This is a genomic window from Terribacillus jepli, from assembly GCF_047228925.1.
In the GTDB taxonomy this organism is placed as follows: domain Bacteria; phylum Bacillota; class Bacilli; order Bacillales; family Amphibacillaceae; genus Terribacillus.
The window spans coordinates 115,070-172,740 of record NZ_JBFEGH010000007.1 but is presented as its reverse complement, the minus strand read 5'-3'; the positions used below and the strand labels follow the sequence as shown (position 1 = coordinate 172,740).

Below are 57,671 nucleotides of genomic sequence, written 5' to 3'. Positions count from 1 at the left end.
TCACAGTGGCGACCGGAAGCACGATTTCCTATGCACCAGGTATCTTGATCGTAAAGCTGATTGAGAAGATTCCGGGTTTGAACAAGATACACGCCGATCCGGAAACGATCCAAAAGAGGTTTGGGATATTCGGAGACTCGATGGTGATCGGTTTACTGTTAGGTGCAGCTATTGGTGCATTGGCAGGGTACGGAGTCGGCGACATCATCGAAATCGGTATGGCGATGGCAGCTGTCATGGTCTTGATGCCACGTATGGTGAAGATCTTGATGGAAGGTTTGATGCCTGTATCGGAGTCTGCCAGGAACTGGCTCAGTAAGCGATTTGGAAAAAGTGAAATAAATATCGGTCTGGATGCAGCCGTTTTATTGGGACACCCAGCTGTCATTTCCACGGCTTTGATTCTGACGCCGATCACCGTCCTTTTGGCAGTCATCCTGCCAGGTAATGCTGTCCTGCCATTTGCGGACTTAGCTACCATTCCGTTCATTGTTGCTTTCATCGTAGGAGCAGCCAAAGGGAACATCATCCATTCGGTCATCACCGGGACAATCATGATAGCCTTGTCTTTATATATGGCTACCGATATAGCTCCTATTTTCACGGAAATGACAACAAATGCCGATATCGAGATGCCGGAAGGATCCGCGATGGTTTCTAGCATCGACCAGGGAGGCAACTTAGTCAACTGGATTATTTGGAAGTTCTTCGCATTATTCAATTGATGGATTAGGAGGATCACTTCATGCAAGCATTGGTGAAAAAGCAGTTGGGGTTTGGAAATTTAGTTGTAGAAGACAAACCAGAACCTTTTCCGAAAGAAGATCAAGTGAAAATCAAAGTGACATATGCAGGCATTTGCGGATCGGATATCCATACGTATGAAGGGAGCTACCGGGTAGCGGCTCCCGTTACGCTGGGCCATGAATTTGCCGGTATCGTCGAGGAAGTGGGCAAAGATGTCACCGATTGGAAGCCGGGTGACCGGGTGACATCCGAGACAACATTTTATATATGCGGCGAGTGCGAATATTGTCAGCAGAGGGATTATAACTTGTGCAACTATCGTAAAGGGCTTGGAACGCAGCAAGATGGAGGTTTTGCGAACTACGTTGTGGCAAGAGCAGCGAGCATCCACAAGATCCCTGACAATGTCGATGACCAATCAGCAGCGATGACAGAGGCACTTGCATGCACTCATCACGCAGTAGCTAAAACGACAATCCGACAAGATGATATCGTCGTGGTGATCGGACCGGGTCCGATCGGTCTCCTGACTGCACAAGTTGCCAAAAGTAAAGGGGCGGCGGTCATCATTACCGGCCTTTCTTCTGACAAAGTTCGTCTGGAGAAAGCAAAAGAGTTAGGTATCGATCATGTGGTCAATATCCAGGACGATTCACTGGAGGAACTTGTTTCAGGGTTGACAGACGGTTATGGGGCCGATGTCGTCTTCGAATGTTCCGGAGCAGTTCCTGCGGCGCGTCAAGGGTTGAAACTTCTGCGTAAGAAGGGGCAGTACGCGCAAGTAGGTTTGTTTGCGGAAACGTCGGTACCATTTGATATGGAACAGGTTATCCAAAAGGAATTGAGGATCGTTGGGAGCAGAAGCCAAAAGCCGGCCGATTGGGAACCTTCCTTGAGCCTGATGGGAAGCGGTGCCGTCGATGCAGCCGCGTTGGTCACCCATGTATTCGATATAACGGAATGGGAGCAGGCCTATCAGTCGATCAAATCCGGTGAAGCGATCAAAGTCCTTTTGACGCCAGTGAAAGAAGGGGGAGCAGCCGATGGAAAAAGAAAAATTAATCGAGATGATCGATTATACGATGCTGGCTCCTACCGCCAGTAAAGATGATATAAAGGCCTTCTGCTTGGAAGCGATTACCTATGGATTCCGAACGGTTTTTGTAAACCCTTGGTATATCCCGTATGCTTTTACGATCCTTTCGCCACATAATATAAAAATCGGGGCACCAATCGGCTTTTCGCTCGGCGGAGCCACGACGAGGGTCAAAGTAGAAGAAACGAAGGCGGCAATCGAGGATGGTGCTTCCGAAATTGATATGCTGATCAACTTGGGAGCATTGAAATCACAAGCATACGATGCTGTTCATCAGGATATTGATGCTGTAGTAAAAGCTGCCGATGGTCTGACAACAAAAGTGATCATTGAAACAGCTTTATTGGATGATGTGGAAAAACGGAAAGCTGCAGAGATTGTAATGGCTGCTGGAGCCGACTTCGTGAAGACAGCCACCGGCTTTAACGGTGGAGGTGCGACAGTGGAAGATATCGAACTTCTATCATCAATCGTACAAGGGAAAATTGGGATAAAGGCTGCCGGAGGCATTCGGACATATGACGATGCTGTCAAGATGATGCAAGCTGGAGCAACACGGATTGGTGCAAGTGGTGCTGTTGCAATCATCCATAACGAAAAATCGGATACGGATTACTAGTCGGGAGGGATAACATGGCAGAAATGATGCTTGACTTTATGCTTGGCCCCATGAGGGGAGTGAGCGCTTTCTATTTTGAGCACCAGCTGATCTTTAATGGAATCATCATCGGCGGCGTTTTAGTGAAGCTGTTTACAGGAAAGAAATCGAAACAGACATAAAGAGGTGTAACACCGTGAAGACGCTGAATCTGTATGGAATAGAGGATATAAGATATGAAGAATCGCCGCAGCCAGTGATTGAAGCAGATCAAGATGTCATTATAAAGGTGGAAGCTGCCGGCATATGCGGTTCCGATCTGTCGCGTTACAAAAAGCTTGGTCCCTATCGGCCGGGGACGACGTTCGGGCACGAATTTGCCGGCACTGTCGCAGAAGTCGGCAGCGGTGTCAGCAACGTCAAAATTGGTGACAGAGTAGCTGCCTGCCCGACATATGCATGCGGAAAATGTTTACACTGCAAAAGTGGATACCCGTCAAGATGCAAGGAATTGATGGTTATCGGATCCAAGGTACCGGGTGCATTTGCGGAGTATGTGAAGCTTCCCTCTCCCCATGTCATACCGCTTCCTCCTGAGGTGGAAAGTGAGACAGCGGCTTTGATCGAACCTGCTGCGGTCGTGGCACATGGGTTTTACCGGACGCAGATCAGACCAGGAGCAACCGTTGCTGTAATGGGAGCAGGAAGTATCGGTCTGCTTGCCATCCAGTGGGCTAGAATCTTCGGTGCAAAAACGGTCATTGCCATTGACATCGATACGAAGAAATTGGATATTGCCAAGGAAGTCGGGGCTGATCATGTGATTGATGCAAGTTCTGCACCGGCCCATGAGGCGATATCAGCATACACGGATGGTGCAGGTGTCGACTTGGCTGTTGAATCGGCGGGATCACCAATAACTTCCGCGCAAGTATTGGCACTCCCGAAAAAGGGCGGGGAGGTTGTTTATCTTGGGATTCCATACGCCGATATAAATATTGAAAGAAATTATTTCGAAAAAATCGTCAGGAACGAACTGACGATTCACGGATCCTGGAATGCATTATCCGCTCCTTTTCCTGGCAAGGAATGGTTCAATACTATCCATTATATGAAAACAGGTCAAATAAATGGACAGAAAATGATAAGTCATCACATACCACTAAGTGAAGGTCCAGCAATGTTCAAAAAGGTTACTGACCGAAGTATTGATGCTGTGAAAGTACTATTCCATCCGTAAGAATTCCAAGAAGATGCAGATAGCTGTATCTTCTTTTTGTTGAAATCAGAAATATGTTTATTAATTTTCATGCCGGGAACATAAAAAACATGCAACACTTCAACAAGGTATAGGAGGTATGACAACATGCTAGCTCACAAAATTGAAACCTTCCAAAACGAGAATGATGTGGTTGTAAGGGTAAATGAATTGAAATCAAAAGGAATTCAAGAAAACAAAGTAACGGTGATCACCGATAAGAAACCTGAATCTTCCATTTTGGCTGATCGGCTGAGTGTGAATTACAAAGAAGCGAAGGGTTCCTTTGGTGATAAAGTATCTGCTTTGTTTTCCGGAGATGATCCAGAAGAGAAAACATTACAGAAATTGAATTTGAATCAAACAGAAACAGATCGATATGTAGATGAATTGAAAAACGGGAAGATTCTATTATTTGTAGACCCTTCCGCCAGAGAGAAATTGCAGCCAGAAGCTAAAACCAATCATGAGGCTCTATCAACAGCAGAAAAGAATAGCCTATTGAATGGTGCAAGTAAAGCACAACCCGGTACTTCAGCATTATCAGAACGCAACAAGAACAAAACAAATAACCCAAAAGCCTCCCAGACAGAACAGATGGAATTACATGAAGAAGTAGTGGATGTGGATACTAATCCAGTGAAATCCGGCGAAGTAGATGTAGAAAAACGCACGGTGACTGATCAGGAGGAATTTGACATTCCAGTTACGAAACAGGAGGTAAATATCGAGCGTCGTCCAGTGAATAAAGTTAGTGAGCCTGATAAAAATACAGGAGCTTATGCGGAAAAAGACGGCATCCATGTCCCGGTTTATGAAGAAAAAGTAGATGTTGATAAGAAGGATATCATCAAAGAAGAAATCGTCGTCAATAAGAAAGATGTAAAAGATAATGTTCATGTAAATGAGAAAGTAAGACGAGAAGAAGCAGAGATCAAAGACAGTACAAAAAATAATAAAGATTTGAAGTAAAGGGAAACCTCACCGTTCATTTGCGGTGAGGTTTCTGTTTGTTATCGGTTTAAATCGCTTAATCCGCTGCTATGCTCGTTCGGTAGATCCGGTAATTCAGGTACAGGGAAACCTGCAGGCGGCTGTGACACACTAAATTCGCCACCATTTCGACTGGGAACCGACCCTTGGATAATTTCAGCGATGCGGGTCTGGTCAAGACGGAAATTGAATTGGGTATTATGAAAGCCCATGTCGACGAATTTTTTGCATTCCGGATATTTATTGATATCGTAATTTGGAATCGGGAAGGTTTTGCCCCAATCGACTCCCAGCGTTTCCAAGGCTTTGGCAAAAGCATTTTGATGGGCATTGTCCCGGACGATGAGGAAACCTAGCGTTTCCCGGAATGCGGCATTGGAGCTCATTTCATATATACGTGTCTTTTGCAGTACTCCTGTCGATTCGAGTACGACGTTATTTAACAAGTCGGCGATGAGGTTTCCGTGGTTGTAAACCCAGGATCCATTCCACGGATTGCCTGATGCATCGAATGGGATGGAAGACTGGGCACCGATTATATAGTGGTGAGGATTCACGTTTGGTGTATGCTCGATTGGACCGGAAAGTGGAGCTCCATCGGGTGCAGTATTTCCCGCTCCGCCTTCACCAGACTCATCCAGCAAGGCATTGATGGTATTCTGTACCAACTCTACATGCGCGATCTCCTCCAGGAAGATTCCGCGCAAAAGATCGCGGAACTGTTTTTCTTTCCCGCGGAAATTAGAGCTTTGAAAGAAGTATTGCATCATAGTTCGCATTTCCCCATAATGTCCGCCTAGGATTTCTTGCAGTACTTTCGCGGCAGCGGGATCCGGCTTATCCGGTTTAATGATATTGATTAATTCTTCTTTATAATAATACATTTAGTTGCACCCCATCTTTTTTGAATTAACCCTAGTGTCTGTCACCAAGAAATTACTTATTCAACAACACCTAGGAAAATGGTATTATTTTTCTTCTACTGTACTTGTTCATTGTGGATAAGCCCGATGAAAGGCGCTATAGTGAAAAGTGTCTATTTAGTAAAAAATGAAATAAGGAGCAGGGAAATGCTATATCAACAGGAATTACATCAGCATTTTTTGAAAAATATAGATCAACTCGTAGAAAAGTGGTATGCAGCTGCTGATAAGACAAGTGGTGTGTACGCTGTTGGGGAACCGGAAGCGATAGCAAGATTGAAAGATCAGAATAGAGGGTTTCATAGACAATTTTGCGAAGTGTTAAACCAAGATTCTACCGTGTCTTGTGAGGCATTCGAGGATTGGATTGCATCCATTGCCAAGGATGACCGTCATCTTGATACTCCGATCGATGCAATCATTAATGAATTTTACCGTAATCAGGCTTTGTATCTTGAGCTGCTGCGCGATTTCTGCAAAGAAAAGAATATAGATGCGCAAACGGCACTTGATTATTATGAGAAAATAACCGATTCCTTTAACCAAGTGATTGTATGGTTCATTCGTGAAAACGCCAAACAATCTGAATTCAAATTACAGGCACAGCAGGAAATGATATTGGAGCTGAGTACGCCTGTCATTTCCTTGACTCCCAATGTGGCACTGCTGCCGCTTATAGGTGAAATCGATACAAATCGGGCCCAGTTCATGATGGATAGTGTACTCCATAGCTGTGCTATGCTTGAGGTCGATCATCTGTTCATCGATATGTCTGGTGTTGTCGTCATCGATACATTGGTGGCCCAGCGAATTTTTTCCATCATTGAAGCATTGAAGCTGCTCGGTGTCGAAACGATCATCTCGGGTATGCGACCTGAAATCGCACAAACATCCACACAGTTAGGTATACCGCTTCATCAGCTAAAGACAACGAATTCCTTGAAAAATGCAGTAGAAAAAATCATGCTGGCAAGATAGATGACATGAAGATCGTACAATATAGTGTGTGTGCAGTAAAAACTATCTGCTATCGCAGGGATCACATATGAGTGAAGTGGCAATCATCGCGGAGGGCAGGCAGCGGATTTGGACAAGCGACAGTCATCCGATTTGCTGAAGAGGTGATAGCTGAGCCAATCCAAAAATGAAAAAATGCAACCGGGTGGTATTCCGCAGAAACGTCTTGGAACGCCGGAAGAAATAGCGGAGCTTGTTACATTTTTGCTCATTTCCAAAGCACAATTTTCAATGGGGAAGTAGTTCGCATCGATAGCGGCTTCTTTGCATAAAAAAAACTCCGGATATGCCTTGCGGCAATCCGGAGTTTTTCAAGCAATTAACGGGAGTAGAACTCGACGATAAGTGCTTCGTTGATTTCAGCTGGAAGCTCAGAACGCTCTGGGTAACGAGAGTAAGTTCCTTGCAAGCTGTTTGCATCGAAAGTCATGTAATCTGGAACGAAGTTATTCGCTTCAACAGATGTAGTGATGATGTCAAGTTTAAGGGATTTCTCACGAACACCGATAACTTGACCAGGTTTTACGCGGTAAGATGGGATATCTACGCGTTTACCGTCTACAGTGATGTGGCCGTGGCCAACGATCTGACGAGCTTGTCTGCGAGTGCGAGCCAAGCCTAGACGGAATACAAGGTTATCAAGACGAGATTCAAGAAGGATCATGAAGTTCTCACCATGAATACCTTTCATTTTACCAGCTTCCTCGAATGCACGACGGAATTGGCGTTCGTTCATGTTGTACATGTAACGAAGTTTTTGTTTCTCAGCTTGTTGCAAACCGTATTCGGATTGCTTTCTGCGTTGGTTTGGACCGTGTTGTCCTGGTGGGTAAGGGCGTTTGTCAAGCTCTTTACCTGTTCCGCTTAGGGAGATACCAAGACGACGGGATTTTTTCCATAATGGACCTGTATAACGTGCCATGGATAAATTCCACCTTTATTATTTTATTTGCATAAAATAAAAACAGAGTGCTCTCGAGTCACTTGCCGATTATGTTTTCATGTACCATCGCTCCGACAGCAGAGAGTTACACGATACACCTTCTGAAACAAGGAGAAACGAGTATGCGTTTCTTTATATCGCCTTGCCAAGAAAGGAACAAAATCAGACAAATGGGAGTTCACATAGGCCGCCATTTATTTTACACAAAGAGTATTATAAGCTTTTTGATTGCTGGAAGTCAAGTTAAATCGGCAAAGGATACCATGAGTAACTGGATGTAAGTAAATAGGACTAGGATAAACATTGAGAATTGAGTCTATTATCTTATATAATAGAATAAAAATACCAAAATGTAAGGTGAGATGCATATGGAGCGGCTAATTGACAGCAATCTTGAACAAGCAAAGCTATATTTCTACCAGCTCCTTGTATCGGGAGAAAATTATAGTTACAAGGAGATACTTGCACTTATGACGGATAAGATGAAGAATCTCCTGAAGGCAGACAGTGTAGCGCTGTTCATCTATGATGAGTGGCAACAGCGTTTGGAGCGCATAAGCTATGCCGGTCCCAGGCAAAGTGGTTTCTATTTGTCTGTCAGCTATGATCCCAAGCATATTTGTAAGCCTGGCTTGTTAAGGGATGTTCCGCGGACACTGGACAGCATACTGCCATTGCAAAAGTCGGATGAGCATGTCATCGGGTTCCTTTATATCGGTGGCGGCGGGGGAATGATCCCTGATTGCAGAGAGCTGGCATTGGAAATCGGTAATTTGGTCACTCACCTTATTCGATTGCAGCAGACGAAAGAAAACGAGCAGCATGCCATCCAATTATATGAAGCAACAACGAATCTGCATGCTTCGATCGATATGCATGATGTACTGACTGTTCTGATCAAAACACTGCAGCAAACTTATCCTCAATTCACGTATGCACTTTTGCTCGCCCAAGATTACCATGGAGACACGGATTTACCTATCAAGAATCTCGTATATGATTACTCTGTCCATGAGGCCAGCACGAAAGCTTATATGACAGGAGAAGTGCAAGTGGAAGTTGGCGCAGAGGGGAAAGTAATCAATCGTTATGTACCGCTGAATGGTAAACAGGGAATCTATGGTGTATTGCATGTATCGCTTCCTTTTGGGTTGCAATATACAAAAGCAGATCAAAGCTTCATCACGAAGCTGGCTGATTCAGCGGGTAATGCACTTGAAAATGCACGGCTGTATCAGCATTCCAAGAAGCTGATCAGTGATCTGCAGCTGATTAATGAAACATCAAAGAAAATGAATGCCAACTTGCGTCTATCGGATACCATCACGTTGATGCATCAGCAGATACGGGATACTTTTGGCGGGGAAGAAATAGGTTTCATCTTATATAAAGGGAATCAAGATGTCGGTACCACTCTGGAAGGCAGCACGGATTTCTTTTTTGATGAAGAATCCAAGCCTTTCCTGGAATTCGTCGGGCGTCACCATCGGGATAAATACGGGGAAGCGATGTTTATCAGCAATTTTCAGGAACGATATCCGGAGATAAGGTTGTCTTATCGGTCCTTGCTGGTATTTCCTATGGTCAGGTCGGAGCAGCTGCGCGGTGTCGTGATTGTCCTGCACCGGAATCCCAGCTTCTTCACCTTCGAATCTTTCCGGCTTATCGAATCGCTTGTGCAGCACTCGTCCTTATCGATTGTCAATTCCATGCTGCAAGAGAGGCTGGAAAAATTGGTGATAACGGATTATCTGACCAATCTTTATTCCAGAAGTTATTTGGATGAACGGATGCGTGAACATATCCTGGGAGATACCAAAGGAGGCTTCATCCTGATCGATATCGATGATTTCAAAAAAGTGAATGATACATATGGCCACAATACTGGTGATTATCTTCTGATCCAAGTGTCCAATCTTGTCAAGGATATGATCGGCCCCGCTGATATTGCAGCAAGATGGGGCGGGGAAGAACTGGCAATTTATTTGCCTCATGCTTCTTTTGAGCAAACCATCAAAAAGGCAGAACAAATCGTAAAAAGCATCGCCGGAACGACACGTCCTGCAGTGACAGTTTCTTGCGGGGTATCCACATGGACAGAAGCGGATCGCCCATCCGTCCATAATCTGTTCTCCAGGGCGGACCGCAAGTTGTACGATGCCAAACGGCTCGGAAAAAATAGATATTGTATATAGAAAAGAAAAGACAGCTTCCGATCGGAAGCTGTCTTCTTATTTAGTCAAATGTTTGACGAGAATCCCGACGAATTGTTCCAGATATTTCTGATCAGTTTCGTCGAATCGATTTTTGGAAGGGCTGTCGATATCAAGCACTCCGTAGGATTTGCCATTCACGACGATAGGAACAACGATCTCGGATTGACTTGCTGCGTCACATGCAATGTGACCAGGGAACTGGTGGACATCAGGTACAAGCTGCGTCTTATTTTCCGAAACAGCTGTCCCGCATACGCCTTTTCCGATTTTGATGCGCACGCAGGCAGGAAGGCCTTGGAATGGTCCGAGAATCAGTTCCTCACCTTTATGAAGATAAAAACCAACCCAGTTCACATCATCCAGGAATTGGTTCAAAAGAGCGGAAGCATTAGCCAAATGAGCGATTTCATCATCTTCTCCTGTAAGCAATGCATCAAGCTGTTTCACGAGCAATTCATAATCTTTTTCACGGGAACCGCTATAAATCGTTGTTTCGAACATTTTCATTTCCCCCATATATTGATTTTCTGTAATTCGACAGAAGGCGCGATATTTGGCGAGCGAAAGATGCAGGATAGCAGCAGCCGCCGTCGTATACAACAAGTAAAGGAGCTGAGAAGATTGAAAAAAAATGACACGAAACAGAAAGTGATGGACGCCGCTTGTCAATTGTTCTACACAAAAGGCTACCATGGGACATCCGTCCGCGATATTGCGGGAAAAGCTTCGGTCAATGTCTCCTTGATCAACTATTATTACAAAAGCAAGCAAGGACTTCTGGAAGCATCCGTCGTGCTGTATTACGAAGAATATCTTGCTGTACTGGAAAAAACGGCCCAAAATCGCGGTCGGGAATCTTCCGGTATCTATCTGAAGCAATTAATTGAAGCAATTATACATTATAAACTCTCGCGGAATCAATTCACGGCTTTCATACAAAGGGAGCTTATGCTCGATTCCGTATTCGTCAGGGAAATGGCGGTGACGTATTTGGCTAAAGAGAGCCATACACTGAAGCAGGCCTTCAGGGATTACTTGGATACAATCGGGATACGGGAACGCGAAGGAGTCTATCTATATATGCAATTGTCAGGCATGCTGTCTGCCCCATTCACGATGAGCAAGGAAATGAAAGGAATGATGCTGACAGAAGAGTCGCGGCACTATTTCTGCAGTATGTATACTTCAAGCATCCACCATTGGATCGATACGCTTGCTACAGTTTCCCCCGCCTCATTAAGGGCGGTATCAGCCAATTGACACATAACAGAGGGAAAAACATGGAAAATACCTGAGAAATTTGAAAAAATTTAGCCATATTTGCGGTTTACATGGTATCATATTAGTATTAAAAATAGATAACGATTATTAGGGTATTACTCCTTTTTCCCGAGTATTGGTTAGGAGGCTGGACATTGCTGTACATCGTCGGAGGAATTATTCTAATCATCGCCTTGATCACCTTGGGCCTGATTATGAGAAAGCGAGTTTATGATGAAGTGGACCGGCTTGAAAGCTGGAAAATGGATATAGCGAACCGCAATGTATCGGAAGAATTAGCGAAAGTGAAAGCGTTGAACCTGTCTGGAGAAACACAGGAAAAATTCGAATCATGGAAGGAACGCTGGGATCATATCGTGACGAAAGAGCTTCCGGATACAGAAGAGGCTCTTTTTGATGCGGAGGAGGGAGCCGACCGCTATCGTTTCAAGAAAGCGAAGCAGCATCTGCAGCAAGTGGAAGTCACGCTCTCCCGGATAGAGGATAAGATTGAAGGCATGTTTCGCGAACTGGACGAACTGCTTGCTTCCGAAGAAGAAGCCCGCGAACAAGCTGAAGCTTTACAGCCTGCTTTACAGGCACTCAAGCGCACAATATCACAGCATCGCCATCAATACGGAAAAGCAGATGTCCGCTTTGAAACGGCAATCGCCGAGCAGAGCACACAGCTTGCTGCCTATCATTCACTCATTGAATCCGGCAACTATTTCGAAGCTAACCAACTCATCACGGATGTGAAGGCGAAGACGGAATCGCTGGAAGCAGAGATTGAGGCTTTCCCTAAAACATATAAGCAAGTTAAGCAGGATCTGCCAGCGCAGGTGACGGATTTATTGGGTGGCATCCGTGAGATGAAGCAGGACGGCTACCGTATCCATCATCTTGGATTCGAGGATGAGCTGAAAGCGGAGAAGGAAAGATTAAATCAGCTTATCAGACAGCTGGAAGCTGGGGATGCAGAAGAGATAACATTATACATTCCTACTTTGGAGAACCGTATTAAGGAAATGTATCAGTTGCTCGAAAATGAAGCGATGGCCAAGAATTATGTCGATTCCAAATTTGAGCAATACGTCCAAGCTGTTGAAAAGAAGACAGAGGCATATATCAAGACAAAAGAAGAGATCGATTTGCTTCGGGAATCATATTTCTTTACGGATAACGATGTCGAATTCCATTTGAAGCTTGAGTCGAAGATTTCCAGGCTTGTCAAACAGCTCGAAGCGCTGCAGCAGGAGGTCGATGATGACCGTGTATCCCATGCAAAACTCAAGGAGGAACTTGAAGCTGGATTCCGTGAATTGAGCGCCATTGAGGAAGAGCATGAAGCAATCCGCGAAAAGATCAAGACATTACGAAAAGACGAACTGGAAGCGAAAGAGAAAATTGCTGATATGCGGCAGAAGCTATACGATGTAAATCGAAAGCTGCAAAAGAGCAATATTCCAGGTGTACCGCAGGAACTGTGGAAGATGGTGGAAGATAGCCAGGAGAAAACTTCCCTTACAATGGAGGTGCTCGAAGCACATCCGCTCGATATGGCTGAGGTTCGGACACATCTGCAGCAGGCAGAGGAAATCAGCAATGGCGCTATTGAGCAAATCGAACATTTGCTCGAGCAGGCTTATCTGGCAGAAGTGGTGATTCAGTATTCCAATCGGTATCGCCGTCAATATCCGATACTTGCAGCGGAAATGGCAGAAGCGGAAAAGTTATTCCGTGAATATCAATATGAACAAGCTTTGGAGCGGGCCGCTCGCGCTTTGCAGGATATAGAGCCAAAGGCGCTGGAACGCTTGGAAAAACATATTAAGATTCCCAGCTGATACATAAAGCAATCCCTTGCCACTTGCGAGGGATTGTTTTATTTTAGTAAAAGACAGTTCGAACAGAGGGAGACGGATAAATGATTTATTTTGACAATAGCGCAACAACTAGACCGCACCCTGATGTACTTGCCAGTTACACAGAAGCAGCACAAACGTATTTCGCCAACCCTTCTTCCCTGCATCGCTTGGGGGGCAGTGCCGAACAGCTGCTCACAGCATGCCGTAAACAGGCTGCCCAGCTGCTTCGTGTTGGGGAGGATGAGATTTTCTTCACATCCGGGGGCACGGAAGGGAATAACCTTGCAATCAAAGGAACGGCCTATCGGAAAAAGCGATTAGGGAATCATATCATCACGACAGCCGTAGAGCATCCTTCTGTCCTGGAAACATGTGCGGAATTGGAAAGTCAAGGGTTTAAGGTGACATATGTGGATGTGGATACGTACGGCTATGTGACACCTGAAAAAATAAAGGCAGCCATAACAGATGAAACTATCCTTGTCAGTGTGATGCATGTAAATAATGAGCTTGGTACCATCCAGCCGATCAAGACAATCGGTCAGATGCTGACAGCATTTCCTAAAATCACATATCACGTAGATGGTGTCCAAGGAGCTGGAAAAGTGACACTCGATATCAAGGAGAGTCATATTCACCTTTATACGCTATCGGCTCATAAATTCCATGGAGTGAAAGGGAGCGGCATCCTGTATAAGGATGGGAATACACATATAGCAGCCCAGTTATCTGGAGGAGGCCAGGAACAGGCACTGCGTTCCGGAACCGAAAATGTACCCGGTATTACAGCTATGGTAAAAGCCTTGCGACTGGCAATGGAAGAATTGCAAAATCATCCTGCCAAGCTTTTTGAACTAAAGGAAAAGCTTTTGAGCGGATTGGAGAAAATGCAAGGCGTCATTGTGCATTCCCCGCCTGCAGGAGCTCCGCATATCGTGAATTTCTCGGTTCCGGGCCTAAAACCTGAAGTGCTGGTCCATGCGCTTGGCGAAAAAGATATCTACGTATCGACCAAATCCGCTTGTTCTTCAAAGAATAGTGATGCAAGCGCCGTCCTGCTTGCTTGCGGAGTGCCGGATGCTCAAGCAGAATCTGCTATCCGGGTGAGCTTTTCTTACGATAACACACAGGAAGAAGTGGCCTATTTCCTGCAGGTTCTAAAAGAAACATTAACCCATTTAAAGAAAGTGATGAGATAAACTTATGCAGTATGATCATATATTGATTCGTTATGGAGAAATGGCGCTTAAGGGCAAGAATCGAAAGCATTTCACCAAACAGCTTGAATTTAATGTCAAGGATCAAATCAAACCTTACCGAAAAGCCAAAGTTGAACGTACGCGCGACCGGATGTACATCCATCTTCATGGGGAAGATCATGAACCAATCGTGGAAGCATGCCGTCATATATTCGGCATTCACAGCTTCAGCCTCGCAATCCGGACAGAAAATGAGGAGCTGGCAATCAAACAAGCAGCTTTGCAGCTATTGCTCGATAATCCGGGAGGCACCAGTTTTAAAATATCTTGCCGCCGGACAAATAAACAATTTCCTATCGACTCGCAGGAGATGAATCAGCGTATCGGTGCGTATGTACTGCAAAACAGTGAAGGTTACCCTGTCGATGTCCGGAATCCGGGTGTCGACATCATGGTGGAAATCAGAGAACGTGCAACATATGTGACCGGCCAGAAAATAAAGGGTCCGGGCGGCTTGCCGGCGGGCAGCTCAGGAAAAACACTTTTGATGCTTTCCGGCGGGATTGACAGCCCTGTCGCAGGCTACTTGGCAATGAAGCGCGGGGTGGAGATAGAAGCTATCCATTTCCATTCCCCGCCTTACACAAATGAGCGTGCGAAACAGAAAGTGATTGATTTGGCACAAACTTTGTCCAAGTTCGGTGCCAAGGTGAAGATCCATGTGGTGCCATTCACGGAACTGCAAGTGAAGGTGCATCAGGAAATTCCTTTCGGCTACAGCATGACAGTCATGCGCCGGATGATGATGCGGATAAGTGAAAGAATTGCCCAAAGACAAGGCATCTTGTCGTTGACCACAGGTGAAAGTCTTGGTCAGGTGGCAAGTCAAACAATGGAAAGCATGCACACAATCAATGAAGTGACAAACTTTCCGGTTCTGCGTCCGCTGATCACAATGGACAAGTCGGATATCATCGATATTTCAAAACAGATCGATACGTATGATATTTCGACTCGTCCATACGATGACTGCTGTACGGTATTCGTACCGGAAGCACCTAAAACAAGGCCGCGGCGTGAAAAAGTCCATTTGTATGAAGGGACAATCGATTTCTCTGCCGAGTTCGAACGGGCAATCGAAGGAACAGAGATCATCACGGCATCTCCCGCTGCTGAAAACTCGGCTCCATTCGCTGATTTATTGTAAGAACTTCCCATAAAAATTTTTCGTATGTTAACCTCCTTGTCGGCACATGCTACATGTACAAGGAGGTGACATACAATGGCTAACAACAACTCAAGCAACCAGCTAGTTGTACCTCAAGCGCAACAAGCTCTAGATCAAATGAAATACGAAATCGCACAAGAATTCGGTGTACAGCTTGGCGGAAACGAAACTTCTCGTGCCAACGGTTCTGTTGGAGGAGAAATCACAAAACGTCTTGTCCGTACAGCACAAGAGCAATTAAGCAGATAATTTCATAAGTATGGCATGAAGGGGCAGCAATACGCTGCTCCTTTTCTGTGTAAAAACAAAAGAAAAAGCTTATCCTATCGTAGAAGGAGGCGAAGAAGATATGTGGATAGCCATTAGTATTGCAACAGTTGTACTACTATTATTTTTAGTGGCAATTACTGCTAAAGTGACGTTTCAAATTCATTATGCTACTCCTGAATGGAACATCCAAATTCGGGTTTTCGGCATCCGTATACATAAATGGCAAATGAAGCAGAATTCTTCCATAGAGCCTTCATCTTTCAAGGATTTGAAGCAGCAGCTTGTCGATTTATTTGCTGATTTACAAAAAATCAGTCATTCCTTTCCGTATCTGCTTATAATCACCAAAAATGCAGAGCTTCAGCAATTACGCTGGCATACAATGATCGGCTTGTCTGATGCAGCTTCTGCCGGCACGCTTGTCGGTTTTGTATGGGCAATCAAGGGGATTGCCAATCAGGTCATCCGATCGAATTTCCGGACAGCAGAGCCTTTTGATATCCAAGTACAGCCAATATTCAATACTTCCATTTTCAATACCAGCTTTCAGTGCATAGTGTCCATTCGTACCGGGAAAGCTATGCAGGCTATTATATCCAATGCCAGAGGAAGATAGGAGGAGCATTATGGCAGATCATCCGATTCAAGGTTTGATGAAGACTGCAATGGAAAATCTTAAAGAAATGATTGATGTCAATACGATAGTCGGTGACCCAGTCGAAACACCGGATGGGAGTATCATTTTGACTGTGTCCCGCGTCGGATTTGGTTTTGCTGCTGGAGGGAGCGAGTTTGATACGGCTGCTCAAGGTAAAGGTGAACAGACAGAGCTGCCTTTTGGAGGGGGAAGCGGAGGTGGTGTGTCCATCACCCCGATCGCCTTTCTCATTGTCGGTCATAAAGGCGTTAAGATGATCCATCTGGATGAACAAACCCATCTGTTTGAAAAGCTGATTGAAGCAGCGCCGACAGCAGTGGAAAAAATTCAAGAAATGCTCAAACAGAATCCGAAACAGAAAAAGCAGCAAAAATCGCAGCGATTCGATGATGAAACGATCTATTGACTAAAAGGCCGCCTACTGGTGGTTTTTTTAGTTTATAATCGGACTTTATTCCGCTATAATTTAGAGATAATGAGCTTGAAACGTCGAAAGCGAAAAGAGAGAAGGTTATATTTGAAACAGAAAATAAAGCTGCGGACGCAGATGACAGCATTGGTATTCATTGTCGTTATTCTGGCGGTGACGACGACATTCGTCATGATCGGAATCGAGACGAGTAATAATATCAAATCCCAAGAACGGGATAGAGTGCTGCAAACTGCCAAGCTGATAGCAGTCGATCCGGTCGTTGTCGAGGCAACAGACGAGCAGGATTCCGACACACTACAGCGATTTACCACACAGGCCATGGGCATTACGGATGCAGACTTTGTCGTGGTTATGAATATGGATAGCATCCGATTGAGCCATCCCGATCCGAATGAAATCGGAAAAGAATTTGCTGGAGGAGATGAAACTCCGGCGATACAAGGAAAAGAATTCGTATCGAAGGCGAAAGGGACGCTGGGATTAAGTTTGCGAGCATTTGCTCCTGTATATAATGCTCAAGGAGAGCAAGTTGGGGTGGTTGCTGTCGGCATCACGATGAATGAGCTGAATGAGATCATTCGCAGCAACCGCGTTCCTTTATATTTAGCCACTGTACTTAGTTTGCTTATTGGTTTGATCGGAGCAGTCCTGCTTGCAAGGAAGATCAAACAAATCATGCATGGGATGGAACCAGATGAAATTGCTGCGTTATTGAGTGAGCGGATCGCTATGCTTGAATCAATCAAAGATGGGATGCTGGCTGTTGATACCAAAGGAAAGATCCAGATGGTCAACAAAGAAGGCAAGAGACTGCTGGAAGAGATGGGGATCAAAGGCGAGCTGAAGAACCGCCATGTGGATGATGTGCTCCCTGTTACCAAGCTTCATCAAGTGATTGCTTGGAATAAACCGCTGATTGGCCGTCAAGTGGAGCATAATGGGCTGACACTGGTCATGAATGAAATTCCAATTCAAATCAAAGGAAAGACAGAAGGCGCAATTGCTACATTCCTTGACCGGACGGAATACAATCATCTCAACGAGAAGCTTACCGATACGATGTTGTATGCCGATGCTCTCCGGGCGCAGACACATGATTTCATGAACAAACTGCATGTAATCCTAGGTTTGCTGGAATTGGAGGATTATGATCAGTTGGAGCGCTATGTGAAAAACGTGGCAGGTAAGGAAAGATCAGCGACACTTGCTATGATCCATCAGCTGAAAAATCCTATCCTTGCTGGATTCCTGCTTGGTAAGAAGAGCTATATGGCTGAAAACGGTGTCCAGCTTGAAGTAAGCTGCCGGGAAACAATACCGAATACATCGGAAAAAACAAATCAAATGCTGATTACCATACTCGGCAATCTTATGAACAATGCTGTGGATGCTGTCGATCAGCAGCCTGAAAAGCGTGTCCAGCTTTCCATGAAGTACACAGATGGGCTGCTCTACTTGGAGCTGACTGATACAGGAAAAGGAATCAGCGAAGAACAACAAGAGAAAATTTTCAAGCAAGGCTATTCCACAAAAGGAAATGACCGTGGATTCGGCCTGTACCAAGTGGAGGATTATGTGAAGAAGCTGGGGGGCTTTCTCGTCTTGACAAGTGAGCCTGATGAGGGAACTACCTTCAGCGTCCAGTTGCCGTATGATACACAGGAGGATGTAATAAATGATTAAAGTACTGATCGTGGAAGACGATCCGATGGTTAGCGAATTAAACAAACGCTATGTCAAACAAATGAGTGGTTTCACTGCAGTCGGTGCGGCCCAGAATTATAAAGAAGCTCTTGAATTCATGCAGCAGAATGAAGTGGACCTTCTTCTTTTGGATGTATATATGAAAGGTAAAAATGGAATCGAATTGCTGAAGGAGATTCGGAAACGTGATCAACAAGTGGACGCAATCATCATTTCCGCTGCAAGCGAAAAACCGATGATCCGTGAAGCGCTGCAATACGGTGCGGTCGATTATTTGATCAAGCCGTTCGAATTCGATCGATTCCAGCACGCTTTAAGCGGTTATCGGAAGCGACAGCTCATTTTCAGCAACAAGGAAGAGATGACCCAGCAGGAATTGGACAGCCAGCTGCTCCAGCTGCCGGAACAGGAACAGATGGTACAGCTCCCGAAAGGTCTTACAAGAAGCACCTTGAAAGTTGTATGGAACAGCATCCTTACCTTCCGTTATAATTTCTTCACAACAGAGGATATAGCGAAGGAAACAGAAATGTCGCAAGTATCCGTCCGGAAATATCTGAAGTTCCTGGAAGATGTGCAGCTTCTCGAAGTGGAGATGCATTATGGCAGTATCGGGCGTCCGGTTTTCAAATACCGTGTCAATGCCAATACTTCCCACCACATCAGCCAATACATTTAAAAAGAAGCCAATTAGGCTTCTTTTTTTTGTTGAGGAGAAATAGCGCTTGTTCTAAAAAATATAATACTTTTTAAATGATAGACATATGATGAATGAAAATGACGATAGATAAAAATTCTTATTTCCAACTGTCGACGAAAGGCTTTAAAAGAGCGTAATCTGGCATGTTGAATTGCTCTGGAGCTAATGATATTAACATAAAGTCACCGTCATTTTTTTAATTACAAAAGTTACAATTCATTTAGTTTAGTTAAAAAATAACACAGTTAAATTAGGTTAATTTAGAATAGTCGTATCTACTTAGGGGGTGCATTATTCATGGAAATGAAATCGCATACAAGCGAAAATCTATCCAATAATCAAAAGCCAAAAGGCTTTAACAAAATCATGGAATGGAAAGTTGGTGTCATGCCGCTTCCGGTGTATATCGTATTAGCAATCATTGTTCTTATTGCTGCATATACCAACCAACTTCCTACCGATATGATCGGCGGCTTTGCTGTCATCATGATCCTGGGTGTGCTGCTAGGGGACATCGGTCAGCGCATTCCTTATTTCAACAGCATCGGGGGACCGGCAATCCTGTCATTATTCGTCCCATCCATGCTAGTGTTCTTTGACACTTTAAGTACTTCAGCATTCGATGCTGTCGATCAGCTGATGACTTCCGATCATTCAAACTTTCTTTACTTCTACATCGCGTGTCTGGTTGTAGGTAGTATTCTTGGTATGAACCGGACAGTCCTTATCCAAGGTTTCATCCGTATGTTCATTCCTTTGGTTACTGGTACGATTGCGGCAGTTACTGTCGGTACTTTAGTCGGTATGCTATTCGGCTACAGTGCTCATCACGCTTTCTTTTATATTGTTGTCCCAATCATTGCAGGTGGTATTGGTGAAGGTATCCTTCCATTATCTGCTGGTTACGCAGGTGTCCTGGGCGGAGGAGCCGGAGAGTTTGTTTCCCAGCTTGTACCAGCTGCCATCATCGGTAACGTATGTGCCATCATCATCGCAGGTTTGATGAAGAAACTAGGCGAAAAACGTCCGGAACTTGCTGGTCATGACAAATTGGTACGCTCCAGCAAAGGCGATAAAGTATTGGAAGCAGCAAAAGAAAACACAAATAAAGCAATTGATTTCAGCTTGATGGGAGCAGGACTCCTTGTTGCAATGAGCTTGTTTGTTCTGGGACGGGTTGTTGAGCATTGGATTCAAGTCTTCGCTGGCTTCACTCTGTCTGGTGCCATCATCATGATCATTGCTGCAACAATTATCAAATCCGGTAATTTGCTGCCTGAAAAGCTTCAAACTGGTGCGCAGCAGCTGTACAAATTCGTTTCCACTGCGTTCACTTGGCCTTTGATGGTCGGCCTTGGTGTCGTATTCATCCCGCTTGAAGATGTTGCGAGCGTCTTCACGATCGGCTTTGCCGTTACATGTATGTCTGTCGTAATTGCGATGGCGGCTACTGGTTACTTTGTAGGTAAATTAATGAAAATGTATCCTGTTGAAGCGTGTATCGTTACAGCATGTCACAGCGGACTTGGCGGAACTGGTGACGTTGCGATCCTATCTGCATCCGGCCGTATGGCGTTGATGCCTTTCGCGCAGATTTCCACTCGTCTTGGCGGTGCTGCCACTGTAATCGGTGCTACAGCATTGATGCACTTCTTCGCTTAATCTGGAAAGCTCAGCCTTGGCTGGGCTTTTTGCTTGCTGCAATGCCTGTTCTCGCTTCTGTCCGCTGCTTTTGATACAATAAGGCAGATGTGAGAGAAATGGGAGGAAAAGATACGTGGAACAAAAGAATGTCGAAAAGGTGTACCAAGCCCTTGACCAAATGGCCGAGGCATTGGAAACACGTGAAAACGTACCATATCTTGATGCACTAGGTGCAGCAATGGAATATATATTGGATCGTGACATTGACGTCATCACGGAACAGCCATTATTGAAGCAGCAGCTGGAGAAACATGCGGCTGTATTTGATAAGCAGGCATATAAAAAAGAAGAGATACGCAAAGGGATCCAGCTTGCCATCCTGAAAGGCATGAAAGGAGCAACGCAGCAGCAGCATATGCTGACACCGGATACTGTTGCCATGCTCATCGGTTATTTGACGAACAAGTTAGCCGGAAACAATGAAAAATTCCGCCTGTTCGATCCGGCGGTGGGAACAGGAAACTTGCTGACAGCGGTCCTGAACCAAGTGGAGCGGGAAGTCGAGGCTTATGGAAGTGATGTTGATCCGACTTTGATCCAGCTTGCTGTCATGAATGCCAATATGCAGGAAAGACAAATAGAGTTCTTCCATCAAGACAGCCTCCGCCCTTTCCTTTTGGAACCGGTCGATCTTGTCGTTAGTGACCTTCCGGTTGGTTATTATCCGGATGATATCCAAGCTGCGCAATTCGAATTGAAGGCTGATGAGGGACATTCCTATTCCCACCATTTGTTCATTGAACAAAGCCTGCATTATACGAAGGAAGGCGGTTATCTTTTATTCGTCGTGCCGAACTTCTTGTTTGAAAGCGATCAAGCCCGTTTGTTGCACACATTCCTGCAGGAGCATGCCCATATCGTCGGGATGCTGCAGCTTCCTGAGAGTATGTTCAAGAACGAATCACAAGCGAAAAGTGTTTTGATACTGCAGAAAAAGGGGACGCTAACCACAGCACCGAAACAGGCATTATTGGTGCAGCTGCCTTCATTCAAAAATCCAAATGCGATGGCAAATGTCCTGAAGCAAATCAATGATTGGTTCGACAACGAGTTGCCCGATTTAAAAAACTAAAAAAATTAATGAAATCCAGAACAAGTCCTCGACATATCTTGCAATGAGCTTGTCGACACAGGTAAAATAGGGAAGTACGTAAAAGTTTACAAGGGGCTGAACATGTTGAGTAATATTTTAGCAATCAATGCTGGTAGTTCTTCACTGAAATTCCAGCTAATCCGCATGCCTGAAGAAGAAGTAAAGGCAGTGGGTCTCGTAGAACGCATCGGACTGAAGGATTCCATCTTCACTATCAAATACAATGGTGAAAAAGATGAAACAACTAAAGATATTGAAAATCATGAAGAAGCAGTAAAAATGTTGCTTGAGAAGCTGACTTCCACAGGTGTCATTTCTTCTTTGGAAGAAATCGATGGAGTGGGTCACCGTGTCGTACACGGCGGTGAAAAATTCAGTGATTCCGTTCTTATCACAGACCAAGTGATGGAAGAAATCGCGGAAGTATCCGAGCTTGCACCATTACACAACCCGGCAAACTTGACAGGAATTCGCGCATTCAAAGAAATTCTTCCTAATATTCCGTCTGTTGCGGTTTTCGATACAGCTTTCCATCAAACGATGCCTCCGGAATCATATCTATACAGCTTGCCATATGAGTATTATGAAAAGTATGGCATCCGTAAATACGGTTTCCATGGCACAAGCCATAAATACGTATCCCAGCGTGCTGCGGAATTGCTTGATCGTCCAATCGAGCAGCTGCGCCTGATCTCCTGCCACCTTGGTAACGGAGCCAGCATCGCTGCAATCGAAGGCGGGAAATCCGTCGATACATCCATGGGCTTCACACCGCTTGCTGGTGTGACGATGGGTACGCGTTCCGGTAATATCGACCCTGCACTTATTCCATTCATCATGCGTAAAACGGGCAAGACTGCTGATGAAGTATTGCATGTCTTGAACAAAGAAAGCGGAATGCTTGCGTTGTCTGGTTTCTCCAGTGACTTGCGTGATATTCAGGACAAAGCGGATGCGGGCGATGATCGTGCAGAACTTGCTCTAGATGTATTCGCTGAGCGTATTCACAAATATCTTGGTTCTTATGCAGCGCGCATGAGCGGTGTAGATGCAATCATCTTCACAGCAGGTGTCGGTGAGAACAGCATCGCCGTACGTGAGCGAGTGCTTAAAGGTTTGGAATTCATGGGTGTATATTATGATCCATCCTTGAACAACGTACGTGGTAAAGAACAATTCTTGACTTATCCTCATTCTCCAGTGAAGGTAATTGTTATCCCGACAAATGAAGAAGTCATGATTGCAAGAGACACTGTTCGTCTATCTGAAGCAGTAACGAAATAATTTAGCAAAAAAGCCGGTTCCGAGTTCGATGGGACTGGCTTTTTTTGCATTTTTCAAAGCTCGATCAATGGTATACTGAGGACGAAAGCTAGTCCTGTTATTTATGAAATGGAGGAAAGCAGAATGAAGATTGGTGTACCGAAGGAAATCAAGAATAATGAAAACCGTGTTGCCATGGCACCGTCTGGCGTGACGCTCTTACATGAAGCGGGTCATGATGTATTCATCGAAACCGGGGCGGGTCTTGGTTCCGGATTTACGGATGAACAGTATGAACAAGCTGGTGCAATTATTGTACCGACTGCTGCAGATGCATGGAACAAAGAGATGGTCATGAAAGTGAAGGAGCCGCTGCCGGAGGAATATGATTATTTCTATGAAGGTCTCATTCTTTTCACATATCTGCACCTCGCGGCGGAGGGTTCCTTGACAAATGCATTGATTGAGAAGAAAGTCGTGGGAATCGCTTATGAAACCGTACAGCTTGAAGATCGATCCCTACCGCTTCTTACGCCGATGAGTGAGGTTGCCGGCCGCATGGCTTCACAGATCGGTGCCCAATTCCTGGAGAAGCCGTATGGTGGAAGCGGAATCCTGATATCCGGCATACCGGGAGTTAAACGGGGAAAGGTCACGATCATTGGCGGCGGAGTGGTAGGAACGAATGCAGCAAAAATAGCGGTCGGTCTCGGCGCGGATGTCACGATAGTCGACTTGAGCCCGCAGCGTCTGCGTGAGCTCGATGATTTATTCGGCAGCTCGATCAATACGGTTGTCTCCAATCCGCTGAATATAGCCGAAGCGGTCAAAGAATCGGACCTTGTCATCGGGGCTGTCCTCATACCGGGCGCCAAAGCGCCGAAGCTCGTTACCGAAGAAATGATTGCCAGTATGAAGCCGGGTTCTGTCGTTGTGGACGTCGCGATTGATCAGGGTGGTATTTTTGCAACTACCGATAAAATCACGACCCATGATAACCCGACCTATACAAAGCATGAAGTGCTGCATTACGCTGTCGCCAACATGCCAGGTGCTGTTCCGCGCACCTCCACAATCGGTCTGACAAATGTGACGGTGCCTTACGCATTGCAGCTTGCGAATAAGGGATACAAGGCAGCTTGTCTGGAAAATCCGTCACTTTCAAAAGGGATAAATACTTTAGATGGTTTTGTGACTTATGAAGCTGTAGCTGAAGCGCATAATCTGGCATATAAAGGAGCTGAAGAGTTACTTCGAGGATGAAAAAAAGAGCATCTGCAAAAAGCAGATGCTCGCTTCTGTATTACTCGATAATTTGCAATTCACGCGGATAAGCCGTTAGCACATCCGGGCCATTTTTCGTTAGGAAGATATCATCCTCGATTCGCACCCCGCCGACACCAGGTAAATAAATGCCGGGTTCAATGGTATAGCACATACCTTCTTGCAACGGTTGTGTATTGTTGCTGGATAGGGAAGGGAATTCATGTACACCGATTCCCAAGCCGTGTCCGACACGATGTGTGAAATATTCTCCGTAGCCCGCTTGTTCAATGTGACCGCGGGCAGCTTTGTCGATCTCGGCGATGGCTGTTCCGACTCGTGATGCGGCTGTAGCTTTTTCCAAGGCAATGCGTACCGTATCGTGGATATGCTGCTGATCGGCAGTTGCATGCTTATAAGCGACAGTCCGGGTGATATCGGAGCAGTAGCCTTCGAATACTACTCCCAAATCGAATAAGACAAGGTCTCCGGGAGCAATCTGTTTGCTGTCTGGAGTTCCGTGCGGGGAAGCTGTTTTTGCGCCGGAAAGGACGGTGGTCGCAAATGACATGCTCGTCACACCTTCTTGCTTCAATGCATATTCCAGCTCGGCCACGATCTGCAGTTCGCTTTTTCCGGCTGCGATCGCCTCAATTCCTGTCTTCACACCAAAGTCTGCCAGGACAGCTGCTTGTTTCAGCAGATTATATTCCTTTTTGTCTTTGATGTTCCGCAAGTTCTGCAAAAGTTCCGTTCCATTCGGAAACGTCGTATCGGGCAGTATCTGCTGCAGCATTTCCAATCGGATCACCGACATATGATCCTTTTCGATTCCCATGGATGCAGGTGTTCTGCCTCGTTCTTTCAGATAATCCTTAAATAGCTGCCAGACATCCTCATGATCGTGGTATGTAAGCATTTCTTCTTTCCAGCCTGCTTGAATGGCATCTTCTTTCTCCATGGCCGGCAGGATGAGCAGCGGTGCATCCTTTTGATCTGCAAAGACGGCTACAAGTCGCTCATGCGGGTCGGTATAATAGTTGCTCACATAATACACGTTTTCCATGGAGGTGATGAACACGCTGTCTGTTTGGTTGCCCTTTAACTGTTGTAATAATGTATCGATTCTGTGTTGCATGAAAAAAACCTCCTTTCCTCCAGTATAGCAAAAAACGTATTACGTTTCTTCCGAATGCAACTGTGGTACACTAAATGCGAAAAAACGAAAAGGGGCTGGAGACTTGAAAATCTCATTCCACGGACAGGCTGTCGTACAGATTGTCACCGAAAAGCATACAATATTGATCGATCCATTCATTACCGGAAATGGTACATGTGATTTGAATGCAGATGAAGTTAATCCAGACGTCATTCTCCTGACGCATGGTCATAACGATCATGTTGGAGATACCGTTTCGATTGCAAAACGGACTGGTGCACTGGTTGTGGCGCCGAACGAATTGGCAGTTTATCTGGGGAACCAGGGATTGAAAACCCACCCGATGGGAATCGGCGGGGCACATGATTTCGAATTCGGGCGTGTGAAACTGACACAGGCATTCCATAGCAGTGCTATAACGGACGAAAACGGCAATACACACTATATGGGGATGCCGACGGGAATCTTGTTTACTGCGGAAGGCAAAACGATCTACCATGCTGGTGACACAGGCTTATTCTCTGATATGAAACTAATCGGGGATATGGACACTATCGATGTGGCATTGCTCCCGATAGGGGATAATTTCACAATGGGGCCAGAAGATGCGCTGATTGCCGCTGAGTGGGTCAAGGCAAAGAAAGTCATTCCGATCCATTACAATACGTTCCCGCTGATTGAGCAGGATGGTGCGGCATTTGCCGAAAACGTAAAACCCGGTCAGGGTATTCATTTGGAACCTGGCCAATCGATTACAATCTAAAGAAAACAGCACCCAATGGAAAGGGTGCTGTTTTCTTATCTGTTATAGTAAGTGAATAGAAACTTTTGCTCCATATTTGCTAGACGAGCAGCTATTTTTCGTCTGAAATTGAAACCTTCACTTAAAAACTGTACAATAACAATAGAAAAATAAAGACTAGTACAGATGAGAGCATGGTGAAGGAATGTCGACAAAACATGACCAGATAATTAAATATATTGAGAACCTTCCTGTTGGCGGTAAGATATCCGTAAGAGCAATCGCCAAGGAATTGAATGTTAGTGAAGGGACGGCATACCGCGCCATCAAGGAAGCGGAGAATAAAGGACTTGTCAGCACGATTGAACGCGTCGGGACAGTAAGGATCGAGACTAAGATCAAAGATAATTTTGATCGCCTTTCTTTTGCTGAAATCATCGGTATCGTGGACGGGCAAGTGCTTGGAGGCAGGGACGGCCTGCATAAGACACTGAATAAATTCGTCATCGGTGCGATGGAGCTTGACGCCATGATGCGCTATACCCAAAAAGATGCTTTGCTGATCGTGGGAAACCGGATTGAAGCGCATGAACTGGCCATCAAAGAAGGAGCGGCTGTACTCATTACCGGAGGATTTGACACAGATGACCGGATCAAGCGGCTGGCAGATGAAAAGGAATTGCCTGTCATATCGACGAGTTATGATACATTTACGGTAGCGGAACTGATCAACCGGGCGATTTACGATCAGATGATCAAGAAAGAGATCATCGTTGTGGAAGATATATATACGCCATTGCAGCATACATATTATTTGCAGGAAACCGATACGCTTGAAAAATGGTATCAATTCAATGAAGAAACGACACATACTCGCTACCCAGTGACCAATAGCATGGATAAAGTGACGGGAATGGTCACATCGAAGGATATCATCAATAAGGACAGACAGCTTTCGGTCGTGAAAGCAATGACCAAGAATCCGCTCACGGTCCAAAAACATACTACACTTGCCTATGCTGCCCACATGATGGTTTGGGAAGGCATCGAGATCATTCCGGTTGTGGATCAGCAGCATAAACTGCATGGCTTGATTTCGAGACAGGATGTCCTAAAAGCACTTCAGCAAATCCAGCTTCAGCCGCAAATAGGCGAAACAATCGAGGATTTGGTGACTAGGGAAATAGATCTGCTGGATGATGAGGCGTCGGATGTCATGTTCCAAGGAAAAGTGACACCACAGATGACGAATCAGCTGGGCAGTCTATCCACCGGGGTACTGACAACGTTCGTCACCGAAGCGAGCCGGCGTTTTGTCCGGAAAATGAAGAAGGGGGATATGGTAGTGGATAACATATCCGTCTATTTTCTGCGACCTATTCAACTGGATAGTACAATCTTGATCAAACCTCGCATTCTGGAGGTTGGGCGGAAGCTGGCAAAAATGGATGTGGAAGTGTATAGTAACAAGAAAACACTAGTTGCAAAGGCGTTGCTCATGGCACAGCTATTGGATCGCTGAGCATGTATGGAGGGGATATGATGCACGATAGAATCCTGGAAAGAATCAAAGCTTATGACACAATTATCATTCAGCGGCATGTCCGGCCGGATCCAGATGCATATGGATCCCAAGTCGGTTTGAGTGAAATCATCAAGACATCTTTTCCTGATAAGCAGGTGTGGATCGTAGGGGATGAGGATCCATCCTTAACTTTCCTGGCAGAAATGGATACAATCAACGATAGCGTATTCGAGGAATCGCTTGTCATCATCTGCGATGCTGCCAACCAACCTCGTATTTCAGATCAAAGGTATAAGCTTGCCAAAGAAATCATCAAAATCGATCATCATCCGGAAGTGGACCGCTATGGAGATATCCAGTGGGTTGTCCCGACAGCTAGTTCCACAAGTGAAATGATATATGAGCTTTATGCTTCTCATCCTGAACTGGAGCTGACGACCCGGGGGGCGATGCTTTTGTATGCAGGTATCGTCGGTGACACGGGCCGATTTTTATTCCCTTCGACAAGCGAGAAGACATTTCATTATGCAGGCGAATTGATCAAGTATCCATTCGACCGAACGATATTATATGAAAAGCTATATGCATCCCGGCAAGATGTTGCCAGGCTGCAAGGTTATATTTTGCAAAACTTTACTTTGCACGAAACCGGTGTCTGTGCAATCCGGCTTACAAAGGATATCCTGGCAACCTATCGAGTGACTTCTTTGGAGACGAGTCAGCTTGTCGGAACGATTGCCAATATTGAAGGTGTCAAGGCCTGGCTCTTTTTCGTGGAAGAAGAAGAACAAATACGGGTGCGTGTCCGCTCGAAAGGACCTGTGATCAATGGTCTGGCCGGTAAATATAATGGCGGAGGCCATGTGTTTGCTTCCGGTGCTACCGTTTACAGCTGGGATGAAGCTGCCAGGCTCGAACGGGATTTACAGGAAATCTGCCGCCAGTTTGAAACAACTTAAGTATCCGTCTCCACTGTCACTGTCAAGTAGAGGATCTCTGATATGATCAGCTGCTTGACAGCGACCTTATATCGGAAATTATCCAACTCATAAACTTTATTCTCAATTGCACCGAGCAGTAATGGCGTGCTTTGAACGGCGCCGTTTACACTGCGGCCAATCATATGCCGTGCCTCTTCCTTGATCGCTTCCTTCAGTTCATGCTCGATCAATTTGTCCAGCTCCAGGCTTTCATCTGTTTCGATATTGACGGTGATTTCATCGATTATCAGCCCTTCCTGCTGCAGTTCATTCATTTCTTCATTATTATCCTTCAATACTTCGATATCACGTTCCAGGTCATGTATTGTGCCTTCCATTTCCACTTTTTCCTTCACCCAGTCCTCATAAAGGGTACCGTACATGAACAAATACACAAAATAGGAAATGATACCGCCAAGGAAAAAGCCAACCAAAAACCGCTGCCAGCCACTTTGCTTATAAATCGGCGGTATTCGCATCAGGAGATATCCTCCTGGATGAACCAGCCGATGATCAATAGTGCCGTTTTAACGCCTCCCATCGCAGCGACAATGATCAGAATCTGTTTGATGACGTCAAAGGTTGCCCCCTGGTAAATCCCTTTTTCAAAATTACTGATAGCATCGAATGTACCGCCGATCGCTGCGATGATTGCCCAGATTCGAATACCGTTGGAAATGCGTTTGATGGCGGTCAGCGGCGGCTCGCCAGTGGCAAAAGCGCCGATGCTGCCTATGAAACAGCCGCCGATCATAACGCCGAGTGCGATGAAATAGCAATGCATCATTGAAATGATTACGCGTTCTTCCATGCGGAAACTCCTTTTTTTATTCTTTTTCTACCCTATGGTGTCAGTGGACAAGTTATGTTAGTCATTTCAATGTATGCCGGAATTCGTATATAATGAAGAGAGTGTAAAAAAGGACGGTAATGAAGTATGGCATTTACGCATCTGCAAATCAGAAGCAGCTACAGCTTCTATCAAAGTACAATTAAAATCCCCCAGTTAGTGAAGAAAGCCAAAGAAGCAGGTTATGACGCGCTGGCGCTGACAGATGACGGTGTCATGTATGGCGTTGTCCCTTTTTACAAGGCTTGCTTGGATGCGGGTATAAAACCGATCATTGGTATCCACGTTCCCATCGAAGCAGAGGGGCAGGTGACGAAAACGCTTTTGCTGGCTGAAAATGATATCGGTTATCAGCATCTGGTTGAATTGAGTACATATCTTCGAACAAACGATATATCCCACTTGCCGCTTGCTTCGATGGAGGCTATGGCGGATGGGGTCATCGCCGTCATCCCAACTCACACAATGATTCAACTTCAAGTAGATTCATGGCGATCCATATTTGGTGAGAGGCTGTATGCTGGTATCAGTCCGGATGAAGTGCGTTACTTGGATGATCAGATGCTGGGTAAATGGCAGCAGAAACATAACCTTCGATTTGCAGCCACTGGCGATGTCCGCTATTTGCAGGAAGAGGATATAGATGCCTACCATTGCCTGCTTGCAATAGAGGAAGGAGCAACGTGGGAGCCGGCGCAGACTGGTGAAGGACTGAAGCACCATTTTCGTACCCAGGAAGAAATGGAACAGCTCTCCGATAGTGCTTTATGGCAAGAGGCATTGGTCCAGGCAGGTTCCATTGCGGAGCGTTGTACAATCCAGCTGCAGTTTGATCAACGTCATTTGCCGGCATATCCGGTTCCGCATGGAAGGAAAGCGGATGCCTATTTAATCGAAATCTCTGAGCAACGCTTAGAGGAACTATATGGGAATCGTCAGGATGCCAGAGAACGGCTGACGTATGAACTTGGCGTAATCAAGGAAATGGGTTTCAGTGATTATTTCCTCATTGTGTGGGATTTTGTCCGCTATGCAAAGGAGCATGGTATCCGTGTCGGTCCGGGGAGGGGATCGGCAGCGGGTTCCCTTGTTGCCTATGTGCTTGGGATAACCGCCGTGGATCCGCTGGCGTATGGTCTTTTGTTCGAGCGATTCCTGAATCCGGAAAGAATTACCATGCCCGATATTGATATCGACTTTTCCGATTACCGCAGGGATGAGGTCATTCGTTATGTTCGAAGCAAATACGGCTCGGATCATGTGGCGCAAATCATTACATTCGGCACCTTTGCGGCCCGCTCCCTACTCCGGGAATTGATCAAGACGATGGAGATACCACAGGCAGATGCCGCCTACTTGCTTAAAATGATACCGAATAATATAACCTCTTTGTCTGCCGGCTTGCGTGCTTCGGAGGAACTCACTGCCTATGTCAAGGATTCAGAACAGTTAAAGCGACTATTTCGAATCGGTGTCAAGCTGGAAGGTCTGCCGCGACATGTATCGACACATGCAGCTGGTATCGTCATCAGTGCCGATCCGCTGGTAAAAACAGTGCCGCTTGCTTCCGGGCATGACGATGTCGCGTTGACCCAATTTGCGATGAAGGAATTGGAGCAGCTTGGTTTGTTGAAAATGGATTTTCTCGGTTTACGCAATCTGACGTTGATGGATCATGTCCTCAATGGTTTGCCGAAGAAACCGGATATGGATTCGGTACCGCTTGATGATGAAGCAACTTTCCGCTTGTTCCGGGAGGGGCGTACGAATGGTGTATTCCAATTCGAATCAAGTGGCATGAAGCAAGTGCTGCGGCAGCTGAAACCATCGGCATTCGAGGATATCGTCGCCGTCAACGCTTTGTATCGACCTGGCCCGATGGGTTATATTCCTGTCTTTATCCGAAGGAAGCACGGAGAGGAAACGATCAGTTATCCACATGCTAATCTGGCTCCGATTTTAAAAAAGACATACGGTGTACTCGTCTATCAAGAGCAAATCATGCAAATTGCGGCTTCGATGGCGGGCTACAAGCTGGGAGAGGCTGATTTGCTCCGGAGAGCAGTAAGTAAAAAAGATGCTGATGTGCTGGCAAAAGAAGAAAACCGCTTCTTATCCGGCTGTATAGAAAATGGGTATAGCGCCGATACTGCCAAGGAAGTATTTTCCTGGATCGTGAAGTTCGCCAACTATGGATTTAACCGCAGCCATGCCGTTGCGTACAGCTATCTTGCCTATCAACTGGCATATTTGAAGGCGCATTTCCCAGCTAACTTTTTTGCTGAATTGATGAGCGGTGTCGCAAATCAGCCCGAGAAAATCCGGCAGTATATGCGAGAAGCTGGTGACAGCGGAATTGAAGTCTTGGCTCCTTCCATCAATAAAAGCTTCGGCAAGTATACGGTGGAGAACAAGAACATCAGGATGGGGTTGCTGGCGGTCAAAGGCATTGGAGCCCAGGTCGTCCGTGAGATCATCCAGGCTCGTAAAGACGGTCCTTTCAAGCATCTTTTCGACTTTTGCATTCGAGTATCCTTGAGTAAATCGGCATTGGAACAGCTCGTTTTAGCAGGAGCTTTCGATAGTATGCATGACAACAGAGCTGCTGTATTGGCTACGATTGACAAAGCGATGGAGCAGGCTGAATTGTTCAAGGAACTGTACGAGCAGCCTTCGCTGTTGGGGGAAGTGGAATTTGAGGCCACTTATGCAGAACAGGAGCCTTTTTCACCGATGACAACGTTAATGCACGAAAAAGAGGTATTGGGATTGTATATTTCAAGTCATCCACTCGCAAGCTATCGTAGTGATCTCCGCAGCAGTGGCCGTATTGCTGTGCAGCAGCTCGAAACACTGCCATTGAAGAAACAAGTGCGACTGGCTGCTGTTTTACTCCAACAGCGTACAATCAGGACAAAGAAAGGACAACCGATGGCGTTTCTGACTCTAGGTGATGAAACTGGTGAAATCGAAGCTGTTGTATTCCCGGATTTGCATCGGCAAATCGGGCGTTTTCTGGAAGAGGAAGCATTGCTCGACTTGACTGGCAGGATAGAGGAAAGAAATGGGGAAAGACAGCTCATTTTACAAGAAGGTCAACTTTTCCGGGATGATATGCTTGAACATAGCAAGGAACGCCTTTTTATCCGCTATGATGATATCGAGGAAGAGGAAGTTCTAGGAATTGTCCGCGAATGCGCCAAACAATATCCAGGCAACGTACCTGTCATTGTGGTACACAAGGAGACACGTAAAAGCTACCAGCTATCCGGAGCATATCATCTCGAGCTGAATCAAGGAATATTGGGTGAGCTCCGGAAGCAGTTCGGCAAGGATAATGTTGCTGTGTCAGGTCAATGATGATTCACCTTTCTTTACACCGTGGGAAGATATCCCTATAATGTATAAACGTCTGCACAGACCGTCATGTATAAATTACACAAAGGATGATAAAATATGTCCAATCTACGAGAAGATGCATTGAAAATACACCGTGAAAATAAAGGGAAACTGACAATGAAGTCGAAGATCCCCGTTCGCAATGCGACGGATTTGAGCCTTGCCTATTCACCTGGTGTAGCGGAACCTTGTAAAGAAATCCACCAGAACAAGGAAGACGTTTACGAGTACACAATGAAAGGCAATATGGTTGCCGTTGTCAGTGACGGTACTGCCGTGCTTGGCCTTGGTAACATCGGACCGGAAGCTGCTCTTCCAGTAATGGAAGGAAAATCCGTCCTGTTCCAGAGCTTCGCTGGTGTTGACAGCTTCCCGATCGTGCTTGATACAAATGATGTAGACGAAATCGTTCGCACCGTGAAATTGATGGCACCAACATTCGGTGGCGTGAACTTGGAGGATATTTCCGCTCCTCGCTGCTTCGAAATCGAAGAGCGTTTGAAAGCCGAAACGGATATTCCAGTATTCCACGATGATCAGCACGGTACTGCGATTGTAACGGTTGCTGGTTTGCTGAACGCGTTGAAATTGGTTGGCAAAAGCTTCGACAACATCAAAGTTGTCGCGAACGGCGCTGGTGCTGCAGGTATCGCAATCATTGAATTGCTGCACAGCCTTGGGGTAAACAACGTGATCATGTGTGATTCCAAAGGAATGATCTACGAAGGTCGTCCGGAAGGCATGAACAAAATGAAAGACCGCGTAGCGAAAATCACGAACCGCGACCGTCAGGAAGGCAGCCTGTCTGATGCGATCAAGGATGCTGATGTGTTCATCGGTGTATCTTTGGCAAACCTATTGTCCAAAGACGACGTACGCACAATGGCAAAAGATCCAATCATCTTCGCAATGGCGAACCCTGATCCCGAGATCTTGCCGGATGATGCGAAAGAAGCAGGCGCCCGCGTGATCGGTACTGGCCGCTCTGACTTCCCGAACCAGGTGAACAACGTGCTTGCCTTCCCTGGTATCTTCCGCGGTGCCTTGGATGTTCGCGCAACTGGCATCAACGAAGAAATGAAGATTGCAGCTGCGAAAGCGATCGCTGAATTGATCGACGAAAGCGATTTGAACGAAGACTACGTCATCCCAGCTCCATTCGATCCGCGCGTTGCTCCAGCTGTTGCAAAAGCAGTAGCGAAAGCTGCGATGGATACTGGTGTCAACCGTATCACGGTTGATCCAGAAGAAGTAGCTGAAAAGACTCGTCAGCTGACAATCATCGACGAAGACTGATATCCAACCTGCGCAGGCAGACGTTTCCATTGTTGGAAAATGTCTGCTTTTCGCGGGTTATATATGTTTACATAGTTGAATTTAACGCGCACGTACAAGGAAATGATGGTACAATAAATAGTTAGATGCGTTTGTTCAAAAGGAGGAATTACCTTGCTTAAAGATTTTTTTAGCAAGAAGAAACATGCTTCCAAGCCAAACGAAGAGGCGAAGCAGGATATTCCTGAGGGACTCATGCTCAAATGCTCGGGCTGTGGAAAGATCTACTACCGAGAAGAGATGAGAAAGCAATTGTATGTGTGCCCGAACTGCGGCCACCATCATCAATTGCCTTCTGACGAGCGAATTAACAGCTTGTTCGACGAGGGTTCGTTTACGGAATATGATACAGACTTAAAAACCGGCAATCCGCTGGAATTTCCAAGTTATCTGCAAAAGTTGGAGAAGGACCAGCTGAAAACCGGGCTAAAAGAAGCCGTTGTGACTGGTGAAGGAACAATCAATGGTTTTCGTACTGCTTTTGCAGTGATGGATTCCCGATTCAGAATGGCCAGCATGGGTTCTGTAGTCGGGGAAAAAATCGCACGCGCAATCGAAAGAGCACGCGAAGCGAATATTCCATTCATCATCTTCACCGCATCCGGCGGGGCCAGAATGCAAGAAGGTGCTCTTAGTCTGATGCAGATGGCGAAGACGTCTGCTGCGGTACAGCGTTTCCGCGATGCTGGCGGACTGATGATTTCTGTCATGACGAATCCTACATATGGAGGAGTTTCTGCAAGTTTTGCCTCTTTAGGGGATTATAACTTTGCCGAGCCTGGTGCTTTGATCGGGTTTGCCGGCAGACGTGTTGTAGAGGAAACGATTCGGGAGAAACTGCCGGAGGACTTCCAGACTGCGGAATTTCTATTGGACCATGGACAGCTTGACGCTGTCATCAACCGCCATGATATGAAAAAATACCTGACCACGATCCTCGATATCCATCAAGCAGGAGGAAACGTATCATGAAACAAGTATTGGAATTCGAGAAGCCGGTCATCGCTCTGCGGGAGAAGATTGCGGAGCTGAAGACGTTCACGAAGGAAAGCGACCTGGACTTGACGGAAGAAATCGTCAAGCTGGAAACGCGGCTGGAAAAGCTGGAGAATGATATTTATACGAATCTCAAGCCTTGGGATCGTGTCCAGATGGCTAGGCATGCGGAGCGTCCGACGACGCTAGACTATGTCGAGCATCTTTTCACTGATTTCCTGGAGTTCCATGGAGACCGTCATTATGGCGATGATGCAGCGATTGTCGCAGGAATTGCCAAATATAAAGGCCGTCCAGTCACGATTGTCGGCCATCAACGCGGTAAAACGACGAAAGAAAATATCCGCCGTAATTTCGGTATGCCTCATCCAGAAGGCTTCCGCAAAGCAGCGCGCCATATGCAGCAAGCTGCCAAATTCGGCCGACCGATCATATGCTTCATCGACACAAAGGGAGCATTCCCTGGCCGTGCAGCAGAAGAACGGGGACAAAGCGAGGCAATTGCCCGCAACCTGATGGAGATGTCCGGCTTTGAAGTACCGATCATTTGCATCGTTATCGGAGAAGGCGGCAGCGGCGGTGCGCTGGCACTGGGTGTAGGTGATCGCCTGCTGATGCTGGAGAATTCCACTTTCTCTGTCATTTCACCGGAAGGCGCAGCCTCCATACTGTGGAAAGATGGCGGAAAAGCCAAGGAAGCTGCCGAGAAGCTTAAAATCACTGCCCCTGACCTGAAGGAGCTCGGTGTCATTGATGCTATCATTCCGGAAATCCGCGGCGGTGCACATCGGGATCTGCAGGCTCAGGCTGAGCTCGTGGATCAAGTGATCACGGAGCAGCTTTCTGAATTGGAAAAACTGGACAAGCAAGTATTACTGGAACAAAGATGGGAAAAATATAATGAAATCGGTTCGTATGCTGAATAAGCAGCTAACCGATTGACTTCATCTTCCACTTCTGTAAACGATTTACATAGGCTTTTTTTGCGGAATTCTTTCTCTTACTTTTTTTAATAAGAAAATTATATGTTTTTATTTGATAATAAGTTGGATAAGGATTATCTTTGAAAGGGTATAAAAGTTCTATAATCGAAATTGTCTAGAGGTGAGCGCATGAAAAAGATAGGTGTTCTGACAAGCGGAGGGGACTCTCCAGGCATGAACGCGGCAATCCGTTCTGTCGTAAGGAAAGCTATTTATCATGACTTGGAAGTGTATGGTATATATAATGGCTACCAAGGACTGATTGATGGGAATATCAAACAGCTGGACCTTGGATCTGTCGGTGATATCATCCAGCGCGGGGGAACGATGCTGCACACAGCACGCTGCCTGGAATTCAAGACGGATGAAGGACAGGATAAAGGCATCGAACAGCTGAAACGCTTCGGCATCGAAGGGTTGGTTGTAATCGGCGGCGACGGATCATTCCGCGGAGCAGAGAAACTGACTAAAAAAGGCTATCCATGCATCGGGGTGCCGGGAACGATCGACAACGATATTCCAGGTACTGATTTTACAATCGGTTTTGATACTGCGTTGAACACAGTCATTGAAGCTATCGATAAAATCCGCGATACTGCAACAAGCCATGAGCGCACGTATGTCGTTGAAGTGATGGGGCGTCATGCAGGTGATATTGCCCTGTGGGCAGGACTTGCAGACGGTGCGGAAAGTATCCTTATTCCGGAACAGCCGACGGATTTCAATGACGTGATCGAACGTTTGAAGCGCGGCCAGGAACGCGGCAAGAAACATAGTATCATCATCGTTGCAGAAGGGGTCGGCAGTGGTTTCGAGTTCGGCAAACGCATCGAAGAAGCAACGAATATGGATACACGGGTCACTATTCTGGGACATGTGCAAAGGGGCGGATCGCCTACAGCGAATGATAGGGTGCTTGCAAGCCGTCTCGGCGCTCAAGCGGTCGATCTTCTGCTCGAAGGTAAATCCGGACGCATGGTAGGAATCCAGAATAATAAACTTGTGGACCATGATATCCTGGAAATTTTAGACCGGAAACACGAAATCGACCTGGATATGTATCGACTATCCCAGGAATTATCGATCTAATAGTTGTTGCACTACTGAAGGAGGATTCTCAAAATGAGAAAGACAAAAATCGTATGTACAATCGGACCAGCTTCTGAGTCCGTAGAAACACTAGTTCAGCTTATCGAGGCAGGTATGAATGTTGCACGCCTTAACTTCTCCCACGGGGATTTCGAAGAGCATGGCGCTCGTATCAAAAACATTCGCGAAGCTTCAAAACGCACTGGCAAAACGGTAGCTATCCTTTTGGATACAAAAGGTCCTGAGATCCGTACCGGCATCCTGCAAGACGGCGAAGCTAACATTGAAAAGGGTGACGAGATCTTTGTCAGCATGAACGAGATGGAAGGTTCCAAAGAGAGATTCTCTGTAACGTATCCAGGTCTGATCAATGATGTGCATGTTGGATCGAAGTTTCTTTTGGATGACGGCTTGATTGAATTGGAAGTACTCGACATCGATAAAGCGAATAATGAAATCAAAACAAAAGCATTGAACTCTGGTTTGCTTAAGAACAAAAAAGGTGTCAACGTACCGGGTGTCAGCGTGAACCTTCCAGGTATCACAGACAAGGATGCAAGCGACATCGAGTTTGGTATCGGACAAGGCATCGATTTCATTGCGGCTTCTTTCGTAAGACGTCCATCCGATGTATTGGAAATCCGTGAATTGCTTGAAAAGCATGAAGCTGGTCATATCCAAATCATTCCTAAAATCGAAAACCAAGAAGGCTTCGACAACCTCGATGCAATCCTTCAGGTGAGTGATGGTCTGATGGTTGCACGTGGTGACCTTGGTGTGGAAATCCCTGCAGAAGATGTACCTTTGGCACAAAAAGAAATGATCAAACGATGCAACATCGCTGGTAAACCAGTTATCACAGCTACTCAGATGCTTGATAGCATGCAGCGCAATCCGCGCCCGACACGTGCAGAGGCTTCTGACGTTGCGAATGCGATTTTCGATGGTACGGATGCAATCATGCTTTCTGGTGAAACAGCAGCTGGTAACTATCCAGTCGAAGCAGTTCGCACGATGAATAACATCGCTCGTAAAGCGGAGACTGCACTTGACCATAAAGCAATCCTTGAAGAGCGTTCCAAAGCAAGTGATATGACGATTACAGATGCAATCAGCCAATCTGTCGGTCATACAGCCATCAATTTGAGTGTAAGTGCAATCGTTACAGCAACTTCAAGCGGCTATACTGCGAAAATGATTTCGAAGTACCGTCCGAAAGCTCCCATCGTGGCAGTAACATTCGATGAAGCGACCAATCGCAGACTTTCCCTTGTTTGGGGTGTTCAAGCGATTACTGGTGAACGCGTGGAATCTACGGATGACATGCTGGATCTTGCTGTGGATACAGGCTTGTCCACTGATTTGTTCAAGCGCGGAGACCGCATCATCATCGCTGCAGGCGTACCTGTAGGTGAAACTGGTACGACGAACTTGATGAAAGTTCATGTAATCGGCGATATCCTTGCCAAAGGCCAAGGCATCGGTAAAGGCAGTGTCTATGGAAAAGCTGTCGTTGCAAAAGATGCTGACCAAGCACAGCGTCTTGTACAGCAAGGAGATATCCTTGTAACATACGGAACAGATAAAGACATGATGCCGGCTATCGAGAAAGCAGGCGGCCTGATTGTAGAAGAAGGCGGTTTGACCTCACATGCAGCTGTTGTCGGTCTAAGCCTTGGTATTCCGGTTGTAGTAGGTGTGGCCGAAGCTACATCGAAAATTACCGATGGTGCATTGGTGACAGTCGATGCGGCTAAAGGTGATATTTATGATGGACATGCTAGTGTCCTATAAGATATAAGAATGGAGGAGAGGGATGAGACCCTCTCCTTTTTTATTTGCTATTAGGCTGTGTTAAACTAAAGCTATTCTGATTAATGGAGCGTTGTGTATGAAAAAAGCGTTGCTTTTTCTTTTTATCTTGTTTCCAGCCATTGAAATAACATTTTTCATTTGGGCTGGTTTGAAAATCGGTTTTCTTTGGCTGTTCCTACTTATCGTAGCAACGGGTCTGCTTGGAGTGGCACTTGCTCGTCGCGAGGGACTTCAGACATATAGGAGGGCCAAGGAACAAATGCAGAATGGCCAGCCGCCCACGGATGAACTTTTGAATGGAACATGTATATTGATTGGCGGTTTTCTGTTGTTGCTGCCCGGCTTTTTCAGCGATTTGATAGGTCTTTTGTTTCTGCTGCCGTTTACCCGTAAAAGACTGCGTTATTGGGTGCAGGCACTGCTTATGCGGCTGGTATCGAAAAATACTATCAGAGTCTACCGCCGCTAAGGCTGTTTGCCGTTTTTGATATATTGCCATAGGACATGCAGGACGCCAGTATGGTGAAGGGTGTGCAAAACTACTAGCAGCACGGGACCGGCAAGAAGTCCGATAAAGCCTAATAGCTGGAATCCAGCAAAGACGGCAATCAGTGTAGCTAACGGATGCAGCCCGATTTGGACGGACAGTAAGTTAGGTTCCATAAGCTGCCGCTGCAGCACGATTACGAGATACAGTACAGCCAGTCCTATTGTCAAAGGGAAATTACCCGTCAGGAAGCTGTAGAGGATCCAAGGAACGAAGACAATGCCTGTCCCTAAATAAGGTACGATATCGACCAGGGAAATGAAAAAGGCCGTAGCAATCGGATGCTCGATACGAAGCACGGCAAAGCCTAAGCACATGATGACGAATGTCAAGCTTAGCAGCAAAGCCTGCGCTTTCAGAAAACCGACACATGCCCTTAATAAACCTTTCCCCACTTGTTTGGTGGAAGTAAGCAGTAAGGCAGGAAGAAAACGATCTAAGAAGGCTGTGATTTTCTCCCAGTCTTTACAAATGAAAAAAGTCCCAAGCAATGCAAAAATGCAGACGCTTATATAAAGCGGGGCCTTGCCAAGCAGCAGGGGGACAGCCTCCAGTGCTGCTTGGATCCCTTCTCCAAGTGTAACGGAAAGGTGCTGGATGACAGCTTGGAGATTCTCATCCAGTGCTTCTTGCTGGCCGGGATTTAAATCCTGCTGAAAAGACATCAGTCGCTCGTAATAAGGGACAATATATAATTCCACGAGCTTTTGTACATAGTTTACAAAATCAGTGAAATGAACTGGTACTGTTTTGGCAAGATAGGCTGCCCCTTGAGCAATTTCATTTACGGCCAATGCAAGTCCGCCAAGGCATAATCCCAAAAAAATTAATAAGATAAGTCCGACAGCTGCCGTCCTGTTTAAAGCTGTCTTTCGTTCAATCAAGCGGACAGCTGGATTCATCAGGAGAGCGAGGATGACAGAGATGATAAATGGATATACATAAGGAGCAGCCAGCAGAATGAGTGCAATACTGCCGGCAGTGGTTCCCAGGACAATGCATAATCGCAGCAGCTGGTGAAGGGTTGTCATTTGCATGAGCTCACATCCTTTATTGTAGTGAAGAAAGTTTGGAGGAAAAATTTTGTTAAATACATCATCATTATTTTTAGTAATCATACTTATTTTAGGAATCATCGGAAAGAACCAATCGATTACAATCGCAGCATACATCCTGCTCGGCATCAAAGTCCTGCAGCTGGATGACAAGCTGTTTCCCTTCCTTGCGTCCAAAGGACTGAGTATCGGGATAACAGTGCTTACCATTGCGGTGCTTGTCCCGATAGCGAGTGGTGAAATTGGGTTCAAAGATTTATATGCGAGTGTGAAATCATATTATGCATGGGTAGCATTGGCAGCAGGTATCCTGGTGGCTGTGCTCGGCAAATACGGTGTCAACCTGATGTCATCGGATCCGCAAGTGACGGTGGCACTTGTAATCGGAACAATCCTTGCTGTTGTGCTATTGAACGGAGTTGCAGTAGGGCCGCTGATCGGAGCGGGAATCGCCTATATGGTGTTTCAAATCATCGGACTATTTACAAAGTGACAATAATTTGGTAATAATCAGATAATAAAGAAAACAAAAAAATTAAAACGTTTTCATTTCACAAACTCAAATATTATGTTTATAATGAAAGTGCTTCACTCAAATATCTAGCAACTTGAATTTTTTATTACACATGTTAGCGTTTTGACTTTTACTAAAGGGGAGAGATTAACATGGCAGTAGTTAAGGGGCTTGAAGGTGTTGTAGCGGCAGAATCCAAGATCAGTTCGATCATCGATGATCAGTTGACATATGCCGGTTATAGCATCGACGATCTTGCTAGTAATTCCAGTTTCGAGGAAGTAATTTATTTGTTATGGCATGGTGAGCTGCCGACTGAGGAGCAGCTTGCACAGCTGAAAGGGGAATTGGCTGCGCAGGCAAAGCTTCCGGAAGCGGTCATCGAACACTTGAAATCATGTGATTTGAAAGCGGTTCACCCAATGGCGGCACTTCGCACGGCTGTTTCACTGCTGGGGTTGTATGATGAGGATGCAGAAGTGAATACAGCAGAAGCGAATGCGAAAAAGGCAATCCGCCTTCAAGCGCAGATTGCGACACTAGTGGCAGCATTTTCCCGTATCCGTTCCGGTCAGGAACCGGTGCAACCGAGGGAAGATTACAGCTATGCTGCGAATTTCCTGTACATGTTCAATGAGCAAGAGCCGAAAGACATCGAAGTCGAAGCGATGAATAAGGCGCTTGTACTTCATGCAGACCATGAATTGAATGCATCTACATTTACAGCGCGTGTCTGTGTCGGTACGTTGTCCGATATGTATTCCGGCCTAACAGCAGCTATCGGTGCATTGAAAGGACCGCTTCACGGCGGCGCAAACGAGGCAGTGATGGAAATGCTGTTCGACATTGGCGAAGTCGAGAATGTGGAAGCATATCTTGAAAAGAAATTTGCAAACAAAGAGAAGATCATGGGTATGGGACATCGTGTTTACAAAGCAGGTGATCCCCGTGCGAAATTCCTTAAAGAAATGTCTCGTGAACTTACAGAAATCTCCGGTCAGACGAAATGGTATGAGATGAGCATAAAGGTAGAGGATATCGTCAAGCGCGAAAAGAATCTTCCAGCTAACGTCGATTTCTATTCCGCAACTGTTTATTACAGCTTGGGAATCGATCATGATCTTTATACACCAATTTTCACGGTGAGCCGTTTCTCAGGATGGATCGCGCATATCTTGGAGCAGTACTCAGATAACCGTCTAATTCGCCCGCGGGCCGAATATGTCGGGGAAACACATCGCACGTATACACCATTAGAAGAAAGAGTCTAATAATTTTACAACCATAGTGGCCAATATTTGCTAAACTGATAGAGTATCAGATTTTATTTAGGAGGAATCGAACATGGCTGAAGCAAACAAAATCACAGTAACAAACGGAGCGTTGCAAGTACCAGACCGTCCGGTCATCCCTTTCATCGAAGGAGATGGAACAGGTCCTGATATTTGGGCTGCCGCAAGCCGTGTACTCGAGGCTGCAGTGGATAAGGCTTACAAAGGCGAGAAGTCGATTGAATGGAAAGAAGTTTATGCAGGTCAGAAAGCATTCGATAAGACAGGCGAATGGCTCCCGGAAGAAACACTTGATGTGATCCGCGAATATAAGATTGCTATCAAGGGTCCATTGACAACGCCGGTTGGCGGCGGTATCCGTTCATTGAACGTAGCGCTAAGACAAGAGCTTGATTTGTTTACTTGCTTACGTCCGGTCCGCTACTTCAAAGGTGTTCCTTCACCAGTGAAGAAGCCAGAGGATACAGATATGGTGATCTTCCGCGAGAATACGGAAGATATCTATGCTGGTATCGAATGGCAGAAGGGTTCACCGGAAGTGAAAAAAGTCATCGATTTTCTTGAAAATGAAATGGGAGTACATAAAATTCGCTTCCCGGAAACATCCGGTATCGGCATCAAGCCAGTATCGGAAGAAGGAACAAAGCGACTGGTGCGCGCAGCGATTGATTACGCAATCCAGGAAAACAGAAAAAGTGTGACACTGGTTCATAAAGGCAACATCATGAAATTCACCGAAGGCGCCTTCAAAAACTGGGGTTACGAACTAGCTGAAGCTGAATACGGAGATAAGGTATTCACATGGCAGCAGTATGATAAGATTGCCGAAGACCAAGGCCGTGAAGCTGCTGACAAAGCACAGCAGGAAGCCGAAGCGGCTGGCAAGATCGTCATCAAAGATGCGATTGCAGATATCTTCCTTCAGCAGATCTTGACTCGTCCTGCAGAATTTGACGTAGTGGCGACGATGAACTTGAATGGAGATTACATTTCTGATGCACTTGCTGCACAAGTCGGCGGTATCGGTATCGCTCCAGGAGCGAATATCAACTATGAAACAGGTCACGCCATCTTTGAAGCGACACATGGTACAGCACCGAAGTATGCTGGTTTGGATAAAGTGAACCCATCTTCTGTCATCCTTTCCGGAGTGCTTCTGCTTGAGCACTTGGGTTGGAGAGAAGCGGCAGATTTGATCACGAAAGCTATGGATAAAACGATCGCTTCCAAAGTTGTCACGTATGACTTCGCTCGATTGATGGACGGTGCTACGGAAGTGAAGACGTCCGAATTTGGTGATGAACTGATTAAAAATATGGACTAATGTGTCAAAGGAGGAAACATCATGGCAATCAAGCGTAGAAAAGTATCTGTAATCGGCAGTGGTTTCACAGGGGCTACAACAGCATTCCTGATCGCACAGAAAGAGCTTGCGGATGTCGTGTTAGTCGACATTCCGGACATGGAAGATCCAACGAAAGGTAAGGCATTGGATATGCTGGAAGCATCTCCGGTACAGGGCTTTGATGCACATGTGAAGGGTACAGCAGACTATGCCGACACAGAGGATTCCGATGTGGTCGTCATCACTGCAGGTATCGCCCGCAAACCTGGTATGAGCCGGGATGATCTTGTGAATACGAACAGCAAGATCATGAAATCCGTTACGGAACAAGTTGTGAAGTATTCACCGAACAGCATCATTGTCGTACTTACTAACCCGGTCGATGCGATGACATATACGGTGTACAAAACATCCGGATTCCCGCGCAACCGTGTAATCGGTCAGTCCGGTGTTCTTGATACAGCCCGTTTCCGTACATTCGTAGCGGAAGAGCTCAACCTATCTGTCAAAGACATCACTGGCTTCGTCCTAGGCGGACATGGGGATGACATGGTGCCGCTCATCCGTTACTCCTATGCAGGAGGCATTCCGCTTGAAACATTGATTCCTGAAGATCGCCTCCATGCCATTGTCGAACGCACGCGCAAAGGCGGCGGTGAAATCGTCAACTTGCTAGGAAACGGAAGTGCTTATTATGCACCGGCAGCTTCGCTTCTCGTCATGGTGGAAGCTATCCTGAAAGATCAGCGCCGTGTCATTCCTTCCATTGCTTACTTGGAAGGGGAGTATGGCTACAACGATCTATTTCTTGGAGTGCCGACGATCATCGGAGGCAATGGACTGGAAGATGTTATCCAGCTAGAGCTTACGGATGATGAAAAATCGCAGCTCGATAAGTCGGTTGAATCCGTACGCAAAGTCATGACCGTTCTTCAATAACATATCGATGAGACTGGAATAAGTATGTCGGTCTCAGAAAAATCCGGACTATGTTGTAAATTCTTATATAAAGAATTTGACTAAGTTCGGATTTTTTCTGATGTAAATAATGTTAAAAGAATAGGGTGGCGTTCTGGGGATTATTTACACATAAGCCAAGCTGCATGAACGAAAGGTGAATTTATCCGTTTTATCGAAAGGAAATGTGACGGAGACTCCTCAATAAATATAAAACTATTTCATGCGATTTCTTGCTACTGCAGCATTCCGGGAAGGGCATTGGTGAAACGCCAAAGCAAGCCGGCACGGGAGGCTAATCAGCCGCCCGATTCCATTTCTGCTGACGATGGAAAGTTATCGTTATGGTAGCGGCTTTTTTATATTTACAAACTCTTAACAGAGAAAGCGAATTGGCAAGGTTCACTTTACAGTTGGAAAAAGGTATGATGTTGCATAGAGGGGGCTAGTATCCATGGCACAAAAAGTACTTATTGTTGATGATGAAGAATCCATCGTAACTTTACTGCAATTCAATATAGAAAGAGCTGGGTTTGAAACGGAAACAGCCTTCGACGGCCTGACTGGATTGCAGAAGGCATTGCAGAATACATACGATATGATCGTCCTTGATCTGATGCTGCCGGAATTGGACGGGACAGAAGTTTGCAAGCAGCTGCGGCAGAAACAGATTGACACACCGATCCTCATGCTTACAGCGCGTGATGAGGAATTGGACAAAGTGCTTGGACTCGAGCTTGGTGCGGATGATTATCTCACGAAGCCATTCAGCCCGAAAGAGGTTGTTGCTCGGATCAAGGCTATCTTGCGTCGTACCAATAAGAGTGATAATTATATGGAAAGCGGCGAAATCAAGATTTCGGGATTATCCATCTTCCCGGATCAATATGAAGCATCCATTAATGGGGAATCCTTGAGTTTTACTCGCAAGGAATTTGAGCTTTTACTGTATCTGGCGAAAAACAAGGGGCGTGTCATGTCACGTGATCAGCTTCTGAGCTCCGTGTGGAATTATGACTTCGTTGGGGATACGCGAATCGTGGATGTACATATCAGCCATCTTCGTGAAAAAATCGAACCTGACTCCAAACATCCTGTATATATCAAGACCATTCGCGGTTTGGGCTATAAGATGGAGGAGCCGCAGTAATGCGTCGCAGCTCTTATGGGATTGCCGTCTATGGATCGCTCATCCTGCTGATCTTTGCGGCAATCGGTTTTATCCTTATGCAAATCACCGATGAGTGGTTTATTCTCTGGGGTGTCCTGCTCATTGGTGCGGCACTCATCATTTCCGTCTTATACCGAATTCAGGAACGCTATATCAAACCTGTGTCCATGACTGCCGAAGTGGCGGAGGAGCTTGTGAAGGGGAACTATAAGGCTAGGAATTATGAAAATTTTTACGGAGATGCCGGCAGGCTGATCCGCTCGGTGAATCAAATCGCGCGCAATTTGCATGAGCTGGAGCTTCTGGAGAAGATGCAGGAAGATCAGCTGGAGACAGTGATCGACAACATGGAAAGTGGCTTGATGCTCGTTGATGAACGCGGATATGTGCATTTGGTCAATCGGAAGTTCTTATCCGTTTTCGGTGGGAAGGACAAGGATTATATCGGCCATGTATACCATGACACGATTTCCCAAAGCAATATCCATCATGTCGTTTCTGAGGCGTTTCTTTATGAAGAAAAGGTACGTGATGCTTTCACGCTTCAGCGTGAAAAAGAAAAGCGTTTCTTCGATATCGTTGCAGCACCAATTTTCAATGACTCCTATGATTTGAAGGGTGCTGTACTTGTATTTTATGAGATCACGGATTTGAAACGGGTCGAAGAGATGCGTAAGGACTTCGTAGCCAATGTCTCGCATGAATTGAAAACACCACTCACATCGATACGCGGCTTTTCTGAAACATTGCTGGAAGAAGGTGCTTTGGATGATAAAGACCTTACGGAGCGCTTCATTACGATCATCAATAATGAAAGTCAGCGCCTGCAGGCTTTGGTGAAGGATTTACTTGAGCTCTCGCGTCTGGAAAAAGATGAACTTCAGGTGAAGGTGGAAAGACTCGATTTCAGTACAATGGTTGATACGATCATGCCGATGATCGAACAGCATGCTGCAAGCAAGCAGATTGATGTGGAGTTGGAGCTTCCCGACAGTGTCATTATGCGTGGTGATGAGGACCGGCTGAAGCAGCTTGTGATCAACTTGATGAATAATGCTGTCAACTATACACCGCCAAATGGGAAGGTCAAGCTGAAGGTGACACAATCGAATGATGCAGTGTTTGCCGAGATATCGGATACGGGAATCGGGATTCCAGAGAGTTCAATCGATCGAATTTTTGAGCGTTTTTATCGTGTCGACAAGGCACGCAGCCGTAATACCGGAGGAACGGGACTGGGACTTGCCATCGTTAAACATGTAGTCGAGGCACATGATGGAATGATTACGGTAAGCAGTGAAGTGAATAAAGGCACCACCTTTTCCATCCGGCTGCCAAAGGCACTCGGCTAAGATCGTCCAGCTGGACGATCTTTTTTGTTTCAGCGTGGAAACATGGTAAACTAATGAAAAGATACTGGAACGACGATAAAGGAGTTTGAAGTATGACGAATAAATTGGTTTTGATCGATGGTAACAGCATTGCTTATCGGGCATTTTTTGCCCTGCCATTATTAAATAATGACAAAGGCATCCATACAAATGCCATTTATGGATTTACAACGATGCTGCTCCGAATATTGGAAAATGAAAAGCCGACACATATGCTGGTCGCTTTCGATGCTGGCAAGACGACTTTCCGTCATGAAACATATAAAGAATACAAAGGTGGCCGTCAGAAAACTCCACCCGAGTTATCGGAACAATTCCCGCTGCTGCGTGAATTACTGGATGCTTTCTCAATCAAACATTATCAACTGAACCAATACGAAGCCGATGATATCATCGGAACTTTGGCGAAGCAGGCAGAAGCGGATGACTTCGAAATCAAAGTCATTTCCGGAGACAAGGATTTGCTGCAGCTTGTTAGTGATAAGACGACGATACAGCTTACACGGAAAGGCATAAGCGAAATCGATTCTTATACGCCGGAGTTCCTGCTTGAAAACATGGAAGTAACGCCTGAACAGATCGTCGACATGAAAGCACTCATGGGTGACAGCTCCGATAATATACCTGGTGTTCCCGGCGTCGGGCAAAAAACGGCAGTTAAACTGCTGAAACAGTTCCAAACACTTGATAGCATTTATGAGCAGCTGGATGATGTATCAGGGAAGAGCATCAAGCAAAAGCTTACTGACAATAAAGAATCGGCGTTCATGAGTCGGGAGCTGGCAACAATCGAAACAGAGGCACCGATCGAAGTGAGCCTTGGCGAAATCAACTACGATGGCTATCAAAGCGCATCTGTCAGTGCGATTTTCAAAGATTTGGGCTTCCAGTCGCTGCTGGGCAGGATTGGTGAGGAAGGCGCGCCGGAGGAAGTGTCAGAAGAGCTGTCACCGCTTGATGTGACGATTGTGGAAGAGGTTACGGAGGATCTATTCACAGGTGAGGATGCGCTTGTCGTCGAAATGCTGACGGATAACTATCATACTGCGCAAATCGAAGGCTTCGGTCTTGCCAATGAGAACGGTGCTTATTTCATTCCTTCGGAGGTCGCGTATGAATCCGATGTATTTAAAGCTTGGGCGCAGGATGGCTCCAAAGCGAAATGGGTTTTTGATGTGAAGCGATCAGTCGTAGCATTGCTGCATCATGGCATAACATTGGAGAATGCCAATTTTGATTTACTCTTGGCGTCTTACTTGATCAATCCATCCGAAAATCATCATGACATCCCGGCAATCGGACATCGTCTCGGCGAAAATGATGTTTTATATGATGAAGAAGTATATGGAAAAGGTGCGAAGATGAAGGTGCCGGATTTGAATGCATTCAGTGAGCATCTTGGCCGGAAAGCGATGGTCATCTACAAACTTAAGCCGGAGGCAGAGGAAAAGCTTTCAGGTTACGAACAGCTCGACCTGTTCCTTAACCTGGAGATGCCGCTAGCTGCCATTCTTGGCGAAATGGAATATCTCGGGGTGCAGGTGGATGTGGATCGTATCAAGGAGATGAAAGAAGAGCTTGCCGGCAGACTCGCTGAAATCGAACAAAAGGTATATGAACTAGCTGGTGAGGAGTTCAATTTGAATTCACCGAAGCAGCTAGGACCGATCCTGTTTGAGAAGCTCGGGTTGCCGGTCATCAAAAAGACGAAAACAGGATACTCTACATCAGCAGATGTATTGGAACAGCTTGCAGATCAGCATGAGATCATCCAGCAGCTGCTGTTGTACCGTCAACTAGGCAAGCTTCAATCCACTTATATCGAAGGTCTGCTCAAGGTTGTGGACAAGGAAACGAATAAAATTCATACCCGCTTCAATCAAGCATTGACACAAACCGGACGATTGAGCTCGACGGAGCCGAATTTGCAGAATATCCCTATCAGACTGGAAGAAGGGCGGAAAATCAGACAAGCTTTTGTTCCATCAAAAGAGGAGTCGGTCATTTTTGCCGCCGATTATTCCCAAATCGAACTGCGTGTGCTGGCACATATTGCCAAAGATGAAAAATTGATCGAGGCATTCAATGCAGATATGGATATTCACAGCCGGACAGCGATGGATGTTTTCCACGTCGAAGAGAAGGATATCACGAGCAATATGCGTCGCCAGGCGAAGGCAGTCAATTTTGGAATCGTATATGGTATCAGCGATTATGGATTATCCCAAAGTCTTGGAATCACGCGCAAGGAAGCGCAGCAGTTCATCGATCGTTATCTTAAGAGCTTCCCAGGCGTGAAAACGTATATGGAAGATATCGTTCAGGATGCCAAACAAAAAGGATTTGTTACAACCATCATGAACCGCAGACGCTATTTACCGGATCTGACCAGCCGGAATTTCAATGTGCGCAGCTTTGCCGAGCGTACAGCGATGAATACGCCGATCCAGGGCAGTGCGGCAGACATCATTAAAAAGGCGATGATCGATTTGGCGGCACGCTTGGAAGAAGAGCAGCTGGAAGCGAAACTTCTCCTGCAAGTGCATGATGAATTGATTTTGGAAGCTCCTGAATCGGAAATCGAGAAATTGAAGGAGATCGTGCCGGATGTCATGGAACATGCAGTAGAGCTGGATGTGCCGCTTAAAGTGGAATATGCATACGGCAAAACATGGTACGACGCGAAATAAGCACGGAAAGAAGGACAAGGAATGCCAGAATTACCAGAGGTAGAAACAGCCAGGAGGACACTTGAACAGCTTGTCGTCGATAAGACGATTGAAGATATCACTGTCCGCTGGCCTAAAATCATAAAATTCGATGAAGGCACAGATCGTTTCATAGAGCGGCTGAAAGGACAGACTTTCCGATCTATCGGCCGCAAAGGGAAATTTCTCATGTTCTATTTGGATGGAGATGTACTTGTTTCCCACTTACGGATGGAAGGGAAGTTCTCCGTCAAGCGGGAAACGGAGCCGGATGACAAGCATACCCATGTCATTTTCCACCTGACGAATGGGGAACAGCTTCGCTATAATGATGTCCGTAAATTCGGTACGATGCATTTGTTCAAGGAAGGACAGGAATATGACGCACCACCGCTGACCTTGGTGGGACCAGAGCCTTTTGACGAATCTTTTACTTTGGATTATTTCAAGGAAAAGGTACAGCGAAGCAGCCGGATGATCAAAAATATTTTGCTTGATCAGTCGGTGGTGGCTGGGTTGGGTAATATTTATGTAGATGAAACGCTTTTCAAAGCGGGTGTGCATCCGGAACGTCGCGGTTCGTCGATTGAGGATACAGAATTAGTCCGCATCCAGCAAGCTGCTGCTGAGACATTGCTGGAAGCAGTCGAAAAAGGCGGCAGTACGATCCGGAGTTATGTGAACAGCCAAGGAAAAATAGGTACATTCCAGAAACAATTGCTCGTGTACAGCCAGCAAGGAACGCCATGCCCGAACTGCGGCAGGGAAATCATCAAAATCAAAGTCGGCGGGAGAGGCACACATATCTGCACAGCTTGTCAGCAATGAAGGAGGATCCAGCCATGGGCATTGTAATCGGACTGACCGGAGGCATTGCATCCGGAAAAAGTACAGTAAGCGAGTTGTTCAGGGAATACGATATTCCGGTCATCGATGCTGATGTAGTCGCCAGGGAAGTCGTCGAGCCCGGTGAGCCGGCCTTGGCTGCCATTGTCGAAGCGTTTGGAGCGGAAATCCTGCTTCCGGATGGGACGCTGGATCGGCCGAAGCTGGGCAGCATCATTTTCCCTGATCCAGGTAAACGGGAGACCTTGAACGGAATTGTACATCCTGTCGTCAGAGAAAGGATGACTGCTGAGCGTGATCGGCTCAAACCCTTGCATCCAGCAGTCGTTCTTGATATTCCGCTTTTGTTTGAAGGCAACCAATTGCATCTAGTCGACAAAGTTGTCGTAGTTTCAGTCGATTTTGAAGTCCAGTTGGAGCGGCTGATGCATCGTAATAACTTGACGGAACAGGAAGCGTTGGACCGGATCGCAAGCCAGATGCCATTGGCTGACAAAGTCGCCCGGGCTGATGCAATCATCGATAATAATGGAAGCAAAGAGGATACGAAAAAGCAGCTGAAGCAGCTTTTGACATCGTGGAACATTATAGAAGGAGCCCATTAAAAAGGGCTCCTTTATTGTTCGCATTTTTCTTTTAATGTGTTATACTATTTTTAGATATTTTCAATATAGTGTAACATATTAAAGGAGGCAAAATAATGACAACACGTATCGCGATTAATGGATTTGGCAGAATTGGGCGATTGGTATGCAGACAAGCGATGGAAATGCCTGATTTGGAAATTGTGGCAGTGAATGCTTCCTACCCGGCAGAGACGCTTACCCACCTTTTGCGTTATGACAGTGTACACGGTAATTTGAAGAGTGCGATTTCCGCAGAAGCAGATGCGATAGTATATGAAGGAAAAAAAATCCGTGTCGTAGGAGAGCGTGATCCAAAGCAGCTGCCATGGGAGGAGCTTGGAGTGGACGTCGTTATCGAAGCAACCGGGAAATTCTGTTCCCAGGAAGCAGCCTCTGCGCATTTGGATGCAGGAGCAAAGAAGGTTGTCATAACAGCCCCGGGAAAAAACGTGGACGCTACGATTGTAATCGGTGTCAATGATCGAATCTACGAAAGCGAATTGCATAACATTGTTTCCAATGCATCTTGTACGACGAATTGCCTTGCACCTGTCGTCAAAGTACTGGATGAGCGATTCACAATCAAAAATGGTCTGATGACGACGGTTCATTCCTTCACAAATGACCAGAAGAATATTGATAATCCGCATAAAGATCTCCGCAGGGCAAGGGGCTGTACACAATCGATCATCCCGACAACGACAGGAGCAGCCAAAGCACTTGCAGAAGTACTGCCGCATTTAAAGGGCAAGCTGCATGGGATGGCTTTGCGTGTTCCGACTCCGAATGTCTCGCTTGTTGACTTGGTGGTGGATGTGGAAGAGACTGTTACAGCAGAACAAGTCAATGATGCATTCCGTGCGGCTGCAGAGACGGATATGCGAGGTATCATATCCTATAGTGAAGAACCGCTCGTTTCCATCGATTACACGACGACGCCGCAATCGGCGACAATCGATGGATTATCGACGATCGTGATGGAAGGGAAAAAAATAAAAGTAATTGCCTGGTATGATAATGAATGGGGCTATTCCTGCCGAGTGGTCGATCTGGCTCAGCTAGTCGGCAGCGGTCTTGTCAAAGCAGAGCGAGCGGAAGTCATCTAAATTAATTTCCCTCTTGGTTTATTTTTGAACGTATGCTTGCCAAACGGGTACAAACACTATATACTACTTTTTGCATGCATTCATTGCTGCATACAAGCATATTTTCAAAAATGTTTTCCTGAAGGATTTATGCATTAAGTGACTGCTTAAAGGGTTAGGACCTCTTAGGACTAACTTTCCCCCGTGGCAATTCACGCATCTATTTTTTAGGTAAATATTCAAAAGGGGGAAGTATATTGGATACAATGGGAAGACATGTCATTGCGGAATTATGGGATTGTAACACTGAAAAACTGAACGATATGCAGCTGATCGAGCAAATTTTCGTTGATGCAGCATTGAAGTCAGGAGCTGAAGTACGGGAGGTTGCGTTCCACAAATTTGCACCACATGGTGTGAGCGGAGTGGTCATCATCTCCGAATCGCATTTGACAATCCATAGTTTTCCGGAACATGGTTACGCCAGCATTGATGTTTATACTTGTGGCAACATCATTGACCCGAACGTAGCTACTGATTTTATAATTGACGCACTTGAAGCTAAGACATGTGAGAAAGCCGAGCTTCCGCGGGGCATGGGTCCTGTGGCAGTACAGCCGAAATCACATTGATATTGGTACAATCAACCCTGCTCTCATTTGAGGCAGGGTTTTCTAATGTAATCAAAATGCAGGCAGTATCCGGATTGGGAAAGTGGGAAACATACATAAGGATGAATAGCTTAAGGTCGCTTTTTATTTTGACTTCCGATATAATAGCAGGTACTAATAGTTACTGCTAGAAAGAAGGTATGTTTTTGGATAAACGTGTTGTAGTTACTGGATATGGAGCTGTCACACCGCTTGGGGCGGATGTGGAAACTTTTTGGGATAATATCAAGGCCGGTAAGTCTGGTATCAAGAAACTTGATCCGGAAAAATTTGCTGGTATAGCTTCGCAGATAGGCGGGACCGCCAGTGGTTTTGATCCGGAGCAATATCTTGATAAAAAGGAAATCGAACGGTATGACCTCTACAGTCAATTTGCTTACGGTGCAGCTGTCCAAGCGATGGAACAAGCAAAGCTGTCGGCCGAAACAGTGAACCCCGAGCGAGTCGGCATATACATCGGTTCCGGTATCGGCGGTGTGAATACAATTTTAGATAACCATCAGACGATGATCGAAAAAGGACCTCGGCGTGTTTCCCCGTTCATGGTGCCGATGATGATCAGCAACATGGCGGCAGGGATCGTCTCCATAAAAACCGGATTCAGTGGACCTAGCTTTGCCCCGGTATCTGCTTGTGCGACAGGTAACCATGCTATCGGGGAAGCTTTCCTTAATATCAAGCATGGTTATGCAGACGCCATTCTTGCTGGCGGAGCGGAAGCATCGATTACGCCATTCGCTTATGCCGGTTTTACAAAAATGCGGGCAATGAGCACGCAAAATGATACACCTGGGACTGCAAGTTCCCCATTCGATGCCAATCGTGATGGATTCGTCATGTCGGAAGGAGCGGGCATCCTTGTGTTGGAAGAGCTTGAGCATGCACAAAAACGGGGCGCAACCATCCTTGGCGAAATAGTGGGGTATGGCTCTACGACAGACGCGCATCATATTACAGCGCCTAACTATCTTGGCCCAGCACGTGCCATGAAACTGGCGATGCAAATGGCTGACATAGAGCTTGGGGACGTGGATTATATCAATGCCCATGCCACAAGTACGCCAGAAGGCGATAAAGTAGAAACAAAAGCAATCAAGGAAGTATTCGGGGATAAAGCAAGCGAATTGCTTATAAGCTCGACGAAATCGATGACAGGTCATTTGTTCGGTGCAGCTGGAGCTGTTGAGGCGATCATCACATTGAAAGCACTGCGCGATGGCATCGTACCGCCGACGATCAATTATCGGGATGCTGATCCGGACTGCGATTTGTCTTATGTACCGAATGAAGCAGTGGAGCAGGAATTGTCCGTTGCGCTGTCGAACGGTTTTGGTTTCGGCGGCCATAATGCAGTGTTGGCACTGCGTAAATGGAAAGGGTAGCCCTCGGCTGCCTTTTTTTGTTGGAACGAAGAACGCTTCGATTTTTCACTTGAATCGTGGTAGAATAGGAAAAAGACGATACGGAAGTGTCGCAAATGCGCGAAGCCTGTCGAGGCTTGCGGAGGTAATGGGGTGGATCGGCATGAGATGTCCAAACTGCCAATATAAAAGCACAAAAGTATTAGACTCCCGTCCCATCGAGGAAGGGCGTTCCATCCGACGACGCAGGGAATGTGAAGACTGCGGCTTTCGCTTCACCACGTTTGAACGTATCGAAGCGACACCGCTGATAGTCGTGAAAAAGGAAGGGACGCGTGAAGAATTCAGCAAAGAAAAGCTCATGCGGGGCTTGATCAAAGCTTGTGAAAAACGCCCGGTTGCATTGGAGCAGATTGAATATATCGTAGCGGATGTCGAGAAGGAACTGCGTAACAGCGGTACATCCGAAGTACAAAGCAAGGAGATCGGCGAAATGGTCATGGCACATCTGTCGGAAGTGGATGAAGTGGCCTATGTACGTTTTGCATCTGTTTACCGTCAGTTCAAGGATATCAGCGTCTTCCTGGAAGAGTTGAAGGACTTGATCAAAACAGATAAGAAAGAGTAATAGTTTGCAAGAAGGAAAGGACAGATTGTATGAACAGTCAGCATATCGGGAAGCTTCTGCCGGCTGATGGTTATATGATCCGGATGAAGTCAGCATTCCCGGAAGTCTACTCGGTGGCATTGACTCATTTGTATCAGCCGCTGCTCGGGATACAGGCGGTGTCTTTGTATCAGACGCTTGTCAATGAATATGTCGTTCATCATGGCACTTGTGAACCGAAAACACATCATATGCTGATGACACTGCTGGATATACCGATGGATCAATTATATGAAGCAAGGCTGCAGCTGGAGGCAATCGGTCTTATTCGAACGTTTCAAAAGCAAGGGGAAGAAAACGTGTATACATACGATCTGTATGCACCGTTTTCACCGGATGCCTTCTTCCAGGATGACATGCTGTCCCAGCTTTTGTACCACCAATTAGGAGAAAGCAGATTCAAGCAGATGCGTAGTCTCTTTATCAAAGAGGAAGAATTGCCTGAAGAGGCCGAAGAGATCACTGCATCGTTCGAGGCTGTCTTTTCGGCAGGCCAGCTGACGAAGCGGACTGTTCAGCCGCTGGTGACAGCATCAAGCGCTTCAGACCAAAAGCGGGGCCCTTCCATCGAAGCCGACGTAGTCGATTTCGAGTGGCTGCGTCAATCGCTGAAACAGCGGATGCTCGACCCGGAAGTGATTCTTACACCCAGGAATCGAAAACTGCTTGAATCGATGGCAGTCCTGTACAGCCTGACCTCCCATGAACTGGACAAGGCTTTGCTTTGGGCTGTATCGGATAAGCATGAGTTAATTCCGGCAGAGTTCAAAGTAGCTTGTCATGACCTGTTTTTGGCCCGGCCGAAGACAGCCGAGAAAAAAGTCATGGAGCTCCCGCAAAAAGACGCCAAGCAGGAACTGCATGCTTCAACCAAACAAGAACAGCTCATCCAGCTGCTGGAGACGATATCTCCAAAGCAGCTGTTGGAGGATATATCCGGTAACGGGACAGCAGCGGCTGCCGATTTGAAAATCATTCGTGATGTGATGGCAGAGCAAGGCATGGCGCCAGGCATCATGAATGTGCTCGTTTATTATGTGCTGCTAAAGTCCGATATGAAGCTATCGAAAGCTTATATGGAGAAAATTGCCGCGCATTGGGCCCGTAAAAAAGTAAGTACTGTCCGGGAAGCAATGGAGCTTGCCAAGAGCAGCAACCAGCCGTGGAACACAGCGAGCAGCACGAACCAACCCGCAGCAAGAAGGAAGACGGCGGGGCGGGCGGAAGTTGTCCCGGAGTGGTTCGACCAAAAAGACAAGGCAGAAGCACCTGCCAGTACAGCCGTGCCAGATACGGATGTAGCAGAAATGCTCAAGCAGTTCAATGCAAATAAGCATCGAGTCTAAAGAGATAGCAGGAAGGGGGGCACGCATGGAACCCATTCAAGCATCCTTACGGAAGTGGATGCAGGAAAACAGCAATTTTAAAGAGAATTTTGAGCGTATGCAGCAGCAAGTAAGGCAGGATCCAGAGGTCAAAGCGGTGCTGGAAGCAAATCCGCAGCTGACCGAACAGGATATCCAGCGTAATCTGATGCGTCTTTACGAATATACGACACAATCCAAGCAATGCCAGGACTGTCCGTCGCTTGGGGAATGCCGGAATATCCTGAATGGCTATACGCCGACGCTCGAAGTGGAGGGGAATGCCATTCGTCTTGCCTACGACAAATGCCACTCCCGCCTGCAGCATGAAGAGCGGCAGAAGCAAGAAGCACGGATCAATAGCCTGTACATGCCAAAGGATATACTGGAGGCAACGACAGAAATGCTTGATCATGGTGATCCAGAACGGCAGCAGGCCATTCTGAAGACGTTGCAGTTCCTTCAGCAGACAGATGCTGCCATCCCTGAGAAGGGTCTGTATTTTTACGGACCATTTGGCGTGGGTAAAACATATTTCCTTGGAGCCATCGCCAATTATCTGGCCGAACGGAACATCTCCAGTATGCTTATTTATATGCCTGAGTTTGTCCGTGAAATGAAAGCATCCCTTAAAGACGACTCTGTCAATGAGAAAGTCGAGCTGTTCAAGAAGACACCAGTATTGATGCTCGATGATATTGGTGCTGAATCACAGTCGGCTTGGTTCCGGGATGAGATACTTGGATCCATCCTTCATTATCGGA

53 protein-coding genes and 1 pseudogene (2 of these 54 running past the window's edge) are annotated in these 57,671 nt (G+C 46.1%); 47 read left to right on the top strand and 7 right to left on the bottom strand.

The window, feature by feature from the left end; translation table 11 throughout:
• The 6 genes from AB1K91_RS10160 to AB1K91_RS10135 form a co-directional block, all read left to right on the top strand.
• Positions 1-725 carry the 3' portion of a galactitol-specific PTS transporter subunit IIC gene (locus AB1K91_RS10160; protein WP_413089755.1) on the top strand. Its footprint begins 535 nt before the window's first position, so the window shows 725 of its 1,260 coding nt (coding positions 536-1,260); its start codon lies off the left edge, out of view; the stop codon is at positions 723-725.
• 20 nt (positions 726-745) lie between these two features.
• On the top strand, positions 746-1,852 hold the full coding sequence (locus AB1K91_RS10155; RefSeq protein ID WP_413089723.1) for a zinc-binding dehydrogenase: 1,107 nt from the start codon (positions 746-748) through the stop codon (positions 1,850-1,852).
• A complete protein-coding gene (deoC, locus tag AB1K91_RS10150) occupies positions 1,791-2,462 on the top strand; it encodes a deoxyribose-phosphate aldolase (protein WP_413089722.1) in 672 nt (223 codons plus the stop codon). The genes AB1K91_RS10155 and deoC overlap by 62 nt, the downstream gene beginning before the upstream one ends.
• 14 nt (positions 2,463-2,476) lie before the next feature.
• Positions 2,477-2,623 (top strand): hypothetical protein, encoded by a 147-nt coding sequence (locus tag AB1K91_RS10145; protein WP_413089720.1) that lies wholly within the window; start codon positions 2,477-2,479, stop codon positions 2,621-2,623.
• Positions 2,624-2,637: 14 nt separating this feature from the next.
• On the top strand, positions 2,638-3,681 hold the full coding sequence (locus AB1K91_RS10140; protein WP_413089719.1) for a galactitol-1-phosphate 5-dehydrogenase: 1,044 nt from the start codon (positions 2,638-2,640) through the stop codon (positions 3,679-3,681).
• A 126-nt stretch (positions 3,682-3,807) separates the two neighbouring features.
• Positions 3,808-4,671, top strand: a complete 864-nt coding sequence (locus AB1K91_RS10135; RefSeq protein ID WP_413089717.1) for a DUF2382 domain-containing protein — start codon at positions 3,808-3,810, stop codon at positions 4,669-4,671.
• 41 nt (positions 4,672-4,712) lie between these two features.
• Here AB1K91_RS10135 and AB1K91_RS10130 read toward each other — a convergent pair whose 3' ends face one another.
• Positions 4,713-5,576, bottom strand: a complete 864-nt coding sequence (locus AB1K91_RS10130) for a manganese catalase family protein (RefSeq protein WP_413089715.1) — start codon at positions 5,574-5,576, stop codon at positions 4,713-4,715.
• A gap of 186 nt (positions 5,577-5,762) precedes the next feature.
• Here AB1K91_RS10130 and AB1K91_RS10125 point away from each other — a divergent pair, with 186 nt between their 5' ends.
• Positions 5,763-6,593: an STAS domain-containing protein gene (locus AB1K91_RS10125; RefSeq protein ID WP_413089713.1), complete on the top strand. Its 831-nt coding sequence runs from the start codon at positions 5,763-5,765 to the stop codon at positions 6,591-6,593.
• 154 nt (positions 6,594-6,747) lie between these two features.
• Positions 6,748-6,904 (top strand): annotated as a pseudogene (locus AB1K91_RS10120) (SDR family oxidoreductase); the annotation flags it as partial.
• A 47-nt stretch (positions 6,905-6,951) separates the two neighbouring features.
• On the opposite strand, the gene rpsD reads toward AB1K91_RS10120, so the two are convergent.
• On the bottom strand, positions 6,952-7,554 hold the full coding sequence (gene rpsD, locus AB1K91_RS10115; RefSeq protein WP_413089711.1) for a 30S ribosomal protein S4: 603 nt from the start codon (positions 7,552-7,554) through the stop codon (positions 6,952-6,954).
• 389 nt (positions 7,555-7,943) lie between these two features.
• Between rpsD and AB1K91_RS10110 the strand changes: the two genes are divergently transcribed.
• Positions 7,944-9,770 carry a sensor domain-containing diguanylate cyclase gene (locus tag AB1K91_RS10110; RefSeq protein ID WP_413089709.1) on the top strand — a complete coding sequence of 609 codons (1,827 nt, stop codon included), beginning with the start codon at positions 7,944-7,946 and terminating at the stop codon, positions 9,768-9,770.
• A 36-nt stretch (positions 9,771-9,806) separates the two neighbouring features.
• Here the strand turns inward: AB1K91_RS10110 and AB1K91_RS10105 are convergent, their stop codons facing one another.
• The gene (locus AB1K91_RS10105; protein WP_413089707.1) at positions 9,807-10,292 is read right to left on the bottom strand and encodes a GAF domain-containing protein; all 486 of its coding nucleotides are present in this window, start codon (positions 10,290-10,292) and stop codon (positions 9,807-9,809) included.
• Between the two features lie 120 nt (positions 10,293-10,412).
• On the opposite strand from AB1K91_RS10105, the gene refZ reads away from it, so the two are divergent.
• The 13 genes from refZ to ald all read left to right on the top strand — a co-directional run bounded on the left by refZ (position 10,413) and on the right by ald (position 24,434).
• Positions 10,413-11,051, top strand: coding sequence for a forespore capture DNA-binding protein RefZ (refZ, locus tag AB1K91_RS10100; RefSeq protein WP_413089706.1), 639 nt, complete (start codon positions 10,413-10,415; stop codon positions 11,049-11,051).
• Between the two features lie 155 nt (positions 11,052-11,206).
• Positions 11,207-12,898 carry a septation ring formation regulator EzrA gene (gene ezrA / locus AB1K91_RS10095; protein WP_413089704.1) on the top strand — a complete coding sequence of 564 codons (1,692 nt, stop codon included), beginning with the start codon at positions 11,207-11,209 and terminating at the stop codon, positions 12,896-12,898.
• 80 nt (positions 12,899-12,978) lie between these two features.
• Positions 12,979-14,118: a cysteine desulfurase family protein gene (locus tag AB1K91_RS10090; RefSeq protein WP_413089702.1), complete on the top strand. Its 1,140-nt coding sequence runs from the start codon at positions 12,979-12,981 to the stop codon at positions 14,116-14,118.
• A gap of 4 nt (positions 14,119-14,122) precedes the next feature.
• Positions 14,123-15,325 (top strand): tRNA uracil 4-sulfurtransferase ThiI, encoded by a 1,203-nt coding sequence (gene thiI, locus AB1K91_RS10085; protein WP_413089700.1) that lies wholly within the window; start codon positions 14,123-14,125, stop codon positions 15,323-15,325.
• A 75-nt stretch (positions 15,326-15,400) separates the two neighbouring features.
• Positions 15,401-15,595: an alpha/beta-type small acid-soluble spore protein gene (locus AB1K91_RS10080; protein WP_095217236.1), complete on the top strand. Its 195-nt coding sequence runs from the start codon at positions 15,401-15,403 to the stop codon at positions 15,593-15,595.
• A 100-nt stretch (positions 15,596-15,695) separates the two neighbouring features.
• The gene (locus AB1K91_RS10075; protein ID WP_413089699.1) at positions 15,696-16,232 is read left to right on the top strand and encodes a DUF2953 domain-containing protein; all 537 of its coding nucleotides are present in this window, start codon (positions 15,696-15,698) and stop codon (positions 16,230-16,232) included.
• 10 nt (positions 16,233-16,242) lie between these two features.
• The gene (ytfJ, locus tag AB1K91_RS10070) at positions 16,243-16,680 is read left to right on the top strand and encodes a GerW family sporulation protein (protein ID WP_413089698.1); all 438 of its coding nucleotides are present in this window, start codon (positions 16,243-16,245) and stop codon (positions 16,678-16,680) included.
• A gap of 111 nt (positions 16,681-16,791) precedes the next feature.
• Positions 16,792-18,390, top strand: coding sequence for a DcuS/MalK family sensor histidine kinase (gene dcuS, locus AB1K91_RS10065; RefSeq protein ID WP_413089696.1), 1,599 nt, complete (start codon positions 16,792-16,794; stop codon positions 18,388-18,390).
• Entirely contained in the window at positions 18,383-19,090 is a 708-nt protein-coding gene (locus AB1K91_RS10060) for a response regulator (protein WP_413089694.1), read from the top strand. The genes dcuS and AB1K91_RS10060 overlap by 8 nt, the downstream gene beginning before the upstream one ends.
• A gap of 318 nt (positions 19,091-19,408) precedes the next feature.
• Positions 19,409-20,773, top strand: a complete 1,365-nt coding sequence (locus tag AB1K91_RS10055; RefSeq protein ID WP_413089693.1) for a 2-hydroxycarboxylate transporter family protein — start codon at positions 19,409-19,411, stop codon at positions 20,771-20,773.
• A 115-nt stretch (positions 20,774-20,888) separates the two neighbouring features.
• Positions 20,889-21,887, top strand: a complete 999-nt coding sequence (locus tag AB1K91_RS10050) for a class I SAM-dependent methyltransferase (RefSeq protein WP_413089691.1) — start codon at positions 20,889-20,891, stop codon at positions 21,885-21,887.
• Between the two features lie 105 nt (positions 21,888-21,992).
• Positions 21,993-23,192 (top strand): acetate kinase, encoded by a 1,200-nt coding sequence (locus tag AB1K91_RS10045; RefSeq protein WP_413089753.1) that lies wholly within the window; start codon positions 21,993-21,995, stop codon positions 23,190-23,192.
• 123 nt (positions 23,193-23,315) lie between these two features.
• Positions 23,316-24,434: an alanine dehydrogenase gene (gene ald / locus AB1K91_RS10040; RefSeq protein ID WP_413089689.1), complete on the top strand. Its 1,119-nt coding sequence runs from the start codon at positions 23,316-23,318 to the stop codon at positions 24,432-24,434.
• Between the two features lie 40 nt (positions 24,435-24,474).
• On the opposite strand, the gene AB1K91_RS10035 is transcribed toward ald, so the two are convergent.
• The gene (locus AB1K91_RS10035) at positions 24,475-25,572 is read right to left on the bottom strand and encodes a M24 family metallopeptidase (RefSeq protein WP_413089687.1); all 1,098 of its coding nucleotides are present in this window, start codon (positions 25,570-25,572) and stop codon (positions 24,475-24,477) included.
• A 103-nt stretch (positions 25,573-25,675) separates the two neighbouring features.
• Here AB1K91_RS10035 and AB1K91_RS10030 point away from each other — a divergent pair, with 103 nt between their 5' ends.
• The 3 genes from AB1K91_RS10030 to AB1K91_RS10020 all read left to right on the top strand — a co-directional run bounded on the left by AB1K91_RS10030 (position 25,676) and on the right by AB1K91_RS10020 (position 28,819).
• Positions 25,676-26,356, top strand: coding sequence for a metal-dependent hydrolase (locus AB1K91_RS10030; RefSeq protein ID WP_413089686.1), 681 nt, complete (start codon positions 25,676-25,678; stop codon positions 26,354-26,356).
• A gap of 184 nt (positions 26,357-26,540) precedes the next feature.
• Positions 26,541-27,857: a DRTGG domain-containing protein gene (locus AB1K91_RS10025; protein ID WP_413089685.1), complete on the top strand. Its 1,317-nt coding sequence runs from the start codon at positions 26,541-26,543 to the stop codon at positions 27,855-27,857.
• 20 nt (positions 27,858-27,877) lie between these two features.
• Positions 27,878-28,819, top strand: a complete 942-nt coding sequence (locus AB1K91_RS10020) for a DHH family phosphoesterase (RefSeq protein WP_413089684.1) — start codon at positions 27,878-27,880, stop codon at positions 28,817-28,819.
• On the opposite strand, the gene ytrI is transcribed toward AB1K91_RS10020, so the two are convergent.
• Both ytrI and ytrH read right to left on the bottom strand, forming a co-directional pair.
• Complete coding sequence (gene ytrI, locus AB1K91_RS10015; RefSeq protein ID WP_413089683.1) at positions 28,816-29,319, bottom strand: sporulation membrane protein YtrI; 504 nt, start codon at positions 29,317-29,319, stop codon at positions 28,816-28,818. The genes AB1K91_RS10020 and ytrI overlap by 4 nt on opposite strands.
• Positions 29,319-29,651, bottom strand: coding sequence for a sporulation membrane protein YtrH (gene ytrH / locus AB1K91_RS10010; RefSeq protein WP_093728189.1), 333 nt, complete (start codon positions 29,649-29,651; stop codon positions 29,319-29,321). Before ytrH ends, ytrI begins: the two co-directional genes overlap by 1 nt.
• 126 nt (positions 29,652-29,777) lie before the next feature.
• Between ytrH and dnaE the strand changes: the two genes are divergently transcribed.
• The 7 genes from dnaE (at position 29,778) to AB1K91_RS09975 (ending at position 39,776) form a co-directional block, all read left to right on the top strand.
• Positions 29,778-33,050: a DNA polymerase III subunit alpha gene (gene dnaE, locus AB1K91_RS10005; protein WP_413089682.1), complete on the top strand. Its 3,273-nt coding sequence runs from the start codon at positions 29,778-29,780 to the stop codon at positions 33,048-33,050.
• A gap of 96 nt (positions 33,051-33,146) precedes the next feature.
• Positions 33,147-34,385 (top strand): NADP-dependent malic enzyme, encoded by a 1,239-nt coding sequence (gene ystJ / locus AB1K91_RS10000; protein WP_413089680.1) that lies wholly within the window; start codon positions 33,147-33,149, stop codon positions 34,383-34,385.
• A 153-nt stretch (positions 34,386-34,538) separates the two neighbouring features.
• Positions 34,539-35,396, top strand: a complete 858-nt coding sequence (accD, locus tag AB1K91_RS09995) for an acetyl-CoA carboxylase, carboxyltransferase subunit beta (protein WP_413089678.1) — start codon at positions 34,539-34,541, stop codon at positions 35,394-35,396.
• Positions 35,393-36,346 (top strand): acetyl-CoA carboxylase carboxyl transferase subunit alpha, encoded by a 954-nt coding sequence (gene accA, locus AB1K91_RS09990; protein WP_413089676.1) that lies wholly within the window; start codon positions 35,393-35,395, stop codon positions 36,344-36,346. Before accD ends, accA begins: the two co-directional genes overlap by 4 nt.
• Positions 36,347-36,532: 186 nt before the next feature.
• Complete coding sequence (gene pfkA, locus AB1K91_RS09985; protein WP_413089674.1) at positions 36,533-37,492, top strand: 6-phosphofructokinase; 960 nt, start codon at positions 36,533-36,535, stop codon at positions 37,490-37,492.
• A 33-nt stretch (positions 37,493-37,525) separates the two neighbouring features.
• On the top strand, positions 37,526-39,286 hold the full coding sequence (pyk, locus tag AB1K91_RS09980; protein WP_413089672.1) for a pyruvate kinase: 1,761 nt from the start codon (positions 37,526-37,528) through the stop codon (positions 39,284-39,286).
• Between the two features lie 97 nt (positions 39,287-39,383).
• Positions 39,384-39,776, top strand: coding sequence for an FxsA family protein (locus tag AB1K91_RS09975; RefSeq protein WP_413089670.1), 393 nt, complete (start codon positions 39,384-39,386; stop codon positions 39,774-39,776).
• Here the strand turns inward: AB1K91_RS09975 and ytvI are convergent.
• Entirely contained in the window at positions 39,773-40,891 is a 1,119-nt protein-coding gene (gene ytvI, locus AB1K91_RS09970) for a sporulation integral membrane protein YtvI (protein WP_413089668.1), read from the bottom strand. The genes AB1K91_RS09975 and ytvI overlap by 4 nt on opposite strands.
• Positions 40,892-40,937: 46 nt before the next feature.
• Here ytvI and AB1K91_RS09965 point away from each other — a divergent pair, with 46 nt between their 5' ends.
• The 15 genes from AB1K91_RS09965 to dnaI all read left to right on the top strand — a co-directional run.
• The gene (locus AB1K91_RS09965) at positions 40,938-41,402 is read left to right on the top strand and encodes a DUF441 domain-containing protein (protein WP_093728198.1); all 465 of its coding nucleotides are present in this window, start codon (positions 40,938-40,940) and stop codon (positions 41,400-41,402) included.
• Between the two features lie 173 nt (positions 41,403-41,575).
• Positions 41,576-42,694, top strand: coding sequence for a citrate synthase (citZ, locus tag AB1K91_RS09960; RefSeq protein ID WP_413089666.1), 1,119 nt, complete (start codon positions 41,576-41,578; stop codon positions 42,692-42,694).
• A 73-nt stretch (positions 42,695-42,767) separates the two neighbouring features.
• Positions 42,768-44,039: an NADP-dependent isocitrate dehydrogenase gene (icd, locus tag AB1K91_RS09955; protein WP_413089665.1), complete on the top strand. Its 1,272-nt coding sequence runs from the start codon at positions 42,768-42,770 to the stop codon at positions 44,037-44,039.
• A 21-nt stretch (positions 44,040-44,060) separates the two neighbouring features.
• Positions 44,061-44,999: a malate dehydrogenase gene (gene mdh / locus AB1K91_RS09950; RefSeq protein ID WP_413089663.1), complete on the top strand. Its 939-nt coding sequence runs from the start codon at positions 44,061-44,063 to the stop codon at positions 44,997-44,999.
• Positions 45,000-45,471: 472 nt separating this feature from the next.
• Positions 45,472-46,167: a response regulator transcription factor gene (locus AB1K91_RS09945; protein ID WP_093728202.1), complete on the top strand. Its 696-nt coding sequence runs from the start codon at positions 45,472-45,474 to the stop codon at positions 46,165-46,167.
• A complete protein-coding gene (pnpS, locus tag AB1K91_RS09940) occupies positions 46,167-47,540 on the top strand; it encodes a two-component system histidine kinase PnpS (RefSeq protein WP_413089661.1) in 1,374 nt (457 codons plus the stop codon). The genes AB1K91_RS09945 and pnpS overlap by 1 nt, the downstream gene beginning before the upstream one ends.
• Positions 47,541-47,632: 92 nt before the next feature.
• A complete protein-coding gene (gene polA / locus AB1K91_RS09935; protein WP_413089659.1) occupies positions 47,633-50,269 on the top strand; it encodes a DNA polymerase I in 2,637 nt (878 codons plus the stop codon).
• Positions 50,270-50,290: 21 nt separating this feature from the next.
• Positions 50,291-51,115, top strand: a complete 825-nt coding sequence (gene mutM, locus AB1K91_RS09930; protein ID WP_413089657.1) for a DNA-formamidopyrimidine glycosylase — start codon at positions 50,291-50,293, stop codon at positions 51,113-51,115.
• Between the two features lie 14 nt (positions 51,116-51,129).
• The gene (gene coaE / locus AB1K91_RS09925; RefSeq protein WP_413089655.1) at positions 51,130-51,738 is read left to right on the top strand and encodes a dephospho-CoA kinase; all 609 of its coding nucleotides are present in this window, start codon (positions 51,130-51,132) and stop codon (positions 51,736-51,738) included.
• Between the two features lie 95 nt (positions 51,739-51,833).
• Positions 51,834-52,865, top strand: a complete 1,032-nt coding sequence (locus AB1K91_RS09920; protein ID WP_413089653.1) for a glyceraldehyde-3-phosphate dehydrogenase — start codon at positions 51,834-51,836, stop codon at positions 52,863-52,865.
• Between the two features lie 236 nt (positions 52,866-53,101).
• A complete protein-coding gene (gene speD / locus AB1K91_RS09915; RefSeq protein WP_093728208.1) occupies positions 53,102-53,476 on the top strand; it encodes an adenosylmethionine decarboxylase in 375 nt (124 codons plus the stop codon).
• Positions 53,477-53,661: 185 nt separating this feature from the next.
• Positions 53,662-54,897, top strand: a complete 1,236-nt coding sequence (gene fabF / locus AB1K91_RS09910) for a beta-ketoacyl-ACP synthase II (protein ID WP_413089651.1) — start codon at positions 53,662-53,664, stop codon at positions 54,895-54,897.
• Positions 54,898-55,039: 142 nt separating this feature from the next.
• Positions 55,040-55,504, top strand: coding sequence for a transcriptional regulator NrdR (gene nrdR / locus AB1K91_RS09905; protein ID WP_093728210.1), 465 nt, complete (start codon positions 55,040-55,042; stop codon positions 55,502-55,504).
• A gap of 29 nt (positions 55,505-55,533) precedes the next feature.
• The gene (locus AB1K91_RS09900; protein ID WP_413089650.1) at positions 55,534-56,889 is read left to right on the top strand and encodes a replication initiation and membrane attachment family protein; all 1,356 of its coding nucleotides are present in this window, start codon (positions 55,534-55,536) and stop codon (positions 56,887-56,889) included.
• A gap of 25 nt (positions 56,890-56,914) precedes the next feature.
• On the top strand, positions 56,915-57,671 hold the 5' portion of the coding sequence (dnaI, locus tag AB1K91_RS09895; protein ID WP_413089649.1) for a primosomal protein DnaI. The gene runs 179 nt beyond the window's last position; 757 of the gene's 936 nt are visible here — the first part of the coding sequence; it begins with the start codon at positions 56,915-56,917; the stop codon falls past the right edge of the window.

What these genes read in the sequence shown, in the direction of transcription:
- mutM (WP_413089657.1), top strand. Translation starts at nt 50,291, where the DNA reads ATGCCAGAATTACCAGAGGTAGAAACAGCCAGGAGGACACTTGAACAG.
- ytfJ (WP_413089698.1), top strand. Translation starts at nt 16,243, where the DNA reads ATGGCAGATCATCCGATTCAAGGTTTGATGAAGACTGCAATGGAAAAT.
- AB1K91_RS10135 (WP_413089717.1), top strand. Translation starts at nt 3,808, where the DNA reads ATGCTAGCTCACAAAATTGAAACCTTCCAAAACGAGAATGATGTGGTT.
- ytvI (WP_413089668.1), bottom strand. Translation starts at nt 40,891, where the DNA reads ATGCAAATGACAACCCTTCACCAGCTGCTGCGATTATGCATTGTCCTG.
- AB1K91_RS10020 (WP_413089684.1), top strand. Translation starts at nt 27,878, where the DNA reads ATGCACGATAGAATCCTGGAAAGAATCAAAGCTTATGACACAATTATC.
- AB1K91_RS09920 (WP_413089653.1), top strand. Translation starts at nt 51,834, where the DNA reads ATGACAACACGTATCGCGATTAATGGATTTGGCAGAATTGGGCGATTG.
- AB1K91_RS10060 (WP_413089694.1), top strand. Translation starts at nt 18,383, where the DNA reads ATGATTAAAGTACTGATCGTGGAAGACGATCCGATGGTTAGCGAATTA.
- AB1K91_RS10090 (WP_413089702.1), top strand. Translation starts at nt 12,979, where the DNA reads ATGATTTATTTTGACAATAGCGCAACAACTAGACCGCACCCTGATGTA.
- ytrH (WP_093728189.1), bottom strand. Translation starts at nt 29,651, where the DNA reads ATGGAAGAACGCGTAATCATTTCAATGATGCATTGCTATTTCATCGCA.
- AB1K91_RS10145 (WP_413089720.1), top strand. Translation starts at nt 2,477, where the DNA reads ATGGCAGAAATGATGCTTGACTTTATGCTTGGCCCCATGAGGGGAGTG.
- coaE (WP_413089655.1), top strand. Translation starts at nt 51,130, where the DNA reads ATGGGCATTGTAATCGGACTGACCGGAGGCATTGCATCCGGAAAAAGT.
- AB1K91_RS10055 (WP_413089693.1), top strand. Translation starts at nt 19,409, where the DNA reads ATGGAAATGAAATCGCATACAAGCGAAAATCTATCCAATAATCAAAAG.
- AB1K91_RS09975 (WP_413089670.1), top strand. Translation starts at nt 39,384, where the DNA reads ATGAAAAAAGCGTTGCTTTTTCTTTTTATCTTGTTTCCAGCCATTGAA.
- AB1K91_RS10075 (WP_413089699.1), top strand. Translation starts at nt 15,696, where the DNA reads ATGTGGATAGCCATTAGTATTGCAACAGTTGTACTACTATTATTTTTA.
- AB1K91_RS10155 (WP_413089723.1), top strand. Translation starts at nt 746, where the DNA reads ATGCAAGCATTGGTGAAAAAGCAGTTGGGGTTTGGAAATTTAGTTGTA.
- rpsD (WP_413089711.1), bottom strand. Translation starts at nt 7,554, where the DNA reads ATGGCACGTTATACAGGTCCATTATGGAAAAAATCCCGTCGTCTTGGT.
- AB1K91_RS09900 (WP_413089650.1), top strand. Translation starts at nt 55,534, where the DNA reads ATGAACAGTCAGCATATCGGGAAGCTTCTGCCGGCTGATGGTTATATG.
- ystJ (WP_413089680.1), top strand. Translation starts at nt 33,147, where the DNA reads ATGTCCAATCTACGAGAAGATGCATTGAAAATACACCGTGAAAATAAA.
- AB1K91_RS09945 (WP_093728202.1), top strand. Translation starts at nt 45,472, where the DNA reads ATGGCACAAAAAGTACTTATTGTTGATGATGAAGAATCCATCGTAACT.
- AB1K91_RS10035 (WP_413089687.1), bottom strand. Translation starts at nt 25,572, where the DNA reads ATGCAACACAGAATCGATACATTATTACAACAGTTAAAGGGCAACCAA.
- AB1K91_RS10105 (WP_413089707.1), bottom strand. Translation starts at nt 10,292, where the DNA reads ATGTTCGAAACAACGATTTATAGCGGTTCCCGTGAAAAAGATTATGAA.
- pfkA (WP_413089674.1), top strand. Translation starts at nt 36,533, where the DNA reads ATGAAAAAGATAGGTGTTCTGACAAGCGGAGGGGACTCTCCAGGCATG.
- icd (WP_413089665.1), top strand. Translation starts at nt 42,768, where the DNA reads ATGGCTGAAGCAAACAAAATCACAGTAACAAACGGAGCGTTGCAAGTA.
- AB1K91_RS10130 (WP_413089715.1), bottom strand. Translation starts at nt 5,576, where the DNA reads ATGTATTATTATAAAGAAGAATTAATCAATATCATTAAACCGGATAAG.
- AB1K91_RS10110 (WP_413089709.1), top strand. Translation starts at nt 7,944, where the DNA reads ATGGAGCGGCTAATTGACAGCAATCTTGAACAAGCAAAGCTATATTTC.
- AB1K91_RS10080 (WP_095217236.1), top strand. Translation starts at nt 15,401, where the DNA reads ATGGCTAACAACAACTCAAGCAACCAGCTAGTTGTACCTCAAGCGCAA.
- pnpS (WP_413089661.1), top strand. Translation starts at nt 46,167, where the DNA reads ATGCGTCGCAGCTCTTATGGGATTGCCGTCTATGGATCGCTCATCCTG.
- citZ (WP_413089666.1), top strand. Translation starts at nt 41,576, where the DNA reads ATGGCAGTAGTTAAGGGGCTTGAAGGTGTTGTAGCGGCAGAATCCAAG.
- mdh (WP_413089663.1), top strand. Translation starts at nt 44,061, where the DNA reads ATGGCAATCAAGCGTAGAAAAGTATCTGTAATCGGCAGTGGTTTCACA.
- AB1K91_RS10125 (WP_413089713.1), top strand. Translation starts at nt 5,763, where the DNA reads ATGCTATATCAACAGGAATTACATCAGCATTTTTTGAAAAATATAGAT.
- ald (WP_413089689.1), top strand. Translation starts at nt 23,316, where the DNA reads ATGAAGATTGGTGTACCGAAGGAAATCAAGAATAATGAAAACCGTGTT.
- ytrI (WP_413089683.1), bottom strand. Translation starts at nt 29,319, where the DNA reads ATGCGAATACCGCCGATTTATAAGCAAAGTGGCTGGCAGCGGTTTTTG.
- thiI (WP_413089700.1), top strand. Translation starts at nt 14,123, where the DNA reads ATGCAGTATGATCATATATTGATTCGTTATGGAGAAATGGCGCTTAAG.
- nrdR (WP_093728210.1), top strand. Translation starts at nt 55,040, where the DNA reads ATGAGATGTCCAAACTGCCAATATAAAAGCACAAAAGTATTAGACTCC.
- dnaE (WP_413089682.1), top strand. Translation starts at nt 29,778, where the DNA reads ATGGCATTTACGCATCTGCAAATCAGAAGCAGCTACAGCTTCTATCAA.
- accA (WP_413089676.1), top strand. Translation starts at nt 35,393, where the DNA reads ATGAAACAAGTATTGGAATTCGAGAAGCCGGTCATCGCTCTGCGGGAG.
- polA (WP_413089659.1), top strand. Translation starts at nt 47,633, where the DNA reads ATGACGAATAAATTGGTTTTGATCGATGGTAACAGCATTGCTTATCGG.
- deoC (WP_413089722.1), top strand. Translation starts at nt 1,791, where the DNA reads ATGGAAAAAGAAAAATTAATCGAGATGATCGATTATACGATGCTGGCT.
- pyk (WP_413089672.1), top strand. Translation starts at nt 37,526, where the DNA reads ATGAGAAAGACAAAAATCGTATGTACAATCGGACCAGCTTCTGAGTCC.
- AB1K91_RS10025 (WP_413089685.1), top strand. Translation starts at nt 26,541, where the DNA reads ATGTCGACAAAACATGACCAGATAATTAAATATATTGAGAACCTTCCT.